Origin of the sequence: Bacteroides sp. (genome assembly GCF_052357945.1) — a bacterium.
Classification (GTDB): Bacteria; Bacteroidota; Bacteroidia; order Bacteroidales; family Bacteroidaceae; genus Bacteroides.
The window spans coordinates 1-44,055 of record NZ_DAWCXD010000031.1 but is presented as its reverse complement, the minus strand read 5'-3'; the positions used below and the strand labels follow the sequence as shown (position 1 = coordinate 44,055).

The following is a 44,055-nucleotide window of genomic DNA, read 5'->3' as shown; positions in this document are numbered from 1 at the left end:
GTGGCAACCAAAAATACTCTCTCTGAATTGAATGTGTACTGTGATGAACGCAGTTTTTTCTTCCACACCATACTCTCTAATTTTTTTAAGTTACTAACTGCATTTGTTAATTCGATGCAAAAGTAAGGAAGACTTCACCGGGAAGGTGTTAGAGAATGATTAGAGTGGTATTAGAAAACTATTAGAGTTTCTTAGATATGCGGGAGCTTTACCACAAATGTTGTACCCTCATCTTTGTGAGAAGATACGGTAAGTTCGCCTTTATGAAGATGAATAATTTTCTGTGTCAAGTTCATGCCTATGCCATTTCCGGGGGCAATACTCTTATTTTCTCCACGATAAAACAACTTGAACAGGTTTTCTTTATCCGTATCAGACATGCCTACACCGTTATCAGACAAGCGGATAATCGCCCATTGCTCCCAATAGGCGATCAGAACTGATGAAGTTCGGTTGGAAGAGTACTTGCAGTTATTTTCTATCAGATTCACAAAAGCAGTGGTCAGCAAATAGCTGTTTCCAATTACTGTCAGCACATTATCTTCTTCGGCTTCCTGTTCGAATACTAATTCGATGTGATAATCCGGATGAGCTTTTAGTACCAGTTCTCTGGCGTCCAGCAACAGCTCGTCCAGACGGACTTCTTCCATGGTTATCTGTTCCGACTGATAGTCGGCTTTTGCAAGATTCAATAATCCGTCGATCAGATTAACAATCCGATGGGAGTCTTGCAGTGCATTGCCGATAGCTGTCTGATATTGCTCGGAACTCCGTTCTTTTAATAAAGCTAAATCCAATTCGGCTGTAAGGGCCGCCATGGGAGTACGCAATTCATGAGATACATTACTGACGAACATCTTTTGCGAGTTGAAAGACTTTTCCAGGCGTTCCAACAATGCATTGAATGTTGTACTCAATTCTCCCAGTTCATCCTGTTCATTTTTTACGGGCAATCTTTTATCAATATGCGATGCCGTGATTTTTTCCGCTTCTTTCACTATATTACGTATCGGCTTCAAAGTACTTCGGGACAGGATGTAACCCACAATCACCAATACGCTCAACCCTCCGATAAATAGGAGAATGAGCATATTTCTTAGCGCGTCCCGGTTGGCATATCCGTAACCGTCATAGGCTGCGGCAGTAACCACATAGTCTTTGCCTTCAAACGGATACACCAGTCCTATAGCCTGATATTCGTCCACATAGAAATTGATATTCTTTCGCTTCAGGATACGTTTTATCATCTCCGGCGTTTCTTTAACAATATCGTTTTGCAAGGCGTCGTGATATAATATTTTAAAATCTGTTGTATAGACAGCGACCTCTACTTCATTAATAAACTTTTGATTATTCAGGTAAATAGACTGCATGGTTTGAGCATCTACTTGATTTTTAAGGAATAAATGTGCTTTGGTTATAGCTTCACTTTGAAGATTACGAAAGAAAGCATTGCTACGCGAATGTTCACTTACATAGTAGACAGCCATCACAAACACGAAAAATACCGCAGCTGTAAGCCCTGCATATTGTAGAGTCAACGTTGTCCTGATCTTCATATTTTATCAGTCAGTATGAAACCCATTCCGGCCTTGGTATGAATAAGTTTCGGTTCAAAATCCCGGTCTATCTTTTTGCGAAGGTAGTTGATATATACATCTATGAAATTCGTTCCTGTATCAAAATGGGTGTTCCATACTTTTTCTGCTATTTCAACCCTGCTCAATACTCTTTCAGCATTTTCTACCATATATAACAGCAAGTTGTATTCCTTAGGAGAAAGTTTTATGGATATACCATTCCGTTCTACGTCTTTCCGTTGAAGATCAATACGCAAATCTGCATAGATAAGTTCCTGCAGTAATTCCTGCGCATTACCTGCCACACGTTTCAACAGCACTTTGATTCTGGCATTTAACTCTCTGAAATCAAAAGGTTTCACCATGTAATCGTCTGCACCGGCATCGAAACCGTCCAGTTTATCGTTCGTCGATCCTAATGCCGTCAACATCAATATAGGGATATTGGGATTGGTTTTGCGAATTTCTTTCGCCAATTCAAATCCGTCCATCTTAGGCAGAACGATGTCAGATATAACCAGATCAAATGTATGCGTTTGAAAAAGCCGTAACCCCATCAGTCCGTCATAAGCCACCATTGTCTGATAGCCATTTTCCTCCAGTCCGTTCATCAGCAAACTTGCAACCCGGGGTTCATCTTCTATAATTAGTATTGTGTACATAGGAAAGAATTCATTAATCTGAATGTATAAAACGAAACAAAAATAATGATTATTCCCCACTTATAGCCTTTTTCCTTGAAAAATCGGTGAGAATATATGCATAGGCTACATTTCGCGGGAAAGAACCTTGCATCCATTTTATATTTGTTATATTTGCGCAATCATCACTATTTGAACTCATGTCAGGTATTAAAGATTTAGATATATTATTATCCAATATGGAACCTGTATTGGATGAACGTGACTTTGTTTTTTGCTCTTTCCCGACATTTGATTGGGATAAAATGCGTGAATTAAACCCAGTCGGTTTTTTCCAGGAGAAAGAAGGTATGACCTTCATTCTTGACCTGAAAGATGCCATAGGCAAAGATATAGATTGCCAGTCTGTTTACAGGCTTATTACTCTCAATGTACATTCCAGTTTAGATGCAGTGGGCTTGACAGCTGCTTTCTCGGCTAAACTTACAGAGAAAAACATTAGCGCAAATGTAATAGCAGCATATTACCATGACCATATTTTTGTGCCTAAAGAGAAGGCGGAACAAGCACTGAATGCCATTCTCGAACTTCAGAAGATTAAATAAGAAAGGTACCCAACGCAATGTGGATACCTTTATATGATTCATTTACATAAACCGGAAAATGACTCGTCCGGTTTGTGGACCATTTACCCATTTCGGTTGTGAAGAGGGACCACACAAATCGGTGGAGTTTACTTTATTACGTACCGGAGGAATCACGTTCAGGACAGAGATTCCGCTTTTGGGGAGAGTATAAAGCAAACGGTCGCGGCCATCACGAGGCTGATATACTCCGATATAAGCGTCGGGAGTTTCGTTTGTCAGGCTGATAGTGCCTTCTTTCGTTTGGATATTCATCCAGGAAACATCACCAAAGTATCCTTTGAATTCGGGATATGTGAAAGTCTCACCCGGGATAGGATCGTTATAGTCGTTTTCCCAGACATCGTATTGTGTTCCGTGAATACGGTTTTGCCATACACGGTAAGGTCCGGCACCCAACCAGCGTTTGCTGATTACCTGATCTTCAGGATAGTCGAAACGAATACCCATCAAGTCTACGACACCGGAGAAATTGTAGGTATAATCCAAAGCCAGTTCTCCACTCGGGTTAATTGTCCATTGGGCTTTATCCAGATTGCCCAGTTTATAATTGGCGGTAACAACCAGATTACCTCCGTCTTCTTTCACATCCAGTTTCGTAAATACGGCAGCATCAGGGAATTCGCTGTATGTGCGGTCTTTTTCTTTTGCTTTCTCATCATCATGGTTATAGAACTGATCCAATGAGCGGTCTGTACGACGGGCTCCAATGAAACGAGGACCATTGGCGAAGTTAATCTTACGGTTATCTACAGATACCCCTTTCAGTTGTCCGTCTTTCTTTGAGAAGATGAATGTACGCTTATTCGCTTTCACAGTAAGATCATTTTCTGTCTCTGTATAAGTAGGACGACTGGACAAGGGAGAAAGCTGTTCAGTCTGCTGATTCAGTTTGTTGACCGGGAAAGTCCAGCGCCAAAGTTCATGACCGTATAGATCGATTGCTGTCAGGAAAAGGGCGTCTGCATTGGGGAGAATATTTGTTTTTATATCCAAAATGCCTGCCGAGTGAGCAACTACGTCACTGCCTTGCACTTCACCCTCTTTCAACACTTGAATAGCAGCATTGGAAGCATCTGTTGCCAGCGGGAATTTTACTTGCTTCCAAAGGAAACGGCAAGTATTCAGATTCAGATAATCATAACGGTTTTCTACAGAGAATTTGCCATCAAATTGCTTGTCGATAGAAGTATTCATGATTTGCACCGGGCTCCATAACTGCTTGATAGTGTAGTAGCTACCCTCCTTTTCATGATGTGGTCCTACAATACCGTCTGCTCCAAAGTTTCCCTGGTTATCGATGAATCCGTCCATATCTACACGCTTCACACCTTCGTCTGCCAATACCCAAAGGAAGCCACCGATACAACGGGGATGCTTGCGCATCATTTCCCAATAATCATATAATCCGGCACCATGGCCGCCATCATACAAACCATGCAAGAATTCCGTAGGCATAAAGATTTCCGGTAAGCGCATGTAGTTCTGGCTTTCTCCGTAAGAGCGGTAATGCATGGTTTCAAAACCGGAGAAGTTACCTTGCGGGTGAATAACCGGACGTTTCTGCGGATCGTATTTATGAAACTCTCCATCTAGTTCGGTATTCCATCCTTTTTCATTACCATTACTCCACCAAATAATAGACGGATGATTCACGTCACGTTCTATCATGCCTTCAATCAGACGTACTCCGGTGGGGGTATCATACTTGCCATGCCAGCCTCCCAATTCATCCATCACATAAAGTCCGAGAGAATCACAGGCTTCCAAAAATTCCGGGTCAGCCGGATAGTGGCTCAAACGGACAGAATTCATATTCATGCCTTTCATCAAGAGAACGTCTTCGATATTCTTCTCTTTACTCAACGTACGACCACTTTCAGGACGGAAACTATGGCGATTGACACCACGTACATTGATACGTACTCCGTTTATATAAAGTCCGTCGCTTTCGCGTACTTCAATCGTGCGGAAACCAAAATTTTCTGTTTCACTATGCAAAACCTTACCGGCCTTATCCAATAGAGAGAATTGCGCTTTATAAAGATTCGGAGTTTCCGCTGTCCATAATGCGGGGTTAGATACATTCAGTTGCAGGGAAGTCCAGTCGCCTCCTGCTTTTACGGGTACGGTGGTTTCCGTTATCTTTTTCCCTTTTTTATCTAAAATCTGTGTGCGGATGCTCATTCCGGCATTAGAGATATTTGTGTAGCAGTTGGCACGGAAAGTTCCATCCATCTTTGCGTCAATGGCAATGTGTCGCAGGTTTACGGCTGGTTTCACTTCCAGGAACACCGGGCGGAAGATACCTCCAAAATTCCAATAATCAGCACGACGTTCGGCAAGGTTCACACTGGCATTTTCACTCTCTTTGGCAACAGTGACTTCCAGTAAATTCTTTTTGCCATATTTCAGGAAATCCGTGACGTTGTATGAAAAACGATAGAAGGCTCCCTGATGTTTGGAACCAACTTTGCGTCCGTTCACTTTTACTTCCGTATCTGTCATTGAAGCTTCGAATACAAGATTGACCTGTTTGCCGCGAAACTTTTCCGGAACTTCAAATTCGTACTTATACATACCTTTTTCATCGGCAACGCCTTCTGGAAATGGCTTTCCATAGAAAGTGATCCCATACTGATAAGTGCCGAAGCCTTGCAATTCCCAGCAGGAAGGTACGCCGATTTTCGTCCATTTGCCGGAATTGCGTCCGTCGGTACAAAAGAAGTCCCATTCAACCATATCGTCGCATCCGTGCCCGGAGAGATATTGCCTTTCCGTTTGTGGAAGGTTTTGAGCAGCCAGGGTAGTTGCCAACGCTAAGGTCGATAATAAAGTGGTTACTTTTTTCATTGTTACTTTTATAATTGTGTTAGTTATTTATTTCATTGTTTACTACTGATGCGGAGATGCAGCGTATGTTCTTTTTTCTCTATGGCATATTTCTTCAATACACCCGGTCCGCAACTACTGTTTCCTAATCCGAGTACGGCAGCATCCATATTAAGAATGACTTCCGCACGTGGTTTTAAATTGCAATCGTGAGTTTCTTCATAGATGTCCTGTACAGTGTAATGCAGGGCAGATGCAGAAAATGCGTTTTCTACCGCGTCAACACGAATACCTTTATTCTGTTTGTCGGTCAAGGTAAGATAATGCACTTCCTCTTTGTTTCCACTGTCCTGCGGACGTGGATAATGAACGTATTGTTCTGCAACGCTTCCTTTCCAAAGCCCTATCATAGCAGATGTTTTGCGGTCAGGATAGTTATCCTGCGGCCCTCTGCCATACCAGGTAAATGTATCATAAGCAGGTGCCAGACAGAATGCGATACCTAAACGGGGAATTTCAGGAAGAACTCCTTGTGGCAAGAAAGTTGTTTTCAGATCAATCGTTCCATCTGAAAAGACCGTATAGACAGAAGTCGTCACCACTTTTCCTTCTTTATATAAATTACTTGTTTGAATCCGGACAATGACCGCCCCGTCTGCACGTTCTTCATGGTGGAAAGATTCCAAATTTATCTGCGGATGATCCATTCCATGCAATTTCCAGTCTTTAGCCAACCAGTTTCCGAAGCTCTTGTCATTATCTGTCGGAGCACGGAAAACTTGAGTGACAGGCTGAACCGGAAAATCATCGGGGTGAGCCAGCATTTCTTTGCCCTTATATATAAGGGAAGTCATACTTCCGTTCACTTTCTTTTCCCACTGGACAGAAAAACTACGTCCGCTAATCAATAAAGATTTATCATCCTCTTTCACCTGAAGCGCTCCTTTATTAATCAGATCGGCAGAAGCTAAATCTCCTTTCTGCAAGCAGAATTGTTCCCAGGCCACTTCATGTCCTGCCTTTGCCCAAAGAGCATCCGATTTCAAAACAATGCTTACTTTCAGTTGGTAATCGGAAAGAGTTTTCTCCGTTTTTTTATTTGTCTTACTAATTTCCTCACTTTTATTACTTAAAGAATAAGCGCCTTTTAATGAACGGAAAGCAGGCAAATCAATTGTTTTACTTTCGCCTGGAGTTATTTCCGGTAATGTAAATTCTCCCTGCTCTTTCTGTTTTCCATCTATAGATACAGTCCATAGACACCGATAGGAAGACAAGTCGATGTGATGGTTCCGGTTCGTCACTTTCAGCTTTCCATTTTCCATTTTCAGTTCAATCGGTGCATATACCTTTTTTACCTCCCAATATTTAGGCGTAGTTTCACGGTCACTCATCAGCAATCCATTAAAGCAGAAAGCTTTTAAATTCGGCTTATCGCCAAAGTCACCGCCGTAAGCCACCATGGTACGGCCATCGGGTAATGTCTTGTAGATTCCCTGATCTACCCAATCCCATATAAAACCACCCAGCATACGGGGATTGCTATATATCTCATCCCAATATTCCTTGAAATTTCCTAATGCATTCCCCATGGAATGTGCATATTCACTCGTCATTACCGGACGGTCGTCATTGGTACGCTCCGCAATCTCCAGCAACCGTTCCCAACGTGCATTTTCAGCGCGTTCCTTGTCCTCTCCCTGTGCAATGCCGGGATTTAAGTATTCCTGTTTCACCCGGGTATAAAAGCGGCTGATAACATCGACCGTCTTCGGGTCAGGATTTCCGTCCACTCCCTGCGCCCCCTCATAGTGTACAGGACGAGTGGGATCGAAATCATGTAGCCATGCCGAAATAGCAGCGAAGTTCGGTCCGTAACCGCTTTCGTTTCCCATGCTCCACATTACAATACATGGATAATTCTTATCACGTTCCGCCATACGGACCGCACGGTCCATAAATGCCGCATGCCAGTCGGGGGTACTTGCGAGTGTGCCACGCAATCCGTGTTCTTCTATGTCCGCTTCGTCCATCACGTACAATCCCAAGCTGTCGCATAGCTCGTACCAACGGCTGACATTGGGGTAATGGCTGGTGCGTACGGCATTTATATTCGCCTGTTTCATTAAAAGAATATCCTGAAGCATCCGTTCTTCGCTCATGACACGTGCCGTCCGTGGATCATGTTCGTGGCGGTTCACTCCACGAAAACGAACCGGATTACCATTCACTAACAGTTGTCCTTTTTTGATTTCTACAGAGCGGAAGCCCACGGCCTGTTCTATCTGTTCTACGACTTTTCCTTCTTCATTTTGGAGAGTTAAGTGTAGTTTATAAAGATAGGGTGTTTCTGCCGTCCATCTTTCCGGCGATTTTATAATGGCTGACAAACGTCCCATCTTACGCGGGCCACGCTGCGGATACCATTCATTCATCCGGCTTGCTTTATGCTCCAAATCAAGAATATCTTCCACATCGCCTTTCAATGTGGCAACTTCTTTGCCGGAAGCATCCTTCAATACTCCCTGTAAGACATACCCTTTTCCGGTCATCCCTCGATATACACTGAATTGCGGATCAATCTGCAAAATAAAGTCTTTATAATCATCGGCAGATGCAGGAAGAGTGCGTACCGCATAATCACGGACATGAATATCCGGTGTATGTATCAGATGAATACTACGATGAATACCTCCAAAACGCCAGAAATCCTGATCTTCCAGATAAGAACCGTCACTATACCGGTAGACTTCCAGTGAAATCTGATTTTCTCCGGATTTCAGATACTTCGTGACGTTGAATTCGCTCGGTTCCATACTGCCTTGGCTATACCCTACCCGTTCGCCATTGATCCAAACATAAAAGGCGCTCATTACGCCCTCAAACCGTAGAAAAGTCTGCCCGTTCGCTTCCCATCCGGCTGGCAAAACAAAGGTGCGGCGATATTGCCCTACCGGGTTCCGTTCTTTATACGTGGTATAGTCAGCTTTCGGTTCTCCCATCACCCGTGGAGGATCTATTTTAAACGGATAACCTGCTGAAACATAGATAGGCGTGCCATATCCGTTCACTTCCCAGTTGGCGGGAACAGGAAAGTCCGTCCAATCTTTATCATTAAAATTTGTCTGATAGAAATTCACGACTCTTTCATTGGGAACGGGAGTCCAACGAAATTTCCAAGTTCCGTCTAAAGAGATTGAACCGTCTCCTTTCTGTACAGAGAAAGGAGTAAAAGCGGCTCTTGCCGGTTCACGATTGATCTGAAGAACATGATGATTCTCCCAATCATGCATTGTTTGTGCCTGTATCGGGCTTACAAACAATACACCCAATAGTAAAGTATATATTTTCATTCGTTCTTTTTTCTTCATATCAAGTAGACGGACGAAAGGGCATTTTGTACCCCTTTCTTTTATTGGAAAAGATGAAAGTTTCATTCTATTAATATTTGAATATCGAATATTAAAATAAGAATATTGTATTAACATTAAATATCTTGCAATTTAAAATAACCGTATAAGTCGCTCAAAAAGAGCTGTAAATATGTTATAATCTTCACAGAAATGGTTTTCTTTGTTATAAGATATGTCTCATATATCTTATATTCAGTATAAAACAATAAAAGAAATGGAAGATTACAAACAGACACTCTATAACGATGAATTATTAAACATTTTACCCGACGGAGTGATTATATTTGATACAAATGGAGAAGTTATACAACTCAATCAGCAGGCTTTTGCAGAACTGCATGTTCATCCGTCGGTCAATGATATGCTTCCCTTTCCTACCAATCGTTTATTTAAACTGCTAAATAAAAAGGAAGATATACTTTCGACTATTCTGGAAAAGATTCGTCAGGGAGAAAATACGTATTCATTACCTGAACATACCTTCATGCAAGAACAGGCTGATTACACACAATTTCCCGTAAGAGGAGAATTTGCAACGATCAGGGATAGAACTAATTTAAACAAGATCTTATTCTTTTTCCGCAATATTACAGTAGAGCTTACACAAGAATATATTCTGAATACAGCTTTGCAAAGAACCAGAATCTATCCATGGTATTATGATATAAGCCGGAGTGAATTTACTCTTGACGATCGTTATTTTGAACATTTAGGTATTCCGGCCGGAGAAAATAATACTTTGACAATGGAGGAATATGTGGATATGATTCATCCGGACGACCGGAAAACTATGGCTGACGCCTTTGTTATACAACTTAATGGTAATACAACTTTTGACAAAACAGTTCCATTCCGTTTGCGCCGGGGGGATGGTACTTGGGAATGGTTTGAAGGGCAGTCAACTTATATTGCAAACATATCCGGCCATCCCTATCGGTTAGTGGGAATCTGCTTGAGTATTCAGGAATATAAAGACATAGAAAACACCTTAATCGAGGCACGTAAAAAAGCAGAAGAAAGCGATCGTCTTAAAATGGCGTTTTTAGCCAATATGAGTCATGAAATCCGTACACCGCTGAATGCAATAGTCGGCTTTTCTGATGTTATAGGTTCTACTTATGATGAGTTAAGTGAAGAGGAACGTGCCGATTTCGTGCGACTAATCAGCATCAATAGCGAACATTTAGTACGATTGATTGACGACATACTTGATTTGTCCAAGATTGAATCAAATACGATTAAATTTACGTTCTCCGACTGTTCCCTTAACTCTTTAATGATAGACATAGAGAAAGAACAGGCAATGAAACCTATTTCCGAAATTGAAATAAGGTCATTATTACCGGATGAAGATGTTTATATCAACACAGATATTACACGCCTGAAACAAGTAATATGCAATTTCATTAATAATGCCCGGAAATTCACCCAAAAAGGATATATTCATTTTGGGTATACGCTTGATAACAGAGATGCGGATTCAGTACAAATATTTGTAGAAGATACCGGTTCGGGAATTCCGCAAGAATGTTTGAATGAAATCTTTGATCGTTTCTACAAAGTAGATACCTTTAAACAGGGAACCGGCTTAGGACTTTCTATCTGCAAAACGATTGTAGAACACCTGCAAGGAGATATCTCCGTTAAATCAGAGATTGGGAAAGGTAGCTGTTTTACCGTTAAATTACCATTTGATAGAAAAACAGATGATTAGCGTCCTCTATATTCTTGAGGAGTAATGCCAGTGTGTTGCTTGAAAAACTTATTGAAGAACGAGATATTATTAAATCCTAAAGATAAAGCAATATTTTTCACAGGCTCATCGGCCGATTTTAAACGGGATTTAGCTTCCATCAAAATAATGGAAGCAATCACCTCTAACGGAGTATTTCCTGCCGCCTTTTTAATCGTTGAACAAAAATGGGGTAAACTTAGTCCCAACTCATTGGCATAGAAAGAGGCGCCATGATGAACTGTATAATGCTTCATGGCCAATTGCAAAAACTCCTGATAAATCTCATACTTTCTTGATTGAGAAGATAAATACCAATTATTCTGTAACTTATAAATTTCGGTTGCTCCTTGAATGAACATGGTAAGAACTGCTTTCACTATCTCTTTATTTTCCCGTGTCCTAAACGAAGCGTATGAGAGAATAGATGATTCATAAAACATTTTATAACTACATGCCTGAAGTGGAGATAAAGCAACTATCGGATTCTCCATAATTACCGGAAGAAGGTGCTGGGTAGCTTTCATCAGATTTATACTTTCTATAAAATGAGATGAAAAGCCGGCATAATAAATCTGGATATCGGATGAGAATGTGTGCACCTCTAATATGCAATTAGGCGGCAAGGTAATTAAATCATTTTCACTGATATGATGGGCATTGCTATTGATCGTTACCTGCATAGTGCCTTTTATACAAAGAATAAATAAGCCGGATTCAATCTTACATGGAAAATTCTTATAGCTCTTCAGTAAATCTTTTGCGAACCCCTCTCCTACAATATAATCAACCGGCAAATCATACTTTGATATATCACTTTCCATTAGTGTTCTTTTTGTTTATCCTCAAAGATAGAGATTATTTAATTCCTATCTTTTAAATAATTAAAATCGGAACATTGAATCATAAAAAAATAACATCTTTATTCTATTTCTAAGAAAATGATCCGAATATAAAGAAACGGGATGCGGAAAGTTTACCTTCTCCGTATCCCGTTTCTATTAAAATCAATTGATAGAAAGATTTATTGAATATCCAATGCGTCAAAAGCAATTCCGTCCATATTTTCCGCCGAAAGTAATACTTTGTAATGTCCGGCATTGATAAAGGTTCCGGTAGTGGTGCTCATCATCTTCCATTTATCCGGTGTCTCCGGGAAGTTCAATACGTCCTCTTTCAATACAACTCCTTTTGAATCAATGAATTTCATCAATACAGGTATTGGCTTTCCGGTAGTGTTCATATATTTAAAGCGAAGCGCGTACACTTGCGCCAACCCGGTAGAAACATTCCATTCAATGCTGTTGCCTTTTCCTTTACCAAAAAACACTCCCATCTGTTTGCGATGTTCTTTCTTTTGGAATTTGCCTTTCAGTACAGCTGTTTCTGCTTCGTATGATATACTGACACGAGCATTTTTGTCTTCCGGAAGTAACTCTTTCGGAGTCTTTTCCATCACTTCTTTATCCGCCTTTTCCCAACTCCAGCCGGACGCAGGGAATACTGTCGGTTTCAATTCCTGATCTGTGCTGGCAATAGCAATGCCCGAAATCAAGGCTTGTCCTGCTTTCACTTCCGGGAAATGAATTTTCAACATTCCACCCTTCACTGTGGCATATACTATCTTCTTACAAACTCCGTCGTGACCGCTTTCAGCCCAAATATCCAAGTCGTCTAATACAACAGAATCATTCACGGCAACATCGAATATACGCAGTCTTTCACAGTCGGTAGAAGCGCTTCCGCCCGTACCATGCCACGGCTCTGTGAAATACAGTTCAATACGATATGTTCCGTCTGCCACAGGGAAACGATATTCCAGCTGATGACGTCCGAAGCGGAAATGTTGGAATAACGTCCAGTCGCGGGTGCCACGAATCGGATCATTGGTGGTACGTTGACTGGCAAGATAAGGATTCAGATCCTTGGAATTCTCCGCCCATGAACGCGAATAATTCGTATTGTCCTGCAACCAGAGCTGTCCGAAGCTATCTGTATAATTATCCCCTCCACAGTTGAGACGATACAGATAATTATATCCTGCTTCTCCTTTCAAAATCTTTTTATCATCCTGATAAAGAAGTTCGAAGTTAGGGGCTTGCTCCAAGCCATTCAATAGGATCAGGTCTTCTGCTATCGGTTTACCTTTATAATATCCTACTGCACGAAGTACGTTATAACGAATATCCCGGTTTTCCCACATAAAATGAGTGCCTGTTCCGTTGTTCTTTTTACGTCCGAGGAAGGTTGCCTTTTCATTTGTCAGATCGTTGTATAGCAATACAGAATCACAATTACTGTAAGCCTCGATAGTGGCACGGCGACGTCCTTTTTCAAAACGGTTGGCCCATGTATGTGATATCAGGTAAACCATCGGGTCTTTTGCAGCCGGAACATAGTTGGCGCGATACATATAATATACGTCCAACGGTTCTTCCCACGGAGTAACCAATCCTTTATAATTGAACGGACCTACTTTATCTATCTTGCGATACGCTTCATCCGGCTGGCGACGTCCGGGATTGTCATGACTGCTATATATCCACTGGAATTGTCCGCAAACACTATCTTTAGCCTGTTCTGCCAAACGGATTTTAGTTTCCATCAGCTGACACATACGGTCTTCACTCCACACTCCGTTCACTTGGAAATCTCCCGGTTCCGTATGCAGGTCAATGCTTCTCCATGCTCCATATTCCCCATTTAATAATTGGTTGGCTTGAGAAAGCTCACGGCCGTATTTGGTCACATCTCCTCCATACGTACCACTCCAATTCTGGATCACATTCCAGTCTGTACCTTCACCACCATTACAGGTTGTTATGACACGCATTGTCTTTGCAGTCGGATCCATCTCCCGAATAAGATCACTGCACTCCTTTGCAAACTCACGAGGCAAAGTGCTTTCATTCTGCAATCCCCACATCACCACTGACGGAGAATTACGACGTTCTTTCACCCATTGACGAAGCAACTTTTTAAAATTCTCACGAAACTCCGGAGTGTCATACCACACGTGGGCGGAAAATTGTGTCCAAAACAAGATTCCCTCTTCATCCCAGTATTTTTGATAATCGAGATGATGGGGCTGATGAGCATCCCGGAACGCATTGAAACCGGCTGCACGTATCTGTTTTACCCTTGCGGCAACCTGTTCATTACTGAACGCATGGCTTTGTCCGAACTGATGCTCATACTCGCATACTCCATTGATAAACACGGGCTTCCCATTCAGGTAAAAACGTCCGTCTCCATCGTCTCGTTTTACCGGCCAGCTAATGGTACGAATACCGAAGGGTGTCGAAATTTCATCCGTTGTTTTCGTATCGCGCTTAATCATGCTGGCCAATTTATAGAGATATGGATTTTCCGTATTCCACAAGACAGGATTCTCAACAGGAGCCTGCTGGCGAATCACTTTCATTTCTCCCGGAGCTAAAGTAACTTTCTCAACCAAACGGAAAACTTGTTTTCCATCGGCATTGCTTAGTTTATTGACTAACTCTACCGTTTCTGTTGTTTTACTATAATTTTTTATCTCTGTTTCAACAAATACGTTAGCAGCTTTTTCGTCATTCCAAATATGTACACCGAAAGGTTCTATGCGAATCTCATCCGTTACTTCCAATACCACAGGACGGAAGATACCTAACGGCTGGGAACCTTCACTGAATCCCCATTCCGACGAACATCCCCCGCATACCCAAGGCATATCGGCGATCATTTCAGGATGCTCGGCTTTCACTTCCAAGCGATTTACTCCCTGTTTTAATTCATCTGTGACATCCAAAGTCAATGTGGTGCGCCCTATGGGGTGGCGTCCGAAGTCCTTTCCGTTCACTGTAATGGTGGCGTATGTACCCACTCCGTCAAAACGAAGGAAATACCGTTTCCCGGATTTTACATCTGCCGTGAAATCTTTCACATACATAGCTGTTCCATGCAGGTTTCCATGTGTCAACTGACGGTATCCATAATAATCGTCCCAATTATGAGGAATATTCACCGTTTTTGCAGGCATCATAAAATTACCTTTCAAGTGAGTTGCCTCTGTAATCCAGGTTTTCCAACCCTCATTCAATGTCATGATTTGCCGGCGATTCTTACTCTCCGGAACCGGGAAACGGACAGCCGAACGTCCCATCGGCTTACTGGTAGCAATGGCAATGCCACGTTGCTCTGCGTTGTTTACCGCACAATAGAAATGATAAACCACTCCGTCATGTTTCACCACATAGCTCTTATGAGCGAACAGTTCATCGTAGTTCTTGGAAGGGATAATCAGGTCGGCCCCTTTCCAGTCGGTCCAATTCACCAAATCATAGCTGGCAGCAAATGTATTAAATGCTTTATATTTACGCGAAGGTTCAAAAGCAGAGAAATAAAACATCACATACACATTTCCCATCTTTTGGATATGCGCATCTCCTGTAATGGTTCCATCTGCTTCATGCGCAAAGACTGGATTTCCGGAGTAACGTTTCCATGTTTTCATATCTTTAGAAAGCGCAATGCCGACACGTTCGCCTTTTAAATCCGTTTCCGGATGACGGCCGCCCGCGTTGTAATACATCACAAACGGAGCTCCCAATGTTTTATCTTTGTCCCAATAAACGGTACTCTTATATTGAGTCAGTTTCTCCCACCATTGGGCATCTTTATCATGGATGCTCAAAATCGGTTTGTCCAGAGATTCCCATTCATGAGCTGTAGAAATATCTCTTTTCGTCCATGCCAATCCGACATAGAGCGGGGCTTTTACTGCTTCGTAGCCCGTTCCTTCACCACCGATATAAGTCATCCAATGGCGACCTTTATAAGTCTGAAGCTCATAGCTTCCCCCCCATTCCATATCCGGCAATGCAGGAAATCCGCCACGCTGATTGCAGTCCCATTTTCCATCCCGAAAAGAAAGAACCCGTCCCAAAGTGCGCCATTCGAGCAGATTATCACTTTCTGCTATCCACGTTTCGTAACCACGACCATCGGTTCCACCTTTACCATTGTAAACCACATAGGTCATCAGCCACTTGTCTCCCTGGCGAAAAATGGTAGGACAATCAATCTTATGGTAATTATCTGCCGGGGCAACTGCAAGCCCGTACTTGTATGGTGTCTTTACTTCCTCGTAAATCTGCTCCATTCGTTCCTGCGGAACTTCCCGTTGCGCATACAGAGAGAAAGTGGTGGTTATACTAAAAACTGCCAGCAATAACTTCTTCATGATACTTTTTCTAATCGTTTAATACTTAAATAGTGTATTACCATTTAATAAAACAACCAATCCATTGTTTCTTCATCCCCGGCAAGCCCGGCATTACGAACTTGCGTTTCCGCAGCCGTGAATCCTAACACTTGCAGATAACCTTTGGGTAACATCAACGTATGCTTTCCTGCCGGAAAACTATATGCATGTACATTTGCCAAAGGCATTCCATTGATACGGACAGCATTCGTCAACACTGGTTCCGCTTGACCGTAATCATTAGCTGATGCATCGATTTCCAGTTTCGGAGCTTTTGCATATTTTTTCTGATCGTCTTTGAAATAAGCGACTAACAATTTCACCGGAGCATCCGTTTCGAAAGTGATGCTTGTGCCTTTTTCTCTTTGCTCATTTCCATTGAAACGGAGTGCCTTCATTCCTTTCAATTCCGGAGCTACTGCTTCTATCTTACCAGGAACATCCACAAATAAAGAAATACCCTCATCTACTTTCACTGTCGGATAATTAGAGATCAGTTTCACATTCGCAGGAGTCCAGGCAGCAATCTCGACTGTTTCAGTCACTGTATTTCCATTTTGTTTTTCTTTCAACAAAGCGAGGTTGGCTTTGAAATTCTCCAATTCCTTCTCATAGTGTACCAGCAATTCTTTCCAAGTCTTATTCTTTCCATCATCTCCACCGATAGGAATACGACGTTGGGCAGTCTGCATACTGTTGGCATATAAGTAATGTTCGTCCGTCAGTTCCACCAATTTGCGATAGTGTTCCAGGCTTTGTTCCATCAAAGGAATAGCTTCTTCAAGGTTCTTAATATCTTTTCCCCATTGATAATCCAATACCAGTTTGGCAGCTTTCACTTTCAGATTGAACGCATACGCAAATTCACGGTAACAATGCATATCATTCTGCAAACGTGCAAATTCATCCTTATTTGAAGAGACGGAACCTGCTGCTTTATCAATAGCCGCTACTGCTTTATCTCCATGCTCTATTACTTGAGCAACAATATCCAAAGGCATTTCACCTACATGAGGTTGCTTTTTCCATTCTTTCTCTACATACTCTATCAGCTTCTCTCCTTCCGGTCCGCAACTTTCGTAGAATCCCGGATAGATCGTATATTTGTACGGATTAACAAGCTGACTCATGAACATACCCAGCAATAACGTTTGGCGATTTCCCTCTGTAATACCGAAACGACGCAATAACTTCGGAGCAATCTCTCCACTTTCTTCATAAGCTACGCGGATATTGCTTGCATTCTCATCAGAGGTTCCATAGAACTTGCCTAACTGATGGTTCCAGTAACCCATTTCATCTGTACGGTCGCGATGGCAGTTCCATGCATAGCGTCCCCAGGTCTGATACCAGATCCAATCGCGATCCAACTGGAATTCACGTTCATTGTTCGGTAATTTGTCAGCCGTATAAGGCCAGTCCCAATATGAGGCCTGCGGATAAAGGTGCAACGCATTGGCACCGTGTACATTGTGCATGGCAGTTACCGCCTTCTGAACGAAATCCGGAGATCCCCAGCGGAACGGTTCCAAATTTGCCAGGATATGTACGTTACTGATATGAATGGAACCCAACGAACTCAAATCCGTATGAATTTTCGACCAGGGACCACGAGGTTCATAGGTAGTCAACGATTCACCATTATACTTATGCATTGTATAAAGATTCTTATAGAGCGGCAAGGCAGCGTCCATCACCAGTTTGCAGTCCGTGTCGTGCGCACGCAACAAAAGAGGCGGTTCATCCGTACGTCCCAATGCCTGTAATCCGTCTTTCACTCCGGGAATAATTGTTTTAGTAAACCATTCCACATCGTCCTCCACTGTACACATCGCTTCACCCAGACAAACAAGTAATCCTACATTGGGATATTTTTCAATGAAAGCGGCAATGCTCTTGCGTGTATAATCGGCAATCAGAGGAGTAATGGGGCGGTTACGATCCTGTGTTTTCAGTCCGTAATGTTCAGCAAAAGGTTTGGAAAGAATGATATTATAAAACATCTGTATGACAAAGATACCGCGTTTGTCCGCTTCTTCCGTGAGGAAAGAGAACATTTCTTCGTTCATTTTGAAGGTTTCTTCATCTACTTCCAGTGCAAACGGATAATCTTCCAGTTTCACCAATGACGCAAACGGATGGCCATTCCAAAGGTACAGCGAATTCATGCGGTTGGCAACCAGCATATCCAAGTATTTAATCCACTGTTCCTTATCATAAAACCAAGGGAAACTTTCCGGCGTATACGGATATTCGTACACACCATGTCCCGGCAGGTAGGTCATCTTCTGTAATCCTACACATGCACCACGCAATACCATTTCAGGACCGTCTTTCAGTTCCTCCGGGAAGTTCAACTTACCATCCGAATCATTCACACGGTCAATCAGTTCACGGCATCCGTAAATGACACCACTCCCATCCCTGCCGGACACTCTGGTCAGATTGCCCGTCGTCGAAATATGAAAACCTTCTTTCTTGAGCGTCGTGTCATTTACTTCCGTCAAGAGAATCGTTTTGATTTCGGGATCGGAGAATGTCGTGTCTCCCTGTTGCATCATTACCTGATAACCGGCTTTATCCAAGGTAGTCTGTAACTGCTCCGCACCAAACAGAACACGATTTGACGCATCCGGCGGAGTCATAATCTTCACGGTTTGCCTGCCACACGCTGCCAAAAAAAGTGTGCATGCCGCAAACATGAATAATCTGGTATTTTTCATTCTTCTGATATATATTATAGATTATATAATTCATTTCTTCACTAAGAGAAAGACGAAATAATCCCCTGTTTGTACTCATTCGTCTCTTTTTCCACTTTTCAGCACCAAATTTCCACTTTCATTCTGCTGTGATATGCAAATGCCTCATTATTTAAAAGTTATGCTTATCTTTGCCGGCTAGTGTCTTATAATATAAAAACAGAAAACAAGAGCAAACAATATGAAAGAACAAACAAATTATGACTATGAAAAATACGTTCAGATAGCACAAATGGCCAAAATGGGATGGTGGGAGTCAGATTTGAAGAATAAAGAATATATCTGCTCTGACTTTATTGTTGACTTACTCGGCCTTGAAAGTAACCGCATCAGTTTCACCGAATTCCACCAAAGAATACGTGAAGACCACCGACTGCGTCTTAAAAATGAATATATGTCTCTTTCTTATCTGGAGACATACGAACAAATGTTCCCAATCCGGGCAAAAGACGGGGAAATATGGGTGTACTCTAAGATTAATTTCCAAAAGCCCGATAAAGAGGGATATAGGAACATGACAGGCTTTCTGCAATATATTGACAGACCGATCGATACTACGAATGGAAACATTGATTTCTTTCAAGTGAGCAATTTGCTTTACCAACAAACTAATATTTCATATTCATTGCTTGCTTTTCTGCAATGTGATGATGTCACTCAAGTGGTTAACAAGACGTTAGGAGATCTCCTTCACCAATTTTTGGGCGATCGTATCTATATCTTCGAAATAAACAGAAAAGAACAACGCCAGGATTGCACTTATGAGGTTACCGCCGAAGGAATATCCAAGGAACAGGAGTTCTTGAGCAATATTCCCTGGGACCCTTCTACCTGGTGGAATCATCAGATAGCTGAAAGAAGGGCTATCATACTGAACACGCTGGACGATATGCCCGAAGAAGCTGCGGAATATCGTCAGACGTTGGAGATGCAGGATATCAAGTCACTGATGGTAGTTCCACTAATCTCTAAAGAAGAGGTATGGGGCTATATGGGAATTGATATGGTAAGAACGCAACGTAGCTGGAGCAATGTGGATTATCAATGCTTCTCCTCTCTTGCTAATATTATCAGTATTTGCATCGAACTACGAAAGTCGGAGTTACAGGCCAAAGAAGATCGTCTTGCTTTGGACAACAGCGAAAAGATATTGAGAAACATCTATGAAAATCTTCCGGCAGGGGTCGAACTTTACGACAAAGACGGTTATCTAATAGATATTAATGATAAAGAACTTGAAATATTCGGCTTGTCTGACAAGCATGAGGCATTGGGAGTTAATCTGTTCGACAATCCCAATATTCCTTTAGAGGTTAAAGAGAGATTGAGAGCGAAAGAAGATGTAAACTTCTCCATCAATTATGACTTCTCAAAAATAAATCAATATGTAGATAGCCGGAGAAATGGGATTATTAATCTTACCACTAAAGTTACCGCTCTCTATGATTCTCAAAATCGATTTATCAACTATCTGTTTATCAATATCGATACGACGGAAACGACCAATGCATACACCAAGATACAGGAGTTTGAGAATCTGTTTCTTCTAATCGGTGATTATGCCAAGGTAGGATTTGCTCATTTCAATGTATTGACAAGAGACGGGTATGCCCAAGATACATGGTACAGGAATTTGGGAGAGAAAGAAGGTATTCCCATGCCACAGGTTATCGGAGTATATGCACATGTCGTTCCTGAAGATCAGGCTGTTCTGAAAAACTTTGTAGGCGAAGTGAAAGCAGGAAAGGCAACCAGTTTGCGTAAAGAAGTTCGTGTATGCAGGGAGAATGGTAAATATACATGGACCAGCATTAACGTTATGGTCAGAGATTATCGCCCACAGGACGGTATTATTGAGATGTTGTGTATCAATTATGACATCACACCTTTGAAAGAGACTGAACAGAAATTGATTATTGCCCGTGATAAAGCGGAAGAATTGGATCGTCTGAAGTCGGCTTTTCTGGCTAACATGAGTCATGAGATCCGTACTCCTCTCAATGCTATTGTCGGCTTTTCCAGTCTTCTGGCAGAAACGGATAGCAGAAGCGAACGGCAGGAATACATTAAGATTGTGCAAGAGAATAACGAACTTCTCTTACAACTGATATCGGACATTCTCGATCTTTCGAAAATCGAAGCGGGAACATTCAATTTTGTATATACCAACGTGGATGTAAACGAGACTTGTTCTGAAATTATCAAATCAATGGGAATGAAAGTAGGTAAAGGTGTTGAACTGATTCTGGAGGAACCATTTCCGGAATGTTATATCTATACGGATAAAAACAGATTCACCCAAGTAATCAGTAACTTTATAAATAACGCCTTAAAGTTCACCCAGCAAGGCAGTATCACTTTGGGATATGAACAAGTATCCCATCAGAAAATAAAATTCTATGTGCGCGACACCGGAATGGGAATACCGGAAGAAAAGCAAAAGAGCGTATTTGAACGTTTTGTGAAGCTGAATACTTTTGTTCAGGGGACAGGACTGGGACTTTCTATCTGTAAGAGCATTGTTTCCCAAATGGGAGGAGAAATTGGCGTGGATTCGACCGAAGGAGTAGGTTCCTGCTTCTGGTTTACACATCCGTACCACGCTGCTGACTAGATTGACTATATGTGAAAGGGGGTATTCAATGAATGATGGTTAGTACTTATAATAACGAATAACTTCCAATAAGGAAAAAGAATTGTACCTTTGCATTTTATTATTATCATAGTTATGCAAAAGTATATAGAAACACCCCGTCTGATTCTCCGCGACTGGAAAGAAGAAGACATCCCGTTTTTTGCCCGTATGAATGCCGATCCGAATGTGATGGAGTTTTTTCTTAATTCATTGTCATCGGAAGAATCATTTGCCTTTTATCAGCGTATTCAAAATGAGTTCCAAACCTGTGGCTTCGGTTTGTATGCCGTAGAACGAAAAGAAGATCATGCTTTTATGGGCTATACCGGACTACATCAGATTACATTTGATGTTGACTTTGCTCCGGGCATAGAAATAGGCTGGCGGTTAGCACACGAATATTGGGGACAGGGTTATGCTCCTGAAGCTGCAAATGCATGCTTGGAGTATACGCGCAATAAAACGGATATAAAAGAACTCTTTTCTTTTACTTCCCTTCTCAACCAACGGTCAGAACGTGTAATGCAGAAAATAGGAATGGAACGAGTGAGGGAATTCGATCATCCGCTTGTCCCTGGTGAACATCCGTTGTGCAGACATGTGTTGTATCACATCAAATTTTAAAAAGCTATTGACTTTGCCCTTTTTATTAGCTATATTTGCAATAACCAATTAGCTGACAACAGATATGATATATACAAAAATAAAACAAAAATAAAGACATAAAGAGATTTTTCAGAAACGTATTTATGTTTCTGAAAGAATAGAAACGGGGTGAAATCTATGCAGATTTCATCCCGTTTTGTTTAATATATTTGATGTCATTTGACGAATTCCTGTGAATATCGTTTATAATAAATACAAGAGACGTTTATAATAAACTATTTTACTTTTTATTATAAACGTTCTATGAGTTTATTAGCATCTTGTATGAGAAAAAGAAAACAGCGTAAAGGCCGAAACAACATCAATGCGATATATACAAATATATCTATACACTTATAGTAATGAACGACCTTTACAACTTGATTTTTTATAACTATTCAAAGTTTATTCCTTTTCTCATTTCAGTAGTGTTTCCACCATTACAGGAAAATGATCTGAAGAGTACTTATTATACTTTATATCATCATCAATGGTGTGATAAGAAAGTATTCTTATTTTTGGAGTCACAAAAATAAAATCTATGCGCTTAGCTGTTTTTCCAGTTTTGTCATAGGCATAAAAACTACCGGACGGTCCTTTAGGAGGCGTCAGAGTACATTTATATGAATCCAGTAATAAACTATCTTTCAGTAGAAGTTGTATCGGTTCTTCGTCCGGAGTGGCATTAAAATCACCGGTGCAAAAGGTCGGTTTACCTTTAGCGATTTTCCTTACCTGTTCCAACAACATGAACGAAGATTGTCGTCTTGCTTCTGTTGCTTCATGATCCGTATGCGAATTAAACACATAGAATTTCTTCCCAGTCCGGAGGTCTTTAAAATATCCCCAAGTGCAAATCCGGCGACAACGTGCTCCCCAACCATAAGAAGGTATATCCGGAGTTTCCGAATACCAGAAATCACCATGTTTCAACACCTTAAAGCGATCTTTTTTATAGTAAATGGCACAATGTTCTCCTTTATTATCCCCGTCACGATCACGACCGATATAAGAATATTCGTTCAGAATCATCATATCCTTTAATTGAGAGGTACGCCCTTCCTGTATGGCAAACATATCAAACTTATTCCGTCGCACAACATCTACCAACGCGTTCAGACGGACTTCCCAAGCCCTATCCCCCTTGTCTCCTTTGGTACGAATGTTATAAGATGCAAGGCGAATAATATCTTCCGGTTTCGTTTTGTCTAAGTTGGAAGATTTTGCCGGAAGACCTCCGGCAAAAAGTAAAATCAAAAGTAGAAAATAATATTTCTTATTTATAGAACACTTCATATTACAAATCATTAAATATCAATTTATTTACTCCATTTAAATATCGGGTAGCCGTTGCCTCCTTCTTTCCAAAGAGAAGAATCCCAGTTTATGACAGTGTTTTTCAGCTCGTTAGCAGATTTAGCTACTCCCTGGAAACTACTACCGGACGGTGATGTCTCATCTGAAACGGTAAATGTAGCCTCTCCTGCTTTCAAAATCATACCGTCATAAGCATAGCAGTTTTCATAAGTAGCATTGGCAGTACCTCCGACTATACGTCCCACCTTTGCTTTATTGGTACTAACCAACATACTATTCCAAGCAATACAATTTTTTATGACTAGTTTACCGCCATCCACTTTGCCGACTATACCTCCGGCATTTCCTCCACCTATGGCATTGATATCACCACTAGTATAACAGTTTTCAATACTGCTTCCACTGGCATTGCCATTCACCCTTCCGATGATTCCACCGGCTTTACCTGTATTGTTAGCAATTTGATCAATAACAGTAGCACTGGAGTAGCAATTTTTGATATATCCCGAACCACCAAGTACACCGCCAATTCCACCTGCTGCTCCCGACCCCTTCAGTACTCCGGTAGTATAGCAGTTTGTTATCTTTCCAGTATAATTCTCTGCACCGGCAGCCAATCCTACATAACCGGCTATGATGCCAATACCAGTATTCGGAGATGAGATATTTGCATCCACAAATCCCACATTTCTACATTCTCCACACAATACCCCGAAGAAGCTTCTATATGTGCCTGACTCACAAGTAAGGTTTTTAATTACATGATTGCGTCCATCAAAATCAATCCATTTATGGTAACCATTAGCATCATTTAGAGGCGCCCACTTGATCTCCTGCATATCAATATCCGCACTCAAGACAAAATAAGTCGTTTGTTTTTCAATGAGGGCTTTGCTCATATTCTGAATATGGATAGCATTAGCAATCACATAAGGATTATTTTGAGTTCCGTCTCCATTGGCAAAATCTCCTTCCGGTTCGTTGTCATGTCCTCCATAACTAGCATAATCTTCTCTATCCAATTGCCACTCTAAAATAGGGAATCCCATATCTATATTCCCAACATTATGCCATGGGTTCCCCCAATTAGCAATGCTATTCTGCAAAGTCAGAGCACTTTCACTCACTCCATCATATTTTCCTGTCGAAACGGAACCTGCATTATCCTCTGGAGTAAATCCTGTACAAATCATATCCTCCCATGCATAACATTCAGATGCGACGGGATCCGCCTGATGTCCATTTTCACCTTGAGACAAAACTCCACTGATACGTCCAGATCTGGCAGCAGGACCTGTTATTTTCCAGTTCCAAGCAACACAGGACGTAATTTTAGCTCCTTCGGAAGGAAGTGCAGCAATACCTCCCACTGAATTGGCTCCAATTAATACACCTGTAGAATAGCAATATGACACCTCGCTGTTTTCATACATAGAACCTACAATACCTCCACATTCATCTCCTGTAGATATAACCTCTGCTGTGGAATAACAGTTTTTGATATAACAAATCTGTCCTCCATACGGTCTACCCATACGGGAAGCTATTCCACCAGCATACTTTCCTTTCACTTTTCCGGAGACGTAACAGTTTTCCACCTGCCCTGTCTTCTCTACAGCGTTCGGAGCTTTCACTCCGATATAACCGCCGATAACCCCTGCCCCACTATTAGTAGCTGCTTCTACATGGGCATTATAGAAACCGACATTTTTACAAGTCCCGGCCAAAATACCGAAAAAACTGGCATACGCTTTGTCTGTACAGGTGAAATTCTTTATAATATGGTTATTTCCATCAAAATAGATATAATAGTCACCGTTTGAGTTCAATGGTTCCCAATTAGATACAGACTTCATATCAATATCAGCCCCTAACTGGAAATAAATCATCTTTCCTTTCACCAAGGCTTCACTCATATTCTGAATCTGTATCACATCCATAACGAGATAGGGTTTGTTCATTGTTCCATAACCTTTTTCAAAAAGCCCGCCTGCTCCGTCACCCTCGTCTCCGTCATCTATGTCTGTGTTTCTATCCGGCGGAATACGGCTATAGGAATCCATCGGATTAAAATCAGAGCATGAGAAAGCTAAAACAGCCATCCATAAAATGGTCCAATATCTCATTACCGAGTATGTACTTATATGATAAAATTTGTTTTTCATAATCTTCATTTTTTATTTTAGATTTCTACTACAATCACCATAGGATAATGATCGGATAAAGAACTGACAATAGTGCGGGTAGAAAGCACCGTAGCATGTTTCACAAAAATAAAATCAATTCTGGTCTTTTTAGAAGGAAATGTAAAGAGAGCTCCGTGTTGAACGACCGCTTCCCGATACGCATCTTTTAATATACCACTTTGGCAAATCGTAGTAGCTATTTCGGGAGCATCAGGAGTCGCATTAAAGTCGCCGGTACAAAATGCGGGAGTATTGTCTTTTGCTTTATCGGAAACTGCATCCACCAGCATTTGACATGCCTGTTTTCTGGCATTATCAGCCAAAGGCATGTGAGTTTCAAAAAGATAAAATTCTTTTTGAGTCTTGCTATCCTTGAATTTTCCCCATACACAGAAACGTTTGAAATTTGTTTCATCCCATCCGTTGGAAGGAATGTCCGGAGTTTCGGAAAACCAGAAACGTCCGGCATCCAGTAATGTGTAGCGGCTCTTCTTATATAAAATGCCACTCATCTCTCCTGCCTTGTTATCGTCATTTCCAGTGTCACGACCATAAGCGAGAATCTGATAATCACTCGCAAGTTGAGTTCCTAAGTAGGAACGTTGTTCCCAACTGGCTTCTTCGAATCCACAAATCTCAAAATCGTAGTCTTTGATTAATTGTGCCACACGTTCCCGTCGGTTAGTCCATCCTGTACCAGTCTCCACTTGTAAGTTATAAGTTGCTACACGCATGGACGTTTCAGTCACGGGGTCTTCGTCTTCCTCTCCATCTCCTGTATCCCACGTGAAATCAGGATAGTACAATGAATTGTCTTTATTATCTTCACAACTGCTGGCAAAAACAGAGAATATGAAGGAAATCAATGTATATATTACTATCTTTTTCATAAATCTATTATTTATATCTTTTATACTTGTTATTCATTCCATCCCGGATTTTGGGTTACGACACCGTCAGATAGTGTTATTTCCTGCCTTGGTACCGGATATAGATAATCACGGTTCTCATTCCAGGTACGGTCGATCCAGCTATAGCACAACAAATTGCCATAATTACCTTCTGACAATGAGGTGCCGCTTCCATCGGAAGCCAATTTTACATACGTCACACTTCCAACATTGGGTTGCGAAGATGTGGTGTAGAAACAGACATCATTTGTTCCGTCTCCATCAATATCATACGCTTTATTGATAGCTGTAGCAGGAAGATAAAATCCTTTAAAAGATTGGGCCATACATTGCCCCTCTTTCCAGCGCATCAAATCATAATAACGGAAGCCTTCCATGACTAGCTCTATCGCACGTTCCCGGCGGATTTCCAGAATCACCCCTTTGTTATCTCCTGTGACATTCACATAACCGGTTTCCGGAGCACACATATAAGGGTCCGGAGCAAGGTTTGCTGCGTTCATATTCAGTTTTCCCGTAACTCCTGCACGCGTCCGTAATTTGTTTACCGTATTGTCGATATCAGTTTGCGTCAGTGTGCCTAATTCTGCCTTTGCTTCGGCATAGTTCAAATAAACTTCTGCCAATCTGAATAGAGGAAGGTCATTGCTTGAATCACCTGTATAGTTCATATTATCATTTGCATATTTCAGCAGGTGGTATCCGGTCATCGTGACATTCATATTTATATTTGAAGTACGGATTGTTTGCGCTAAACGCGGATCACGATTGACTATTTCATCCTTGAACTCCATTGTTGCATAATTGGGTTGGTCGGTGAAACGGTTGCCATTCTTCATTAAATAATAATTGACCAGTTTTTTCGAAAGTCCGGGACGGCCTAATGTCGGAGAATTCTCAAATGCCTGTACTTTATGAACCAGACTCAAATCATTATTATAATCTCTTGCCAATATGATTTCCGCATCAATCGCATTCTCTGATTTAAAGAGATTACGATAGGACTGTGAACCGGATTGATACAATGAATATCCTCCGGAAGCAGTCATGATTTCATTAGAGGCACTTACACAGTCATTCAAGTATTTCTCATAATCACCCAATCCATGGTATTTACGATAAGTACCTTCAAATAATCCTACACGTGACTTCAATGCCTGGGCAGTCCACCAGGTTACACGATAAAGTTCTTTTGTACGGTTGGTTTCTTTAAAAACCTCTATGGCAAAATTAAGATCTTCCATTATCTTTCCCATCACAAATTCGCGTGAATCCCTGGCTTTGTATAAATCAGCATCATCCGAGCCGAGTACTTTATCGTACCAAGGTACATCTCCAAAACGTTTCACCTTTTCGAAATAGAAATAAGCACGGAAGAAGCGTGCCAGGGCTTCATATTTGTCGCGCACTTTCTGGTCTTTACAGTTTCCCAGATTATCCAATAAAAAATTAATTGATCGCAGTGCACTCCAACTCCATCCTCCACCCGTTTCCGGAATGACACGTTGTCCGCTCACTTCATCGTCCAAAGGTGATACGATCAACACATCAGCATTATCCTTGTAAATATCGCCATCACCCGGGAAGTTATTCGAATAGAATTGATTACTGTATAATTGTAATTGCTCTTCATTCGTAAAATAATCCTTAGTCGTCAAGCGATCTTTCGGATTTATATCCAATATGCTTTCACAAGAAGCAAATAACAACGACAGACCAACAGTCGCCCACAATGTATATTTCATTATTTTCATACTATATTCCTTTATATTCGTTATTATCAGAATGTTATATCTACACCAAAAGAGTATGTCTTTGCCCAGGGATAAATATTCGCGTCACTTTTACTTGTTTTCCAGCTGTTACTTGCCGATGCTTGTTCCGGATCAATATAATCGGAATGTAGCTTAGTGAATGTCAGCAAGTTCTCACCACTAAAGTAAACACGTATTTTCTCGAAACCTATTTTAGAAAGCCATTTATCCGGCAATGTGTAACCAATAGAAAGATTCTTCAACCGACAATAAGCGAGGTTCTGCAAATACTTAGTATTAACCACTGCCAATTCACGATTACTACCGAGAGCCACATATCCTCTGGGACGTGGGAAATAAGCATTTGTATTTTCTTCACTCCATACCTGGCTCATGAAATCGGAAGGAATAAAACTAGTGTATGGTCGGGAATAAGGTCCCCAAAACATGGACGTTTCAGCACCAGGATACCAATTTTGTTTGCCAATGCCCTGAAAAAGAACTGAAAAATCAATTCCATACCAATCTGCAGAGATTCCGAAATTATAATTATAGCGCGGCAATGAGTTACCGATCACTTTCATGTCTTTCCGGTCATTAGCCGATGTTGTCTGTTCAATCTTGTTGTTACCATCCAAATCGACAAATTTGAGGTCACCGGCATGAAGTCCATTATCCAAAGCGCTTGCATTAATCATTTGGTTAACGAACGATTGGTCCACTTTATAATTCCTTGCTTCTTCATCCGTTTTAAAATATCCGTCTACTACGTATCCCCATATTTCGCCCAACTGCTGTCCTTCGTAAGGATCAGTCAGCGTCCGGTTGGGATTATCATATTTTGTCACTTTGGAGGTGTTATCTCCGATACCAGCCATTATCCGGTAGTTGAAAGGCTTGCTTGCCAAAGTAAAACTATCTCCCCAAGTAATAGATGCTTCCCACCCTTTCGTACGCAAGTCTGCCACATTCATTCTGGGAGAAGAGGCACCATATACGCCAGGCAAAGTCTTTCCTGCCATCAACATATCTTTGGTATCACGAATATATGCATCAAAAGATACATTCAAACGGTTATTAAGAAAACCCAAGTCCAAACCTATATTTTTTGTGATTACAGTTTCCCAGGTCAAATCGGTAGAGTTCGGAGCTGACTCATAGGCATAATCGCCTTTCGTAGTATCTCCGAAAGCATAGTTCATTACCGCTCCGGTATTAATCAGTTGCAGATAGTCATAATAGCCTACTGTTTTCTGATTTCCCAATGATCCGTAAGACAGTCTTAGTTTCAGATTACTTACATAGTTTTTGGCTTGTGTAAAGAAGGCTTCTTCACTGACACGCCATCCGGCAGAGAACGACGGGAAGAAACCGAAACGATGTCCTCGACGGAAACGGGAACTACCGTCATAACGTCCGCTGGCTTCAAATAGATAGCGGTCTTTATATCCGTAATTCAAACGATAGAAAAAACCAAGAATAGCATATTCCTCTTGTCCCCCGGTTATGGATATATCATCACCTTTTGCCAGGTTAAAATCATCGAGAGATTCAGAGAGCAACCCGTTACGTTTCATTCCCAGTTTCTTGAAATACTTATAATCATAGTTACCTCCCACAATGACCTTTACAGAATGTGCATTTGCGAAGGTATTGTCATACGTCCCGTATAAGTTGAAAGTCTGGCGTATCTGGTTGTTTTGTATTTCCGACAAATAATTGCCTCTGGTACGTCCGTTATCCATTGTGATTGTTTCTCCCGGATTTCTGGAGTATAACACATCTACGGAACGATTCAAATTCTGCTGGTTGTAATGCGCCCAGCTGTAGTTTGCACGAACCTCAAAATGTTTGATGGGTTTCAATACGGCCTCGAACGTAGTTACAAACTCATATTCACGATCCCGGTTATGGTGACCGCCATTCAATAATACGGCACTAACACCATCTGCCACTTCTCCTGTGTCTGTCAGACCTGTTCTGTAAACCAGGGTTCCATCCGGATGCATCGGCACAATACTTGCCAAAGCATGCCGCCCGGCTCTGCTGAAAACATCATTTACTCCCGATAGCCCCGGATAAGTATATTCAGAATGATAATAAGAGGTATTGTTACTTAATTCAAACCAGGAAGTGATATTAGCGATGATTTTTGAACGAAAAGTATATTTCTTAAAGCGGTCTGAATCTATTCTGATAATTCCTTTCTGATTATAGTAGTTGCCTGATAGCATGTACTTTACTTTTTCGGTTCCTCCCGAAACCGTCAAGTTATGTTCCCAAGTGGGGCGGGTATTATCAAACAAACAATTATACCAGTCAAAGTTGCCGTAATATTTATATTCTCCATTTTTTTCTACCACCCATGGACGGGAAGGATCTTCCACTTTATCATTACGGCGAATCCATAATTCATGGTAATCCTCTTGGGTATAATGTGTATAAGGGACGCCCTGGTATGTTTTGTAGAACATATCATTAATACCGGCCGAATAATAACCACGTGTCTCAAAGTCCGTAGAAGTTGTTGTATCACCAAAACTGAAACGACCGTTATAGCTGACATTGGTCTTTCCTATCTTTCCATTCTTGGTTGTAACCAAAATAACTCCATAAGCAGCACGGGCACCATATACGGCAGCAGCCGAAGCATCCTTTAAAACACTGATGGATTCTACGTCATTGGGGTTTACCTTATTTATATCTCCCTCGATTCCATCAATAATAGTCAGAGGTGCTGCATCCGCACTAATGGAGTTGACTCCACGGATATTGAAGCTTCCCCCTTGTCCGGGACGTCCCGAACTAAAGTTTACGTTCATATTCGGTACAGAACCTTGCAGAAGCTGTGATAAGTTGGCAGCAGAACGTGTCGTCAGTTCATCACCCGAAACGATAGCAACGGCACCAGTCAGGTTTACTTTCTTTTGCGTACCATATCCCACCACTACCACTTCTTCCAGTGTCTTACTATCTTCGCGGAGAACTACTTGGGGCAGATTTCTGCTGGTAGCAGCGTAATTAACCGTAATATATCCAATGTATGATACTGTAATCGTACTGTTTTCGGGGACATTAGCCAAAGTATAACGTCCGTCTACATTCGTTATTGTACCCAAAGAGCTGCCTTGTACCATCACACTGGCGCCAATAATCGGCTCTCCTTTTTCATCGACTACCCGACCGGATATATTTCTTTTGTTCGCATTACTGGTTTGTTGTTCAGAATCCGTAACTTTCTCCTTCAAATAAATTTTTGTTTTTCCGATCTCATAGTTTACGTTAGTACCGAGAAACAAATCATTCAGAACTTTAGATAGTTCCTGATTCTTTGCTTCTACCGTCACTATTCGATCTGGATTGACGATCGTACGGCTATAAGCCACCGTAAGACCAGTTTGCTGTGTAATAGCAGAGAATACTTTCTCCAGCTTTACTTGTTTAAGATTCATTGTCACCTTTTGGGCAGAAGCGGAAACGCTTATGATTATCCCCAGCAACAATACGAGCAGAACTTTGTGTTTCATACTACTTGCTTTGATTAAAGTTAAACTTAGATTTAAAATCTCATTTATGCTTAGTAGACACACAAGTCAAAAAAGCGGGTGAGAAAAAAAAGAGTTTTTTTGCATAAGCCTAATTTATTTCATAACATTCTTATTCTAAAACAGTAAAGGCTGCGTATATACACAGCCTGTCCTCATTCTATTATCTTATCCAGTATATTCTTACTTGTTTCCGTTCTGTTTCATTCGGACTGTCACTTCTTTCCGGACTTCATCATATTCAAATTTTACCGGCGCAATCTTTTCCAAATCCTGAAGCACCTTCTCCAGTATCGTGTTATCCGAGGTCAACGTATATACATATTTCGATGCCTGCTCATCCTCTATCTTAAAGTTTACATTATACCAGCGGTTCAGAACCTTGACCACTTCTGCCAGAGGAGTATCTTTAAAAGAAATTACATTATCTTTCCACATTGAGACTTGTTTTGAATGATCGTTTTTGATTATCCGACACTGCTCACTTTCTTTATTATATATCAGTTTTTCACCCGGCAGTAACGGGTATTCTTTTGCAGAGGAGAGAGTCAGATTTACATGTCCTTCATCCAGACAAATCACAATATCTTTATTTTCCGGGTAGGCTTGTACATCGAAAGAAGTACCCAGTACATGAACAGAAGGTCCGTTCAGATTAACAATAAACGGACGTTTTTTATTCTTGGCTACCACGAAATAGGCTTCTCCTACCAGAAAAACTTCCCGTTTACCCAATCCGAACTTTTTAGGATACTTCAACCAGGAATCCGAATTGATATAAACTCGTGTCCCGTCTTGAAACATCATCTGTATCCGCTCTCCTTTGGCAACACGAATTTCCTCATATTCCGTAGTGCCGAATAAATCCACCCGGGAATTGATCTGTAAATAAAGACCTACCAGGAAAATAACGGGAATCAAGATTGCAGCCACACGGAAGCAGATACGTTTGATCTGTTTACGTGATATGTTCTTTTGGATTTGGTGGTACATCTTTTCTGAAGGTATAATATGGTCCACATATATTTCTGCCGTTTCGGCATTTAAACATTCCGCCTCCCGGATCATCACAGCATCCAGATAAGTATTCCCTTCTTTTGTGGCAAACCATTCCGCCACAAACTTTGCATCCTCCGGTGTAGCAACTCCGGCAAGCACTTCTTCTATTTGTTTATCAGTGGGTCGATTCATTCTCTTTTTATCTTAAATAGTGGACACTTAAATATGTCATTAGTGTGACAAAAGTAACAATTATTAGCATTTTACTTAAATGAATACGTAGCATTTTCAATGCTTCCGAATAATGCGTTTTGACTGTATTAACAGACAGATTCATCCGTTCGGCTATTTCCTGATTCGTTAGTTCCTCTTTCACTTTCATCAAACAAATACTACGTTTCTGTGGCGAAAGCATATCTACCGCTTTATAAAAAGAGGCCATCAATTCTTTCTTCTCCAGATTTTCTATCAGATTATCTTCGTAGACAGGCGTCGATTGTGCTATCTCATAGTTCTTGCTGATTGCACTATTTTCATTACGAATCAGATTTAAGACATGATTTTTCGTCATAGTGAACAGATAGTTCTTAAGGCTGATTCCTACATGTAGTTCCGACCTAAATTCCCATAAACGGGCAAAGACATGTTGCACTACATCTTCTGCCATGTCTGCATTCATTAAATAACGGTAAGCTAATACATATAGCAGCTTATGATATCTGTCATAAGCCTGTGTAAAAGCTCCTTTATCTCCTTTTTCTATGAAGGAAAAGAGCTTCTCGTCATCTGTATTAGTGTATTGAGCTGATTTATCTAACATTCCTTGGATTTTGTTTAATTGTTTTTCCAAAAGAACAAAAGGCGTATTACAATTAAGTGTCTTTCACAAAACAAAAGTAGTAAAATTTAGAAAAGATGATGCATATTCCAATAAAAAAAGTCCCCGATTAACAATCCCCCACTAAAAAGAGGAACCGTTAATCAAGGACTACTCCACTAACTAATTAACAATGTATTATAAATGATAGGTAACAATTCTTTCTTCGGATGAATCGATCCAGAGGCGCCATACTCCTTCCGACACTTTTTCCGGTGTTCCGATATTTGTTTTGGGTGGACGACGGCTTTTGATGGTTAGATAGCCTTTCCCTTCTGTTGCTTTCACTTTCATCGTTTTGCTGTTCATATAGACATGGATATTGCCATTCGGAGTGGGTACAGTGCCTTCCATCCATTTCAATCCTCCCAACACAGGAGCAATAGCAAACTCTTTATATCCTTCTTTTACAGGTTTTACTCCCAAATAATATTTGCCCAACAGGTAGATAGGACTCGCTCCCCAGGCATGGCACAAACTCTTTCCATAAGGACGGCCATACATGGCAAGATGTTGCGTTCCGGTTTCTTCCGGGTTATATTTCTCCCAAAAGGAGGTAGCGCCTTCCTTCAACATTCCACCCCAATAGCTTTTCATTTCTTTCATTACAGCATCCTGTTCGCCAAGAGCACAAAGTGCTTCCAGTTCGTAAAAACGCATATAGGGAGTCGTTATTTTCAGAATACTGTCATTCAGCAGAACAGACTGTTTGATGGCTTGTTGCTTATCTTCATTCAAATATTGAAAGAAGACAGAAAACATATTCGCATAGCGGGTGACCGCATCACTTTGCTGACCGTTGACACAGTTATGTACAAATGCCTGTTTCTCGTTATTCCAGAAGGCAGGTTCTAACTTTGCTTTCAAAGCAGCAGCCAGTTTCTCGTATTTCTGTTTGCCATTGGCATCTCCAACCAATTCCGCACACAAAGCCATCGTTTCCAGACTTCTGCAAAATAAGATTTGTTCAAAAGAGAGTTCGCCTTTCTTATCCAGATAGCCGTCTGCCCAGTCCACAAATACCCAATCGCCGGTCATGCCTTCTACCATGCCATTCTTATTGGTACGTCCCAACACATAATCCATCATTGTTTGCATACGTGGATATAGTTGGTTGACAAAATGGCGGTCGCCACTATACATATAATAGTCATATACGCTAAGGAACCAGTAGAAAGTATAGTCCATGATTGTATTACTGTGGCTGGTCACAGGGTCCTTGCCACGAAGTAACCAGATTGTACGTTTGACGGACTCGTTATCAAAGAAAAGATAGTAGTTCATCAAATAACTTTGGATAGCATCGCCACTCCATACCCAACGGTCACGTTTGATACCGTCAATGAAGAATTCGCGGGTAGTGAGATGCATGGTGTATGCACCAACTTCCCAAATACGATTCAGTTCTTCATCATTGCAACGAAAATTTCCGCGGTATTCTTCAGGAAGATATTCATATTGCATGGAGACTTCTCCAATCTGTACACCCGGCTCGTGAGTTACATAGACATAGCGGAAGGCTTTACTGTTCTCCAATGTATATTCGTTTTCAGAATTACTCAAGGGAGAAGTGCTGCGGATAGCAAGGTCGGTCACTTGTCCCGGTTCGAGCAAGAGTTTGTCCAATGTTTCGCAATATGCTTTATCTTTTGCTTCTTCCGGGCTTTCACCATAATAAATTTCTATTTTTCCTTTTCCGGAAAGATTCTTCAATGTGATAAATCCGAATGTTTCTTTTCCAAAATCATAAAGGATACCTCCTTCGGGCTGTTCTGACTTCGTAACAGGTTGCTGCGGTTCACGCATCAGACTGAATTGGGAAGGACGTTGGGTAGCTCCGTCAAAGTTCCAGCATCCGGCATCCATATAGATAGTGGCAGATGTGTCACTCGCTTTTCCGCTCTCGTCAATCCATTCTTTATCTTCGTAAGTCACACGCCAGGAAGAGTCTGAATTCACTGTTTTTCCCTTCACATAAATAGTGGGAGGAGTAGCCTGATTCCAGACTTTAATGTTCAGATTATGTTTTCCGGCCGGAAGCAACATGGTTTCCGGCATACCGAACTGGAGCTTTCCATCCAGTTTGACGTTGTACTTTCCTTCGGCAGCAATAAAGATCTCTTCCGGCTCGGAAAGATTCAGTTGCTTGCTGAATTCTACGACAACATAATGACTGTCCGTTTTCCAAAAAGGAGGAAAAAATGCACCTCGTTCTGTACGACGGTTATTCATTTGATTTCCCAGCCAGATTTCGTAGTCTCCCGGATACCATATCCAGGTCTGGGCAAATGTGCTGCTTGCCAAAGACAAGGCACTAAGCAATATCATATATTTCTTTTTCATTATTCTTTCTATTACTAACAAACTGAATCGTAAGAAATAATTCGTTCCACAGTGGTTGACGTTTAGTTCCACATCTGTTTCCCTTTAGTTCTACAATTGTTTTCCTTTAGTTCCATATCTGTGGAACGAATCACGTATTACAGTTAAATGACTTGTCAATACCTACTGGATATTTAGTAAATCCTTATATCCTACTTCCAGTCCCGCACGTTCACGAATAACACTATCCACCTTCGGACCATTGTTTTCCCATACATTTCCCGGACCATTGGCATTTTGCAGATACTTCTCTCCTTCTGTCCAATTATCACGTACAGTAATAAAGGAAGAACCTTCATCCGTATAAAGATAGAACCAGTGATTAGGGTCGTGTACATACCCCGGCTTATAAATACTATGCACGCAATTCTCCGTTACATAACTTTTCGGCTGCGAACCGAGTGTGTAAATACCTGCCACATCATACATGTGTTTCGCATAATGATGAATCAGATTGGCATGTACTCTGTTATTACGCATACAATTCACAGTTTGCGTCCATCCCCAACCAAGACTGATACCACTATAAGGCACTTCACTGATTTCATTATGCTCGATATTGACGTCCCCTACATATCCCGCAGCAATGGCAAGACATCCCCAATCTTCATTACCTATTTCCGTGAAATAGCAATTATTGATTTGTTGCTGTGTGCATACTTCTCGACGGTCAGCAGGGGCGTATGGCAAATGCGTTTCATGGGCAGCCGGAGAAAAACTACCGACTAACAGACCATTTCCGGCAATATCGCGGAAGAGACAGCCACGAACAACACCACCTTGCACCGCTTCTTCATAATCCAATCCGGTTGAGCCTAAATGCTCGAATCGGCAACGTTCGAAATCAATCTGCCTTGCAGCAACCACACGAACAGCAGCTGCGGGACGTCCCAACCATCCTTGGTTATCCAACGGATGATTCAAGTAATCCCGTTGCATTTTCGGATCAATCCGGTAACCATCTGTCAGATACATACCTGCCTGAAGAGGTACATGTCCTTTTTCTGACGGACGCATCCACGTAGTATAGGAAAAAGTAATTTTCTCGAAACGAATATGACACACAGGACGATCCACAGTTCCTTCCACCCGTACTAATGTCTCAACAGCAGGTACGATCACTTTCGCCTCCTGCATCTTCTCTCCTTCCCGTGGATAATAATATATCTTACGGGCATCTATATCATGATACCATTCTCCGGGTACATCCTGCAATTCGCGGGCATTTGTCAGATAGAAAGCAGAATTATGTCCGTCTGTCGTCACCATCGGACGCGGCCAGGGATGCTCAAACTGAATCCGGCTTTCCGGTTGATGAAAACGTATTGCCGCGCTATCTCCCTGCACTTCAACTGAACGAATCCGAAGATTGGCAACACACCACATCTGATGTAATACCATCTCGGCATATTTAGCTTTCAAATTCCCTTTATTATCAATAAGTCTGCGAATGGAAACTACAGGTACATAAAGAATTTCATTCTTCTCATCCACACTGCAAATGCGATTCATCTTTTCGAAATCCTCCACATCACGGGCACGAACTGCCTTTTTTCCATTCACCCACAACTGGCGGAAATCCAATGGACGTCCATTAAATACCGGTACATCTGCTACCCAAACTTTCCCTTGCTTCTTCCAGCCATTTATGCTGATTCCTCCACTCAATATCACCTTTTCACCGCCTACCGAACGAATGATTGTGGGCGATTCCTTGGTTCCGCTATCTTCCGGACGGATAAAAACCGGTTCATGGAAGGCATACGTTCCACCTTCCATATAGATTGTGATTCCACCTTGAATACGGTTATCCTCTGTCCTGCGCCATTCTCGTGCTTGTCGCAAGGCAGAAGTCAGCGTGGCTTTAGGAGATTGACGAGTTCCGTCGTTGAAGTCACTGCCCTTGGGAGAAATCCATATCTCACCAGCCAATAGCCAGTGACTGCACAAGATACATATAGCCGTTACAAATAACTTTTTCATGATTTTTTTTATTTCTGTATACTAAACAATCCGGATTATCTGGCAAGAGGCATCCATACAGTCATTTCTCCCTTTCCTCTGTTCCCCCAGGCATAATAAGGAATCAAGCGGATATTTACTGTCTTTTCAGCCTGAACAATCGGCCGGTAAAGCACTCCTTCCCACGAAGTTGCAGATGCCAGACGTGCCATTCCTTCAAGTGCAACAATCGGACTACCTTTGATTGTGATTTTCTTCGGAGTTAGTTTTATATCAGCGGGAATCAATACATTATCAATCTTTTCCCCGTTTGCAATATCCATACTTTCCAGACAGTAAACCAACGGCCCGCGCTTCACCACCACCTGATTACGAATCTCCTCTGCTAACGGATGAGCTTCGAGCAAACGGACAGGCATATCCATCACCAGCTCCACTACATCCCCCTTCTTCCATGTACGATTTACTTCCGCATACGAATTTGCCTTTGTATTGGTTTGCAGCGGCTGTCCATTCACTGTGAGCGTAGTCTTTTCGCACCATTCAGGAATACGTAAGAAGAGCGAGAAAGCACCTGCCTTACGAGGAACTCTATCCAACGTTACACGTACCTTTCCTTCCCAGGGATAATCCGTCTCTTGTGTTAATGCCAGTTCTCCTTTGTCTTTCCAAGTCGTAGTCAGCGTATTTGCACCATACAAGTTACAGTAAATGCCTTCCGGACTCAATGTGTAGGCGTAATTCTGTGCCTGACACAATGTACGCAATGTATTCGGCGGGCAGCAGAAACAACTGATATATTCCGTCCGTTCTTTCGGCCAGCGAAGCGTGTAAGGAAGATCGGCACTGATACGAAGCGGATTGGTATAGAAATATTTCTTTCCGTCCAAGCTGATACCGCTCAATACACTATTATAAAGACAAGTCTCTACAAGGTCAGCATATTTCGCATCTCCTGTCACTTCCAGCATACGCCAGTTGAAAAGCATATTTCCGATATTGGCACATGTTTCATTGTGTGCTGTATTATTCGGCAACTGATAAGGACGTCCGTAGCTCTGATGTACCTTCTGAATACTATCCGGCTCATAGCAAGTCCCGTCCGGTGATGTTCCATCATAAAGAGCACCGCAAGCTCCGGTCACGTACATCTTCCGAGTGACAATATCATTCCAGATACTAGTCAGATTTTTCATCAATTGTTGTTCGCCTGTCTCGGCATATACATCCGCTACTCCTGCATACAGATAATTTGCACGTACGGCATGTCCCATTGCACGATACTGGTCGCGGAAAGGAATACGATCCTGATTATCATCCGTTCCGTTTTCCACCATACCGCGAATATCAATCAGGTTCTTCGAAAGTTCCAGATAACGGGGATTTCCTGTGGCACGATACATTTCGACCACTCCCATATAATGTGAAGGGCAAATGGCATTACGAGCCAGTTCGGCAGAAGCCGTTTCGTAAAAGTGGCACAGAAAATCCGTTGCTTTTACAGCAGCATCAAAAAGAGTAGTCTTTCCGGTGGCACGACGATGAATAATACCTGCCATCATCAGATGTCCCAAATTATATGTTTCAAAGTTCAGCCGATTGGCAAAAGCTCCTTTTTCATTCTCGTCACCTACTTTCGTTCCGATGACCGTTTGTTTATGCTGATCCCCTAATGCATGAGAGTCAATACCTTTATTCAGTTCTTCGATAACAACAGGTGTATGTATATAACCATCTGCACGTTGGACTTTTACGACACAAGTAATAAAGTTATCCATTAACTTATCCAGTTCCGGATCTTTGTTGACAGCATAGACAGAAGCCACACCCTCCATCCATTTATACATATCTCCGTCATGGAACGGAGGTCCCCAATGTTCACCCTTACACACACCGGCAGCAATCTCAAAATTACGGAAACCGTGAGAGATCTCTGGCGTGTTCCAAGTGTTCCACATACTTTGCAGGGAAGTCCGGCTAAATACCTGAAAGCGATCTCCCCAGAATCCATCTGTCCAATGTACGGCACTGATTCCGGTATTCGCCATCTTCGCAAAACGGCTCTGACTCATATCCGTCAATCCATTGCTTTGCGCAAGTGCTCCCGTAACGGAGGCGGAAGCTAAAAGAAGTAACAGTTTTATCTGTTTCATTAATATGGATAATTTAAAATTTACACAATATCTTTATAAAAAGACGTGATTATCCGTATTTTGTACTCAATAAAACGAAAGCGAAGATTGCTAAGCAACCCTCGCTTTCAGTAAAAAAGATCTGTATTAATCTTTATTTCTTATTTATCAGGTGTATAATTCAACTCCGCCTTTCTCGCCTGCGAATGTTGAAATTGTCGTGCAACCTTATACTCATGTCCGTCTTTTAATAAATAACTCCCTGTCTGCTTAAACCAAAAGCCGACATTCGCATCTATACATTGCTGCCGGATATCCAATACCCACTCGTAGTCACATACTTGGACTTCTTTTCCTGATTCTCCTCCTGCAACTACCTGTTCCACCCACTCTCCCAGCTCACCTCTGAAATCAATCCGACTAAGAAGCGGCTCGCAGATAATGATTTTATGTTTAATAGGGATTTCTTTATAAATAGGTAAACGATAATCCACTCTATCCTGGTTCTCCATCGTGCAGCAAATGGTCACATTGTTATAGCCATCTCCCCAATCGGGAGGCAGACACTGTTGCAACCGGTCTATCCGCTTAGTGATAAAAAGGAAACGAAGATCCTGCCGTATCCGCATCATCTCCCACGCTTCAGCACGCCATTCATCCGCATCTTCAATGAGAAAATCTGAAGTAAAACAGGTATATACCAAATTTCCCGAAGGTATTTTATACGTACCATTCTTTTTACGCTGCAAGGGTAAATCGAACTTTTCTGTCTTTGTCACCACCGAACTGTCTTTTCCATATTTACCATCCGCCCGGTATACATAACAATGACGGCAGCCTTCACTTAATTTGTGACAGCCATGCCATAGATTCCACATTGAAGCTTTTTCACCCATCTTCTTTTTTCTTCAAAAATATATTTAATATTACATATACATAACTATAAAAAGAGTGCACCTTATTCTTTATCAGAAAAAAGGTGCACCAAAACACAAACAAAACAAACAATAGAGCGACCTTCACAGGCAGCCGATCCACGAGGGATCTTTATCTTAATCTGCCCATCTTGACAAGGGCAACATTCACATTTTCAGATCATGTAATTCAGAACATCACAGCAGAAATCTTCGCCCTCATGCTGCTTATATGTCAGATACAAATATTATTATACAATTTGCTCTATTATACCCGATGTCACTTTACAAAGATAACACTATTCTATGTATTTCTATGAAAATGCCCAAAAAGAATTATTCTTTTTCTCATTCCAAACTTTAGCTATAAGCCAAAACATACAAGCTGAATGTCTAAAATTCATCATTTCACATATCGCTCCAGCCCTTCCTGCAGGAACTCTATATATTTTGGAATATCTTCATTGTATGCATAAGATTTATTCAACGGATTACCGTCATTATCCAGCAATACATAAAAAGGTTGGGCATTTGCTCCAAACTTCACCCGTTGCAGATAGCTCCATTTATCGCCTACTGTTCGTAAAGTGCGTTCCGTTCCATTCTCCACAACATTTATAGGCTCATTCAATGGAGTTTTATCATCCACATACAAAGAGATAAGTACATACTTATCATTGATGATACCACCCACTTTACTATCTGTCCATACAGCCGCCTCCATCTTACGACAATTCACACAACCATATCCGGTAAAATCGATCATCACAGGCATTCTCTGTTGTCGTGCATACTCCATACCGATTTCATAATCCTTGAATTTGGGGTGGACCTCATTCGAATATAAATTAAAGTCCTGTGTCATCACAGGAGGAGCAAATGCACTGACAGCTTTCAAAGGTGCCCCCCAAAGTCCAGGAATCATATATACAGCAAATGCTAAAGAAACAAGCGCAAGAAAGAAGCGCCCCACGCCTACCCTGTTTTCATCACCGTCATGCGGAAACTTGATCTTTCCCAATAGATATAACCCCATTAGTCCGAAAATCACAATCCATAACGCAAGAAAGGTTTCCCTATCCAAGATTCTCCAACCATAGGCTAAGTCCGCAACCGACAAAAATTTCAAAGCAAAAGCCAGTTCCAGAAAGCCCAATGTGACTTTAATTACATTCATCCACCCTCCTGACTTAGGCATTGATTTCAGCCACGAAGGAAAAAGAGCAAACAGTGTGAATGGTAAAGCCAAAGCGATGGCAAAGCCTAACATTCCGATAGCAGGAGCAATCACGCTACCTGTCGTAGAAACCTGTACGAGCAGAAAACCGATAATCGGCCCTGTGCAAGAGAAAGACACTAGAGATAACGTAAATGCCATCAGAAAAATGCTTAATAGGCCACTCGTCGCTTCCGCTTTGCTGTCCACTGCATTGCTCCATTTAGAAGGTAAAGTAAGTTCAAATGCCCCAAAGAAAGAAGCTGCAAAAACAACCAACATCAGGAAGAAAAGAATATTAAATACGGCATTTGTTGATAAAGCGTTCAATGCACTGGCACCAAATATTAAAGTAATTGCTAATCCCAGTGTTACATAAATCACGACAATTGAAGCACCATAAGTCCATGCATCCCGAATCCCTTTCTTCTTATCCTTGTTTCTTTTCAGGAAAAAACTCACAGTCATAGGAATAATCGGCCATACGCAGGGAGTGAACAAAGCCAATAATCCGCCAAGGAATCCAGTGACAAAGACATACAACCAAGATTTATCCTCTTGAGAATGTTCTTCACCTAACACCTGCAATTCATTGATTACTGGTTTCCAAAGATCACTTTCCGATTGCTTCTCTACCACATTTACCGGAGCCTCTTCTTTCCCTTTTGCAACTATTAAATCTGCTTCTGCTTTTTTCCCATATTTAAAAGGAATTTGAGTCGGAGGTAAACAGCTCTCATCGTTACAAGCTCCAAACTCCAGAAACCCATCCATAAAGTAATCATTTCCTGTAAATTTCACTTTTTGGATAAACTGTACCGTATCTTCAAAATAGCGCACATTCATCTCGAACATCTTATCATAGATGCTGATTTCTTTTCCAACAGGTTGCAATTTACCCATTGTCTCTACATGATTACTCGCATTGATGTTGAAAGTAGCGGAAATAGGCCCATCATCCCCTAGCCCGGTCGAATACACATGCCATCCTTTCTCTATCGAAGCAGTAAACACGATTTCCGCTTCCGTTTCAGATGTCATTTTCAACTCATTTTTGAACTTTACAGGCTCTTTGATTTGTGCTTGTATATTCCCGATTGTGTACCAACCTACTAATAAAAATAAAATAATTCTCATTTTCCAAGTTATAATCTATTACATAACAATTTTATTTCACTGTTTATATTCTATTGCGATCGCTAATCTCTTATTTCTTTTCTGCATTTCTATATCAAAAAAGGACTCTTTTTTTCCAAATAGCGTACTCATTTACTAACAAAATAGAACGATGTAATAGCTCTATAGTTTAGTTATTTGCCCTGCAAAAAGAATAAGCCCTGTACTCTTCTCTTTTATCATAAATAGGAATGGACGGTCCATAAAAAAATGAATTATATCTTTGTCATCTCCTGTTGAAGTAGCAGGAACTTCTGTTGTAATAGCTGCACTTTCTGTTCCTTCTTCATTTACTTCCAAATAAGTAAACTGTTCCAATGAACTAAGATATAAATTTTCAGATGCCGATATATTTCTAAAATCTGCTAAACCTAAAGTAAAGGCATCTTTCATTCCCAAAACACTCATATCATTATTCAATGGCTTTTGATATTTAAAAGAAAACTTAGGCATTTTAATCTGTAATTTTTGATAAGACATTTGCGTCTCACATTGTTTCCCAGTATCATTTGACAACCATAATAAACTTTCCTCTAATGAACTATTTTCTACTGG

Annotated in this window: 24 protein-coding genes; 4 read left to right on the top strand and 20 right to left on the bottom strand. The window is 41.3% G+C overall.

All coding sequences use genetic code 11. From position 1 onward, the window contains the following. Nucleotides 1-191 precede the first annotated feature (191 nt). Nucleotides 192-1,559 (bottom strand): HAMP domain-containing sensor histidine kinase, encoded by a 1,368-nt coding sequence (locus tag ACT8YW_RS08650; RefSeq protein ID WP_444104643.1) that lies wholly within the window; start codon nt 1,557-1,559, stop codon nt 192-194. Beyond that, entirely contained in the window at nt 1,556-2,242 is a 687-nt protein-coding gene (locus tag ACT8YW_RS08645) for a response regulator transcription factor (RefSeq protein WP_444104642.1), read from the bottom strand. The genes ACT8YW_RS08650 and ACT8YW_RS08645 overlap by 4 nt, the downstream gene beginning before the upstream one ends. A gap of 179 nt (nt 2,243-2,421) precedes the next feature. On the opposite strand from ACT8YW_RS08645, the gene ACT8YW_RS08640 reads away from it, so the two are divergent. Beyond that, nucleotides 2,422-2,826, top strand: coding sequence for an ACT domain-containing protein (locus tag ACT8YW_RS08640; protein WP_444104641.1), 405 nt, complete (start codon nt 2,422-2,424; stop codon nt 2,824-2,826). Between the two features lie 42 nt (nt 2,827-2,868). Here the strand turns inward: ACT8YW_RS08640 and ACT8YW_RS08635 are convergent, their stop codons facing one another. Together ACT8YW_RS08635 and ACT8YW_RS08630 are read right to left on the bottom strand one after the other, a co-directional pair. Further along, complete coding sequence (locus tag ACT8YW_RS08635) at nt 2,869-5,718, bottom strand: glycoside hydrolase family 2 TIM barrel-domain containing protein (protein WP_444104640.1); 2,850 nt, start codon at nt 5,716-5,718, stop codon at nt 2,869-2,871. A 32-nt stretch (nt 5,719-5,750) separates the two neighbouring features. Then, nucleotides 5,751-9,068: a glycoside hydrolase family 2 TIM barrel-domain containing protein gene (locus tag ACT8YW_RS08630; protein WP_444104639.1), complete on the bottom strand. Its 3,318-nt coding sequence runs from the start codon at nt 9,066-9,068 to the stop codon at nt 5,751-5,753. A gap of 256 nt (nt 9,069-9,324) precedes the next feature. Between ACT8YW_RS08630 and ACT8YW_RS08625 the strand changes: the two genes are divergently transcribed. Further along, the gene (locus ACT8YW_RS08625; protein ID WP_256145621.1) at nt 9,325-10,824 is read left to right on the top strand and encodes a sensor histidine kinase; all 1,500 of its coding nucleotides are present in this window, start codon (nt 9,325-9,327) and stop codon (nt 10,822-10,824) included. Here ACT8YW_RS08625 and ACT8YW_RS08620 read toward each other — a convergent pair. The 3 genes from ACT8YW_RS08620 to ACT8YW_RS08610 all read right to left on the bottom strand — a co-directional run bounded on the left by ACT8YW_RS08620 (nt 10,821) and on the right by ACT8YW_RS08610 (nt 18,810). Continuing rightward, the gene (locus ACT8YW_RS08620) at nt 10,821-11,666 is read right to left on the bottom strand and encodes an AraC family transcriptional regulator (RefSeq protein ID WP_128859607.1); all 846 of its coding nucleotides are present in this window, start codon (nt 11,664-11,666) and stop codon (nt 10,821-10,823) included. The two genes, ACT8YW_RS08625 and ACT8YW_RS08620, sit on opposite strands and share 4 nt — an antisense overlap. 200 nt (nt 11,667-11,866) lie before the next feature. Next, complete coding sequence (locus ACT8YW_RS08615) at nt 11,867-16,066, bottom strand: beta-d-glucuronidase/beta-L-arabinofuranosidase (protein ID WP_444104638.1); 4,200 nt, start codon at nt 16,064-16,066, stop codon at nt 11,867-11,869. Nucleotides 16,067-16,110: 44 nt separating this feature from the next. Beyond that, the gene (locus ACT8YW_RS08610; protein WP_444104637.1) at nt 16,111-18,810 is read right to left on the bottom strand and encodes an alpha-d-galacturonidase; all 2,700 of its coding nucleotides are present in this window, start codon (nt 18,808-18,810) and stop codon (nt 16,111-16,113) included. Between the two features lie 220 nt (nt 18,811-19,030). On the opposite strand from ACT8YW_RS08610, the gene ACT8YW_RS08605 reads away from it, so the two are divergent. After that, entirely contained in the window at nt 19,031-21,463 is a 2,433-nt protein-coding gene (locus tag ACT8YW_RS08605) for a sensor histidine kinase (protein WP_444104636.1), read from the top strand. A gap of 114 nt (nt 21,464-21,577) precedes the next feature. Then, entirely contained in the window at nt 21,578-22,108 is a 531-nt protein-coding gene (locus ACT8YW_RS08600; RefSeq protein WP_004296057.1) for a GNAT family N-acetyltransferase, read from the top strand. 438 nt (nt 22,109-22,546) lie between these two features. Here the strand turns inward: ACT8YW_RS08600 and ACT8YW_RS08595 are convergent, their stop codons facing one another. The 13 genes from ACT8YW_RS08595 to ACT8YW_RS08535 form a co-directional block, all read right to left on the bottom strand. Continuing rightward, on the bottom strand, nt 22,547-23,437 hold the full coding sequence (locus ACT8YW_RS08595) for an endonuclease/exonuclease/phosphatase family protein (protein ID WP_444104635.1): 891 nt from the start codon (nt 23,435-23,437) through the stop codon (nt 22,547-22,549). Nucleotides 23,438-23,448: 11 nt separating this feature from the next. Further along, complete coding sequence (locus tag ACT8YW_RS08590; RefSeq protein WP_444104634.1) at nt 23,449-25,611, bottom strand: hypothetical protein; 2,163 nt, start codon at nt 25,609-25,611, stop codon at nt 23,449-23,451. 17 nt (nt 25,612-25,628) lie between these two features. Beyond that, nucleotides 25,629-26,522, bottom strand: coding sequence for an endonuclease/exonuclease/phosphatase family protein (locus tag ACT8YW_RS08585; RefSeq protein WP_444104633.1), 894 nt, complete (start codon nt 26,520-26,522; stop codon nt 25,629-25,631). 29 nt (nt 26,523-26,551) lie between these two features. Continuing rightward, a complete protein-coding gene (locus ACT8YW_RS08580; RefSeq protein WP_444104632.1) occupies nt 26,552-28,297 on the bottom strand; it encodes a RagB/SusD family nutrient uptake outer membrane protein in 1,746 nt (581 codons plus the stop codon). 26 nt (nt 28,298-28,323) lie between these two features. Continuing rightward, the gene (locus ACT8YW_RS08575; protein ID WP_444104631.1) at nt 28,324-31,824 is read right to left on the bottom strand and encodes a TonB-dependent receptor; all 3,501 of its coding nucleotides are present in this window, start codon (nt 31,822-31,824) and stop codon (nt 28,324-28,326) included. A 201-nt stretch (nt 31,825-32,025) separates the two neighbouring features. Next, on the bottom strand, nt 32,026-33,033 hold the full coding sequence (locus ACT8YW_RS08570) for a FecR family protein (protein WP_444104630.1): 1,008 nt from the start codon (nt 33,031-33,033) through the stop codon (nt 32,026-32,028). Nucleotides 33,034-33,040: 7 nt separating this feature from the next. Next, complete coding sequence (locus ACT8YW_RS08565) at nt 33,041-33,661, bottom strand: RNA polymerase sigma factor (protein ID WP_099147388.1); 621 nt, start codon at nt 33,659-33,661, stop codon at nt 33,041-33,043. A 195-nt stretch (nt 33,662-33,856) separates the two neighbouring features. Then, nucleotides 33,857-36,061, bottom strand: a complete 2,205-nt coding sequence (locus ACT8YW_RS08560; protein WP_444104629.1) for an alpha-L-rhamnosidase-related protein — start codon at nt 36,059-36,061, stop codon at nt 33,857-33,859. A gap of 162 nt (nt 36,062-36,223) precedes the next feature. Continuing rightward, a complete protein-coding gene (locus ACT8YW_RS08555) occupies nt 36,224-38,083 on the bottom strand; it encodes a right-handed parallel beta-helix repeat-containing protein (RefSeq protein ID WP_444104628.1) in 1,860 nt (619 codons plus the stop codon). Between the two features lie 35 nt (nt 38,084-38,118). Continuing rightward, entirely contained in the window at nt 38,119-40,215 is a 2,097-nt protein-coding gene (locus ACT8YW_RS08550; protein ID WP_444104627.1) for an aceric acid hydrolase, read from the bottom strand. Between the two features lie 140 nt (nt 40,216-40,355). Beyond that, nucleotides 40,356-41,090, bottom strand: a complete 735-nt coding sequence (locus tag ACT8YW_RS08545; protein WP_444104626.1) for a DUF5131 family protein — start codon at nt 41,088-41,090, stop codon at nt 40,356-40,358. A 421-nt stretch (nt 41,091-41,511) separates the two neighbouring features. Next, nucleotides 41,512-43,461 carry a cytochrome c biogenesis protein CcdA gene (locus ACT8YW_RS08540; protein ID WP_444104625.1) on the bottom strand — a complete coding sequence of 650 codons (1,950 nt, stop codon included), beginning with the start codon at nt 43,459-43,461 and terminating at the stop codon, nt 41,512-41,514. A gap of 162 nt (nt 43,462-43,623) precedes the next feature. After that, nucleotides 43,624-44,055, bottom strand: a 432-nt coding sequence (locus tag ACT8YW_RS08535; RefSeq protein WP_444104624.1) for a serpin family protein, incomplete at its 5' end; no start/stop codon positions are given.

Excerpts from the sequence above, each read along its gene's own strand:
- ACT8YW_RS08650 (WP_444104643.1), bottom strand. The coding sequence starts at position 1,559 with ATGAAGATCAGGACAACGTTGACTCTACAATATGCAGGGCTTACAGCT.
- ACT8YW_RS08645 (WP_444104642.1), bottom strand. The coding sequence starts at position 2,242 with ATGTACACAATACTAATTATAGAAGATGAACCCCGGGTTGCAAGTTTG.
- ACT8YW_RS08640 (WP_444104641.1), top strand. The coding sequence starts at position 2,422 with ATGTCAGGTATTAAAGATTTAGATATATTATTATCCAATATGGAACCT.
- ACT8YW_RS08635 (WP_444104640.1), bottom strand. The coding sequence starts at position 5,718 with ATGAAAAAAGTAACCACTTTATTATCGACCTTAGCGTTGGCAACTACC.
- ACT8YW_RS08630 (WP_444104639.1), bottom strand. The coding sequence starts at position 9,068 with ATGAAGAAAAAAGAACGAATGAAAATATATACTTTACTATTGGGTGTA.
- ACT8YW_RS08625 (WP_256145621.1), top strand. The coding sequence starts at position 9,325 with ATGGAAGATTACAAACAGACACTCTATAACGATGAATTATTAAACATT.
- ACT8YW_RS08620 (WP_128859607.1), bottom strand. The coding sequence starts at position 11,666 with ATGGAAAGTGATATATCAAAGTATGATTTGCCGGTTGATTATATTGTA.
- ACT8YW_RS08615 (WP_444104638.1), bottom strand. The coding sequence starts at position 16,066 with ATGAAGAAGTTATTGCTGGCAGTTTTTAGTATAACCACCACTTTCTCT.
- ACT8YW_RS08610 (WP_444104637.1), bottom strand. The coding sequence starts at position 18,810 with ATGAAAAATACCAGATTATTCATGTTTGCGGCATGCACACTTTTTTTG.
- ACT8YW_RS08605 (WP_444104636.1), top strand. The coding sequence starts at position 19,031 with ATGAAAGAACAAACAAATTATGACTATGAAAAATACGTTCAGATAGCA.
- ACT8YW_RS08600 (WP_004296057.1), top strand. The coding sequence starts at position 21,578 with ATGCAAAAGTATATAGAAACACCCCGTCTGATTCTCCGCGACTGGAAA.
- ACT8YW_RS08595 (WP_444104635.1), bottom strand. The coding sequence starts at position 23,437 with ATGATTTGTAATATGAAGTGTTCTATAAATAAGAAATATTATTTTCTA.
- ACT8YW_RS08590 (WP_444104634.1), bottom strand. The coding sequence starts at position 25,611 with ATGAAAAACAAATTTTATCATATAAGTACATACTCGGTAATGAGATAT.
- ACT8YW_RS08585 (WP_444104633.1), bottom strand. The coding sequence starts at position 26,522 with ATGAAAAAGATAGTAATATATACATTGATTTCCTTCATATTCTCTGTT.
- ACT8YW_RS08580 (WP_444104632.1), bottom strand. The coding sequence starts at position 28,297 with ATGAAAATAATGAAATATACATTGTGGGCGACTGTTGGTCTGTCGTTG.
- ACT8YW_RS08575 (WP_444104631.1), bottom strand. The coding sequence starts at position 31,824 with ATGAAACACAAAGTTCTGCTCGTATTGTTGCTGGGGATAATCATAAGC.
- ACT8YW_RS08570 (WP_444104630.1), bottom strand. The coding sequence starts at position 33,033 with ATGAATCGACCCACTGATAAACAAATAGAAGAAGTGCTTGCCGGAGTT.
- ACT8YW_RS08565 (WP_099147388.1), bottom strand. The coding sequence starts at position 33,661 with ATGTTAGATAAATCAGCTCAATACACTAATACAGATGACGAGAAGCTC.
- ACT8YW_RS08560 (WP_444104629.1), bottom strand. The coding sequence starts at position 36,061 with ATGAAAAAGAAATATATGATATTGCTTAGTGCCTTGTCTTTGGCAAGC.
- ACT8YW_RS08555 (WP_444104628.1), bottom strand. The coding sequence starts at position 38,083 with ATGAAAAAGTTATTTGTAACGGCTATATGTATCTTGTGCAGTCACTGG.
- ACT8YW_RS08550 (WP_444104627.1), bottom strand. The coding sequence starts at position 40,215 with ATGAAACAGATAAAACTGTTACTTCTTTTAGCTTCCGCCTCCGTTACG.
- ACT8YW_RS08545 (WP_444104626.1), bottom strand. The coding sequence starts at position 41,090 with ATGGGTGAAAAAGCTTCAATGTGGAATCTATGGCATGGCTGTCACAAA.
- ACT8YW_RS08540 (WP_444104625.1), bottom strand. The coding sequence starts at position 43,461 with ATGAGAATTATTTTATTTTTATTAGTAGGTTGGTACACAATCGGGAAT.